The organism is Pseudomonas sp. 43mfcvi1.1, assembly GCF_900115935.1.
In the GTDB taxonomy this organism is placed as follows: Bacteria; Pseudomonadota; Gammaproteobacteria; order Pseudomonadales; family Pseudomonadaceae; genus Aquipseudomonas; species Aquipseudomonas bijieensis.
Window position 1 is genome coordinate 1 of sequence record NZ_UETT01000022.1, and the last position, 53351, is coordinate 53351.

Sequence of the window (53351 nt, forward strand, 5' to 3'; positions counted from 1 at the left end):
TCTGCTGTTTCACTCGGATCAGGGGTCGCAATACGCAAGCCGGCTATTTCGTCAGCGATTGTGGCGTTATCGCATGCACCAGAGCATGAGTCGCCGGGGAAATTGCTGGGACAACGCGCCAATGGAGCGCGTGTTCCGCAGCCTAAAAACGGAATGGATACCGACCACGGGCTACAGAACGACTCAAGAAGCCAAGCGCGATATCAGCCACTTCTTGATGCATCGGTACAACTGGATTCGGCCTCACCAATTCAATGGTGGGTTGGCACCAGCTCGGGCCGAGGAAAAACTTAACGTCGTGTCCGGGATTAGTTGACCACTACAGAGGCGACGTTGGAGTGGTTGGATAAGGGGAGTCCGGGGTGGCGGGAGCGGTATCGGGCGTTGTGGAATGCGAGGGTTTTGGATCGGACGATTTAATAACTAATAGGCGGAGGGATCCGTTTTTATGCATACATACAGCGGGCTGCTTTTGAATCGAAAGGAGCGGTCATGAGTGATCGCTTTCGGCCAAAAGCGGACAATCAGTTAACGCATTTCTTATGCACTTTGCGAAATTCAAAATCTGATCTTGGAGTCGCAAGGGGAAAAAGGGCGGGATTAACCCGCCCCATTTTTTAGCTCCGCACGAACGCCAGCAGATCTGCGTTAATCGTCTCGGCGTTGGTTGTCGGCATTCCATGAGGGAAGCCCGGGTAGATTTTCAACGTACTGTTTTGCAGAAGTTTGGCCGACAAAACCCCTGCATTTTCATAAGGCACGATCTGGTCATCATCACCATGCATTACCAGGACGGGGATCTTGATGCTCTTCAAGTCTTCGGTGAAGTCAGTCTGAGAAAACGCCACGATCCCATCATAGTGTGCCTGTGCACATCCCATCATGCCTTGTCGCCACCAGTTCAAGACAATGCCCTCGGAGGTCTTTGCACCCGGGCGGTTATAGCCGTAGAAAGGCCCTGCAGGAACGTCGTGGTAAAACTGTGCCCGGTTGGCTTTCAGTTGTGCCTGCAAGTCGTCGAACACTGACTTCGGCAGGCCGCCAGGATTGTTCGGTGTCTGGACCATCAGCGGTGGCACGGCACTGATGATGGCCGCTTTCGAGACTCGGTCTTCGCCATGGCGAGCGATATAGTGAACGACTTCGCCGCCGCCGGTGGAGTGCCCGACGTGAACTGCGCCTTGTACACCCAGGTGATCAACTACGGCCGCGACGTCGTCGGCGTAGTGGTCCATGTCGTGTCCATCCCAGACCTGGCTGGATCGCCCGTGACCGCGCCGATCGTGTGCTACAACCCGGTAACCTGCACCCAGGAAAAAGAGCATTTGCGCGTCCCAATCATCCGCGCTCAGTGGCCATCCGTGGTGAAAAAAGATGACCTGGGCATCGCGTGGCCCCCAGTCTTTGTAGAAGATTTCAACACCATCTCTTGTAGTGACATACCCCATGTTCGTATCTCCTGAATGAAGTGGAGGCCTTCATCGAATCGCGTTCCGATCATGGCCTTGAGTTAACAGAATGCAGCCCTTCCGGTAGGCAGTTCAGAGTGCGTTGCTGGATTAGCCTGCGCTTACTCACGAACGCCATGACGACCAAGTCACACGTTGCGCTTGGCCGCCCGATGACTTTAGGTTTAAAGTCAACTTTAAGGTCAATAGATTTTTCAGGGTGAGGTATGAGAATAGGCGAACTGGCGAAAATCAGCGGACTGGCACCGTCACGCATCCGTTTCTATGAGGCCAGTGGCTTGATCAGCTCCGTTGAGCGCAAGGCCAATGGCTACAGGGACTACGCGCCCGATACCGAATGGGTATTGGAACTCATCACCGGCGCACAAGCGGCAGGTTTCTCATTGGAGGAGATTCGGCAACTGATGCCGATGAATGCCAGTGGCTGGCGGCACGACGAGTTGCTCACTGGACTCAAGCAAAAGGTGGAAGAAATCAGCGTTCTGCAGGAGCGGCTAGCGCAAAACAAAGCTCAACTTCTGCTCGTCATCAAGGGCATCGAAGATAAACCCGAGGGCATGGCGTGTGGGGATAATGCTCAAATGCTGATAAATCGTCTGCGTGAAGAGGGGGTTGGCAAAGCTTCAGATAGGCCCGCGGTAACGTCTTCTACAAAAAAACACACCCGTCAGGCTTCCGGAGCCTGACAGGCGCAAAAGGTCTCAGCGCTCGCCAATCAGGCTGGCGAGTGGCTTGGGCGCATAAAGCGCACTCTGGAACTCTGGCACGTATTCGTACTTCATCATTTTCCCCAGCTTCAGGGCACGGAGGTAATTCGACAGACTGCCGTCGCCCAGCGTGAGGGTGGCCGAATCAGCGTCGCGGCTGGAGCCGTGACTGAGCTGGCGGGAAACCGCATACCCGTATGCCAGTTGGCCCTGATGATCGAGATTGGTGAAGCTGCTGGTGACGATATCGACATCGCGAGAGAGGTTGTCGAGTTTCTTCGCTTTGAAGGACACGTCGACTTTTCCGGTCTGGCTGTCGGTGATGTTATAGACCACAGATTGGGCATCTTCTTTGCGGTCAATACCGGTCAGCCATTTAGGCAGGTTGTAACCGACGACACCGCGCACCCGTGCAAGCTCGGTATTCACCGGCAGCTTGAGCACATAGCCCCAGAAGTCGCCAGACATCGACTGGCCAATCAGTGTGAACGGACCCAGATTGGCTTTGCCTGGCTTGTTGGTGATGATCGACACGGCCACTTCGTTATAGGCGTCGTTATCACAATGCTCATAGGTGTACGCGGTGAACGCAATCAAGCCGCGACCCGGCCAGATTTGCAGGGGGTGTACGGTTGCCAATACTTCCGGCGGCATCAATGCCCGAAGTGCGTCCAGGTCGGCCGTGTAGACAGCCGTTACCCGACTGTTCTGGTAATAAAAGTTCGGAGAGTATGACTCGAAGCCAATGTCTACCTTGTGCTTTTCCAGTCCTTTGAACCAGCTCAAATCAACACCCGGCAGTTCTGCTGCAATCACCGACAAGGGAGGATTCGAGCGATAACGGTCGTACAAGCCGCCCTTGACGACCGGCACTGTGTGGCCTGCGATATCGATTGTGTTGGTTTCAGTCGGGCTGAGCATTTCAGGCGTCCCCGCCAACGCATGGTTGGCAATTGAGCTGAACAGCAATCCTGTTAATACGGCGCTTGCGAGTTTCAATCGGTCTTTCTCCGGGTGGTGGGAACTACTTGAGGGTTCAGCGAGCTACGTTGTCGCCTGAGAGCACCGCCATCACGGCTTCAGCTACGGCATTGGGCGATTGAGGGTTTTGGCCGGTGACAAGCCTTCCATCAGTGATGGCGAATGACGTGAATGGCAGCCAGCCCTTGCGGTACCGCGCACCTTGGCTCACCAACTTGTCCTCAAGGAAGAAGGGCACCTGGCTTTTCATGCCGGAGAACAGCTCTTCGCGATCAGAGAAACCGGTGATGTTCTTCCCTTTGATGATCAACTGGCCTTGTTCATCCTTCAGATCCAACAGACCCGCAACGCCATGGCAGACGGCCGAGACGATGCCACCTTGGTTGTAGATAGTTTCGGCGACACGCCGCAGGTCGGGATTATTGGGGAAGTCCCACATCACCCCATGGCCCCCGGTGAAGTAGATGACGCTGAACTGGGACGGATCGACATCGGCGATCGGCAGTGTGTTTTGCAGGCGAGCGCGAAAGGCAGGGGACTGCAAATGCTCTCGGGCGGCCTTGTCCATGTACAGCCAACCGAGGCTGCGCTCATCTAGAGGCACCGCACCGCCTTTGGGACTGGCAAAAACTGTGCTGTAGCCAGCTGCCTCCACTACGTCGGTGAAATGCGTCAGCTCAGTCAGCCACAACCCCGTCGTATCGGTTCGTGAGGGATAGCTGGAGTGGTTGGTCAGAATCACCAGAATTTGGCGATTCTTGGCAGTCATTGTGGAAGGGGCGGTGTCAGCATTTGCAAATGTCATGAAAGCGCTACCTATCAGTACCAACGCATAGGAAATAAAGGTCTTGAGCATCATCCGGGTTCCATCAATCAAGCAGGTCGGCGCATGCTCACCTTAAACCTCGCTTTAAGGTCAACCCCGCCTCTGCAAATAATTTCCACTGGTAGCTGCTCACTTCAACTTGACCCTCAACCTGACTTTAACGCTAGCGTCTGATGCTGAATGAGCAAGGCAATAACGCTCGTCACTAATCCACTCGGGAGCCATGCATGAGTCAGCAAGACAACTTTGATACGCAGATGAAATGGATGATTTATGGAGCCAACGGCTACACCGGCGAGTTGATCGCTCGTGATGCTGTAAAACGTGGGCTTAAACCTGTGCTGGCGGGACGTAGCCGAGACAAAGTTGAAGCCCTGGCTCGGGAGTTGGGTCTTGAAGCTCGGGTGTTTGGACTCGAAGACGAAGTACGGTTACTTGCTCAGATCAAAGGCCATGGCTTGGTTCTGCATTGCGCAGGGCCATTCTCAGCGACCGCCGTTCCGATGATGGAAGCATGCTTGCGTGCCAATGCACATTATTTGGATATCACCGGCGAGATTGCCGTATTCGAGCACGCTCAATCCCTGAATGAACGTGCGCGGGCGGCGGGCGTGGTCATTTGCCCAGGCGTCGGTTTCGATGTGGTCCCTACGGACTGTGTAGCCGCTGCATTGAAAAATGCGATGCCGGATGCCACGCATCTGGCATTGGGTTTTGATTCGCGCTCAAGTTTTTCGCCCGGTACTGCTAAGACTTCAATTGAGGGTATGGCGCAGGGTGGCAAGGTTCGCCGTGACGGCAAAATCACCTCGGTGCCGCTGGCCTACCGGGTGCGTCGCATCGACTTTGGTGCCGGAGAAAAGCTGGCAATGACTATTCCATGGGGCGACGTTTCCACTGCATGGCACACCACCGGCATTGCCAACATCGAAGTTTTCATCCCTGGCTCCGCAGGCATGATCCGCGGCGCCCGGTTTGCTAATTGGATTCGTCCGTTGCTGGGTTTGTCGTTCGTGCAGCGGTTGCTCAAAGCACGAATTGGAAAAACCGTGGTCGGCCCAGATCAGGAAAAACGCGCAGATCAAGGCACCTATGTTTGGGGCGAGGCTCGCAACGCCCGTGGTGAGTGCAGAACCGCGCGCCTGCATACCGCGAACGTCTACAGCCTGACGATCAGCGCTGCATTGGCGGTGGTTGATTACCTGTTGCAAATGCGTCCGACTGGCGGGGCTTACACGCCCGCACTGTTGTTAGGTGCTGATCTGGTGACGCAATTGCCAGGATCTGGCGCGATGAACATCGACTGATTCGGAAAAAAGATGTTGACCTTAAAGTTGACTTCAATCTTAAGGTAGTCTCATATCCAGTTGAGGACTGCCCCATGAATGTGTTCGACACCCTGATGCTTCCAAACGGTTCGTCCATCAAGAACCGAATCGCCAAAGCCGCCATGGAGGAGAACATGGCGGACGCCGATCAGGCACCCTCCGAAGAACTGATGCGTCTCTACCAAGCGTGGGCCGATGGTGGTGCAGGCCTGATCATCACCGGCAACGTGATGGTCGACGGCCGCGCCATGACCGGACCGGGTGGCGTAGTTTTGCAGGACGATCAGCAACTGGCCAAGTTCAAGCGTTGGGCACGTATTGGTCGATCCGGCGGTGCGCAGTTCTGGTTGCAGATCAACCACCCAGGGCGGCAGATGCAGTCCAATCTTGGGCAAAAAACATGGGCACCGTCGGCCGTGCCGCTGGATTTGGGCAAACTGTCCAAGCGTTTCGCCACGCCTCACGCGATGACCTCCGGCGTGATTAAGGAAGTTATCCAACGCTTTGCGAACACCGCGCGCCTCGGCGAACAAGCCGGATTCACCGGCGTGGAAATCCACGCTGCCCATGGCTATTTGTTGAGCCAGTTCCTTTCGCCGTTGACCAACCAAAGGACGGACGAATGGGGCGGTTCCCTAGAAAATCGGGCGCGCCTGTTACTCGAAATCGTCAAGGCGGTCAGGGCTGTGGTTTCTGCGGATTTCGCAGTGGCAGTCAAGCTCAACTCCGCCGATTTCCAGCGGGGAGGGTTTACCGCCGATGATGCGAAGAAGGTCGTTGAGCTGCTCAATGGCCTTGGTGTGGATTTGGTGGAATTATCCGGAGGCAGTTATGAAGCGCCCGCTATGCAGGGTGAGGCGCGCGATGGTCGCACGCTGGCTCGCGAAGCCTACTTCGTCGAGTTCGCCCGTGATATCCAAACAGTTGCCAGAATGCCGGTGATGGTCACTGGTGGTATACGTCGCCGCGCGGTGGCGGAAAACGTCGTGCAGAGCGGCGTCAATATGGTTGGGATCGGAACAGCGTTAGCCATCGATCCCAACTTGCCTCGGGACTGGCTGCTGGGCAAAGACAATGCTCCGCAATTGCCGCCGATTACCTGGAAAAATAAAGCCATCGCATCCTTGGCAAACATGGCAGTAGTGAAGTTTCAGTTACGCAAGCTGAGTCGCGCGAAAAAGCCCGATCCGAAAGTTTCACCGCTGCGTGCACTTATCCTGCAACAGCTCGGTATGGCATTTCGCACTCGTCAATATCGACGGTGGGTGGAAAACCGTTTGATGTGAGCCGATACTTTTTTTATTTGAAGAGCTAAGTTTTGTAGTATCGGTCATTACTAACAGGAGCGTCCGCTATTGGCCGAAAGCAGCCGCTCACGGACATCCGCTTCTGCCCGGTAGTCGCCCTTCACGACAGGCAGCAAACGGCCAAAGTGCTCATCCGATCTCGTTTTTTAGGCTATCTCCTAGTCGTGCGAAATGACTAACCCTTCGATTTCTTTCAGAGGTCGGTTCATGCGTTCAAATCTTACAGTCTCAAATTTTTTAGGTCCGTGGTGTGGGGATTCACCTACAGGACTGATGCACCGTTGCAGGGAGGCCTGGGATACCCCTTTAGCAAATTTGAACGACCTGATGGTTGCCACTTTTTTGAATCAGAACATCGCTGCCATGCCGATGCTTATCGAAGCAAAGCGTCGCATAAAAGAGCAGGAGCGAGATGGGAGCGAGTATTTCGAGGGTCAGTTGCTCGAAGCTATGAAGCGTGTGCAGTCAGGGGAGTAAGTTAACCCCGACGAGTTATCGAAAGGGGGACGATTTGAAGGCTGACTGACTGGGTGGATGGATTCCGATTTCACGAATGATATCGGTCACTGTGGTCGAGCACCGGCGAAGTTGAACATTTGAGTCCAGTCCTCAGTCAAGGCGGTCAATGGCGCGTGCAAGATTCGCACGTGCCTGCTGCTCGAATGCGTCGAAGTACGACGCGGTCGTATAAATGCGCCCACGTGCCAGAAAGCCTTCAAGGACCTGACGCCGTTTTTGGCGGTACACAGGCAGCGGCACAAACTGATACTCGCGGCGAATTTGCTGGTCGTATTCCTCGAACCGCTCGAAGGATGCCCCAAGGATCGCCAGATCCGTGTCCACCAGTACCGCTTCGTCTGCCGACGCCGGGGCGCAGTCGTGTCGCGTCACCATCACCAGATCGTAAAGCCTGCGTCGCGTTTCATCGCCCAGGCCGTTAGCGCGTGCCACGTCATCCAACCATTGCGCACTGCGCAGTTCGTTGTCGCTGCGAAGGGGGTCGTAGATCGCATCATGGAACCATAGCGCGAGGTCGACTTCGGCGGGGGCCTGGCAGGCCGCGTTGACGAATCGGCGCACCTGAAGGCATTCCTTCAGATGCTGGAGGTTGTGGTAAGCGCGATGCGGCTCGCAGTAGTGTCGAATGAGTTCTTCGTACGTCTCTCGTGACGCGCATCCGACGCCAAGCTCCGCCCAGACGCGAGCCCAGGCGGCGAAGCCCGTGTCATCAGCCACGTCCAGGTCATCGGGCGTGCTGGCCGGGAATAGACCGCTCCCTTCTGGCGACCCCATCATCGTATTTTTCCCCATATGAATTATTGGGCGTCATCCGCCGGCGCGTCGTCGGCATCCTCCGGTGGCGCTCCGTAAGGTACGCCAATCTCGACCCGATCAGCCTTTACCCAACCGGTATAGTCGTCGCCGCTTTTGGCGATGAAGTTCACTTCCAGCCACGATTCGTCTTCAAGGCTGGAGTAAATGGTGAGGGCGTCGCCGGGTATTACGAAAATCTTCTTGTTGGCACAGGCTTCATCTGGCGCTTCGTGGAAATGCAGGCGTCCGCTACCTATGACCTTGCCTTGCACCGATGGATGGAATTCGGGAACCGTCCCGGAGAGCTTTTCCGCCAGGGCAGAACAGTTAACAGCGGCTTGGCTAAGGCCGCTGAAAAAGCACAGGCACAATAAGCTTGAACGCAGATACATCTTGGCGAGTCCGTTAGGGGGGAGGCGTAGGATAGTTAAGTCGGAAACTGTTGGGAAAGAGACCTATTTTTGACGAGGATGGGGCAGTTCACAAACTGCCTTCTTTGTGCGCAGATGGCTGCGCCAAAAACTCTGCGATCAATGATGCAACCTGCTGCTGAATCACCCCCCGAGCACGACCGCCATCGCCATCCCGACAAATGATTCCATCCCCTGGCACGTCCTCTTCAAGCATCTCCTGCGCACCCGGCTTACACATCGACATGAAACTGAAATGGCTCGCGTCTTTGATCTCAACGTAACGGCTTGACGCCTGGGGCAGACGCTTGGCTAGGTTGGCAGACTCCAACTCGGCGGGGAGTTCACGCGACGGTACGCCGGCAGCGATCACCAGTGCAGGGACAGGCAGCGCGGCCAAGCTTTCATCTGTCAGGCCCCGTGACAGGCCCAGGTCCAATGTCACCACCGCAGTGACGCGTTTATCCCGCCAATCGGCGGCCAGTTCGGCTTTTGCTTCAGCGGTGCTGGCGGGATTCATCTGCTGGTAGACGGTGCAACTGGCTAACTGCGAATGGGCTTTGCAGTCCTGGGCGAAGCGCTCGGGATCGAAGCGAGCGCCAGCGATCTCCAGGGCGGTCCAGCCGCCGAGTGAGTGGCCCACGGCTGCAATTCGGCCATTGGCGACCCGGCCAAATTTTTCCGGTTGAGTCGTGACCGCATCAATGGCCCGACGCAGATCAACCGGCCGTTGCCAAAGCTGTGCCGCTGCTTGAGGGCTGCGGTCGTGGGTGGTGCTGCCGGGGTGGTTGATGGCGGCGACGATGTAACCCTTCTGGGCCAACGCGCTGGCGAGCCAGATCTGGTTGCTCCAGTTGCCCCTGTAGCCGTGGGAGAGCACTACCAATGGATGCTCGCCGGCAGTGGGCGGCGCGTTACGTACGGCAGATGCACCGACAAATACCGCGTTATCGGCGATCAGTTGCGGGGTTGCGGTCGTTGCGCTGGGGTACCAAACGACCATCTCCAGTGCGCGACCATTGTGCGGATCCGGGAGGGTGGAGGATTGGAAACCGACGGGGTTCTCGTCAGCCAATGCGGTAGTCGTCAGGCAGGCCAACAACAGGGTGCCGAAAGCTGTTTTCAATGTCGTTTCTTCCTTGATTAGACGAAAGGGGGCGATGAGCGCCGGCATTAAAGCTCAGATTCGAAGCGCTGCGCATCACTTTCATCGAGCAAAAATCCTAGTTTCTGAAAGCAAAGTCCGCAGGGGCGAATCGATCGCGGGTGTCCATACGAATATTTCGTAGCGCCGCGGTTTCCAGGTGTGATGCGTATAACGACTCCGAGCAATAGCTGATCAGAATTGATCGACGGTGTGTGCCGATCATGTTCAGGCTACCTGCGTGCACCAGATCGACATCGAACACCAGGATGTCACCGGCGCAGCCTGACAACTGTACAGAGCGGGACTCGTCATTGAAGTCCAAGGGTGGTGCTCCCGGCTTCGGGCGATGGCTGCCGGGGACGATCCGTGTCGCGCCGTTCTGGGGGCCGTAATCGTCGAAGAAGGCCAGGGCGATAGCGATGTCGCCTGGCCGCTGGGCCGACAAGTCGCGGTGCAATTGTTGGTGGCCGCAACCGACCAGGGGCTCGCGTCCTTCCACTTGGGAGAGGAAGAACCGTTCGCCGATCAACTCGCCTGCCACCGCCAGTAGCTGGGGCAGACGACACACCGCCTGAATCTTCGAATCATCGTCCAGCATTGAATAGCGCCAGTCCATGCCACGGGGCACAGGCCATTGGTCCGACGGTCGCACGCCTGCATCGAACACGTTACGCAAGTCAGCCAGCCATTCGTTCGGGATCGCTTGGCGGAGCAGGACGTAGCCGTCTCGATGGAGTTGTTCGCGATCAGCCATGGAGGTCTCGACTTCCTTGTGGGGACGTTTGCAAGGCTAGTATTCAAACCAACAGAGGGCTACCGGACACTGGAAATTGACCGGAGCAAACCCGGGAGGTTTGCAGTTATCATCGGCCACCATCCAAGAAAAGGACTTCATCGATGAAGCGTTTGTTTGCCTGCACTCTCCTGGCGCTGGCCGTCGTCGGCTACGCCAAGGCCGACCAGAGCACCTTCGAAGAAACGAACCAGTGCTCGGAAGACATCGACTGCCAAGGGGATTTCATTTGTAAAAACGGCCTATGCGATAGCCCTCAACTCCAGCGAAGCCCTGTTGCAAAACCCATCGCCAAGACTCAAGCCGCACCTCCCGCGCCCCCGGGTGTTGCTTATCAACCGTTGCCCGTCAACGCCGAGCGTGCCGGGCCTTTCACGACCCAGACCGAGGCGATGGGGACCGCGCTGAATTATCAATCGCGGGCGGGTGTGATGAACGTCATGGAATCAATTGTTGAGCAGGCCGAGTACACCGGTTATGTGACGATTGAAAAGGCTTACACGTTTGGCCCGAGCAAGTATGTGCTGGTTGTTTCCACGGGAGAGGGGGGCAACGCGTGCCCGGCGTCGACCTATGTATTCAGTTTCGACACCCAGGCCGAGCGCGTTGATGGGAAGCGTGAAGTGGAGGGATGTTCTGAACTGGTCGAGGCCATGGCGCAGGGGAATAAGCTTGTGGTCAAGAAAGAGGGGAGTGCGATGGTTGTTTATAACGGGGTTGTTGAGTAGTTCAGGTAGACGATGCACTCGTGGCGAGGGAGCTTGCTCCCGCTTGAGTGCGCAGCGCTCACAAAAGGGGCCGCTGCGCAGCCCAGCGGGAGCAAGCTCCCTCGCCACGGGTTGTCGGTTGGCAGGCTTATAGAGTGGAACCTGCCGGTGCCGCATCCAATCGTCGTGCAATCACATCTATCACGTCGCATCCATCACGCAGGGGGATGCAGCAAAGTTGTGCCAAATCTTGCAAGGTCGCGGGGTCGATGGTCAGTTCATCGCGCATTGCCAAGTTTTCCAGGAACTGGGTGGCGGCACGGATTCGGTAGGCGGCTGAGTCGAGCAGGATGTGTAGCGGGGCGGCGGTATCGACGTAGAGGGGTTGGTCGTCGGCGTTGCTGGTGAGGCCCATATATTGGTTCATAACAATTCCCTGTGTGATTGGAATTGTGTCAATCGAGTCGCCAAACCCGGTCGCCACTTGGGCGACGCCAGAACTATAGACGTCACCGCAAAAAATACGCAAGAGATCGATAGGGAGAGGATTCCCAATCCTATGTAGGACGTTGCCATCGTCGTAAGCATCCGAGCTGTACGTCTTACAACTCGGTAGGACGTCATCTATATTTTTCGATGGGTAATATCGTGGGAGTATGAGTAGCTACTAGCGCAACTAGGTACGGATGGGGCGGGACTTCAATATCCCTAATAGAAGATCCCTGCGAGATTGCCGTTCTCTACGAGTTCACGCGGCTCGCGTAAAACTTGCTCCAAAATTGCGGGTCTCGAGCCGCTTTCCTGGCGTAGAAGGGTACCGACGAGTAAGCCTCTTTTAAACGTTGCGAGCCCAGCGCCCGCCTTTCGGCTTCCTGGATGCTCAAAGCTCCACTTTGCCAAATCTTCATCCAGAAGCTGTCCGCCCGCAACGTCGCGGAAGGTTTTACTTTCGAAGTCGTAGCAAGCATTTCGTACCTCCGGCACGTGGAAGGCTAAGGATTCATATGCTGTCTCAAGCATACGTTGGATATTGCCGATAGTATCATCGTCTATCCATTTGATCGACGGGATGCCTAGCCGTTCATCACCGTCAATCTGGCGTTGATGCGGCCTAATGTGCTTGGTCGTCCCTTGTTTTAGTGCGGAAGAGAGCATCGCGTCAGTCCGGCGGCGCGCAGCAATGTCTGAAAGCCCCTCAGGATCACCAATGAATTCTCTCGTCGTATTCGCTGCAAATGCGCCTACCGCAGCGTAGATACCGTTACCTCCTCGACCAGGATCAACCAAACTGACGTCGATCCAAACCTCGCCAGGCGTCACCATTACCGAAAAATAGTGACCATTTGTTCCCCCCGTACGGAAGGTGTAGACCTCAGTGTCGACGTAATGTTTTTCGGCGACGACACTTACGAGCTTAGTGCCAAGGCTCACTTCTGGCATTAAATGGCGCAGATCGGTGGCATTGCTGTTTTGGTATAGGAACAGGTCTTCGGTTCCTGCCAAAATTTGTAAGCATCTGGCTGCAAAAGCATCATCGTATGACTTGTCTCCTGCTGCCCTCTCGTCTTTTAGGCCGCGCTGAACCTCTTCGATGTTCTCCATCAATGCCAGATGCTCCTTCTATCGAGTCAGCAACCCATTTAACATCTGGGCAATCGCAAGACTATGACCTCCTTCACAAAAAACACGCAATAGGTTGATCGGCGGGGCAATTCTCAACGATATGTAGGCTATTTCTGTAGCCCAACCTCCCGTTTCCGCCATTCACCCCCCATCTACAGCCCGACACGTCCCACAATCCAATCGCGCATTCCCACCCTGCGCGGGATAATACGGCCGTGCTTGAGGTCACAAGCTTTTCCCTCGTTGGTATTGGCGTCTCAGAAGGATCGAACGCAATGACAGATTGGCTCCAGAGCTATGGAGAAATGGCCGAACGGATTCGCCGCCATCCGTGGGAAGGCACGCCGCTCGGGCCACCTTCGCAGTGGCCCGATGTGTTGAAGACCACCGTGGCGCTGAGCCTCGCCTCGCATTTTCCCCAGGCCATCGTATGGGGGCCGGACCTGATCACGTTGTACAACGATGCGTTCCTGCCGATCCTCGGCAACAAGCCCGAGGCGCTGGGCCGGCGGTTTGATGAGGTGTGGCGGGAAGTCTGGAGCGATATCGAGCCGATTGCGCGCGCGGCCTTTGAGGGGCAAGCGACTTATATAGAGAACTTCCCCCTGGTCATCGAGCGCGGTGGCGGTCCTGAGCAGGCTTATTTCACTTTCTGCTACAGCCCGATTCGTGATCAGTTCGGCAAGGTCGTGGGCATGTTGGATACGGTCACCGAGACCACCTCGACGGTGTTCATGACCCAGCGCCTGGCCGTGCTCGATGCCATCGGCACCGCCGTGGCGAACGCCACCGACCCGCAGAGCATCATGGCGACCACCACGCGGATTCTGGCGGCGCACTTGAACCTGTCCAATTGTGCCTACGCGGACATGGATGAGGACGAAGACGGTTTTACCATTCGTGGCGATTGGGCCAGGGCGGGCTCGCCCCATATCCTCGGGCATTATCGGCTGGCTGATTTCGGTCGTCTGGCCGTCGCCAAGCTGAGGGCCGGCAAGCCGTTGGTGATCAACGATAACCTCAAGGAACTGGCGCCGGAGGAAGCGGCGACGTTCCAGGCCATTGGCATCGCGGCCACCATCTGCGTGCCGTTGATCAAGGGCGGACGCTTGACCGCGCTAATGGCCATTCACGATAAAACGCCACGGGTCTGGTCATCCAACGACCTGGCGCTGTTGGTGGAGGTCACGGAGCGGTCTTGGGCCCACATTGAGCGCGCCCGTGCCGACGCTGCCGTGCGCGAAGGCCTGGCGGCCCTGGCCGAATTGAACGCGACGCTGGAAGAGCGGGTCGAGGAACGCACCGCACGCTTGAAACAGACCGAAGCGGCACTGCGCCAGTCGCAAAAACTCGAAGCCATCGGCCAGCTCACCGGTGGCGTGGCCCACGACTTCAACAACCTTCTGACCATCATTCGCTCTTCGGTGGACTTCCTGCGCATGCCCAACCTGTCGCAAGAGCGCCGACAGCGCTACATGACCGCGGTGTCCGAAACGGTGGAGCGCGCCTCCAAATTGACCAGCCAGTTGCTTGCATTTGCCCGGCGCCAGCCGTTGAAGCCGCAAGTCATCGATGTGGGCAAGCAAGTGCAGAGCCTGGGGGACATGCTGCAAACCGTGACCGGGGCGCGGATCCAGGTCAGCGTCGAGTTGTGTGATCGGCCCTGTTACATCCGGGCGGACTTGAGCCAGTTCGAGACGGCGCTGATCAACATGGCCCTCAATGCCCGGGATGCGATGAATGGCCAGGGCACGCTGTGGCTTCGGGTCAGTTGCGGCGGTGGCATGCCACCGATCCGTGGTCATGCCGGGGCCGGGCAATCCTTTGCCGCCATTGCTCTGGCGGACACCGGTACTGGCATTGCCCCGCAAGTGCTCGAGCACATCTTCGAGCCCTTCTTCACCACCAAGGAAGTGGGCAAGGGCACGGGGCTGGGCTTGTCCCAGGTGTTCGGCTTTGCCAAGCAGTCCGGTGGCAACGTCGATGTTTGCACCGTGGTGGGGGAAGGGACGGTGTTCACGTTGTACCTTCCAGAGGTCGCCCCCGAAACCCACCACGAGCCTGTCAGGGACGAACCCACGCACGTGGTGCTGGAAAAGGGCAAGCGTCGGGTGCTGATTGTGGAAGACAACCTGGAGGTAGGGCGTTTTGCCAACCAGATCCTCCAGGACCTGGGCTACGAGACCGCCTGGGCGACCAACGCCGAAGAAGCGCTGGAGATGGTCGGTCCGGATGCGATGGCATTCGACGCGATATTTTCTGACGTGGTGATGCCGGGCATCAGCGGTATTGCCCTGGCCAGGGAGCTGCGCCAGCGTCGTCCGGATCTGCCCGTGGTACTCACTTCCGGTTATAGCGAAGAGTTGGCCCACAGTGGGCATGAGGGCTTTGAGTTCCTCGCCAAACCCTATTCGGCCGATCAGGTTTCCCGGGTTTTAAACCGGACGATATTGGGGGCTGAATGAGTGTTTCCGTTTTGAAACAGTGAGTTCCATTCGTCGGCCCAGGGCTTTGTTGAATCAACAGTCTGTTGATGACCGACTAGTCTCACTATCGTGAAGGTCGATATTTTCAGGCAACCGGTTGTTGCCGATATGGGCCTCGATGAAAAGGGGAAAGGCAATGGGAACACCGTACAGCGAGGAGAACACCGCCGCGTATCCGATCAATGAAGGGTTGCAGTGTGGTCAGTCGACCTATCATGCGGATTTTGGTGACGAGCCGATCAAGTCCATCAGGACGAAGGTGGCTAAAGTACAACGAGGGGAGAAGGCCAAGTTCCTGCCCAGGGTTCCGGTCAAGAAGTGACGGGGATCGTGGTAGGGGAGCTTGCTCCCACCGGGCTGCATGGCAGCCCTTTTTTTCGTTCCCAGGTTCCCGCGTGGGAATGCCGCCAGGGACGCTCGGCGTTCCGATCAGAATCTTTTCTCAAGTAGCGTTTCCTTTCACGTTTCTTTCACAAGCAGGTACGTACTCTGAGCTCATCCGTTAGAAAGCAGTACCTGCCCGTTTCCCCAGCGGGCTTTTTTTTGCCTGTCATAAAATAAATCGCCGTTTCGTTGTCCAACCGTCATGGCTGACGCTGTTTGGCGTAAACTCGCGCCCGCGTGCACCGGCCATTTCTCCCCGATGCGGCATTCTTGAGGTTTCTATCATGCGTTTGACTTTGTCCACCTTGGTACTGGGGTTAGTGGTTGCCCAGGGCGCGATGGCTGCCGGCGACGGTACCGCCGCGGTCGGCGGTGGTCTGGGCGGTGTGTTAGGCAACGTAGTCGGCCAGCAGATGGGCGGCAGCACCGGTGCCGCGATTGGCGCGGGCGTCGGCGGCGCAGCCGGCAGCGCCGTGGGCGCGCGCAAGGGCAGCCGCACCGAAGCCGCCATCGGCGGTGGCCTGGGCTCGGCCGGTGGCTCGATCGTCGGTAACCGCCTGGGCGGCTCCACCGGCTCCACCATCGGTGCTGGCGTCGGCGGCGCGGCCGGCGGCGCGTTGGGCAGCAACCTGTCCAATGACAACGACGGTCACTCCGGTGGCAAGAAGCACAAGCATAAGCACAAGAGAAATCATCGTTAAGCGGATGCTTGGATGAAAAGCCCCGGCCTTGTGTCGTAATGCTGTTCATCTAGAAAAAACGGCGCTTCTTTCAGAAATGGGAAGCGCCGTTTTTTGTGGGGCTTCTTTTGACTGACGGGGCGTCGAAATCATGAGCCCAAAGCAAGGGCAACAGACAGCTCCAGCCGCTGTGCAACAGCACCACTGCCATCGCGAGCAGGCTCGCTCCCACTCAGTTTTTTGATCGTTTATAAAATCAGTGTCCGCCGCCGATCCCTGTGGGAGCTGAGCTTGCTCGCGATAGCGGTGGGTCTGCTTGCATCAATGTTGAATGTACCGCCGCCTTCGCGAGCAGGCTCGCTCCCACAGTTGGATTGGGTACACCCGCAAGAGCAGGTCGGCTATAAAACCGCCTCGCGAGCAAGCTTTGCTCCCACAGGTCCAGCTCAAACAAGATCTGATGGGTGTACACCCCCCGCAAGAGCCAGGTCGGCTCTCAGGCCGCCTCGTGGTGGGGCAGAAGCGCTTTGGTTACTCTCGACTGGGCCGGCTTCCGGGCTTTTCGAAAGTGACCCGCCGTCAGGGCGGAACCATAAGCAGCCGTTACCGAAGAAACGGATATACACCCCCCTAAAACACCCCCAAAAAACGACAGATCAAATCCCCCGGAACGATTGCCGCCCCCCCACCTCAAATTCATACATCCATCAGCAATCGCGAGGTGTGCCATGACGCCTGAAACCGAAGGCAAGGAAGAAAAAGGCCCGACGGGCGTTCCCTTCATCAATGATCCGGGCCCCAACGACCCGGGCAATGAAGACCCCGGTTCCTTGATGGACGACGCCCAAGTGCCCTTGCTAGACGATGAAGACGCTGAACTTGAGGACGAATCCTACAAGTGAAGGCGCTCAAACGGATCGCCCGCGTTCTTTAAGCTTTAGCCGCAGGACAGGTGCGTGCACCTGCCAGGAGGTTGTATGACTGCCGATTCCCCCGTCCCCGATGACGAAGAAACCCCTGAATACCCACTGCCATCGCCCACTAACCCGCTGAGCCGCGACCAGCGTCCACCGGATGACGATTCGGGAGTGGAGCAGGTGCCCAGCGAGGATGAGGACGTCGAGGCGACCCCGGATGATCCGGACATCGCCGGTGACGATGCCTCCGGCACGCCGAGCTGATTGTCAGTTCCGCCTGTCGATCCAGTGGCACCATCGGCCCGCCACGCCTGCCAGACATCAGGTAAGGACCTTGAAAAGGAGACTCACCATGATGAAGTCCAACATGACAGTGCTGACACTCGCCGGGATTCTTTCCGTCAGTTCATTGACCGCTTTCGCACAATCTTCGAGCAGTACGCCGCCTGTGGACAAGGGCGGGATGCCGCCTTCCTCGGAAATGGAAGCCGGCTCCAAATCCGGTGCCAGTGGCAACGCCTTGCCTCCGGGCACCGTGGGGGGCGGCAACGGCGGCGATGCCAGCGGCAGCAGCACCAGCCCCGGCACGGGCAGCGGTTCGATGAGTGGCGGCAGTACGATGGGCGGTGCCGACGCCGGCGGCGGGACCAACGGCGGAACCGGTACCAGCGACAGCGGTGGCAGCTCGGGCGGCAGTGGCTCGGGATCGGGCGGCTCCGGTAGCTAGGGTCAATAACCGCTGCGCCGTCATCCAACACCCATCCGTTTTTGTGGCGAGGGAGCTTGCTCGCGCTGGGTTGCGAAGCGACCCCAAGATCCAACGGCCGCTACGCAGCCGAGCGGGAGCAAGCTCCCTCGCCACGGACCCCATTCACCGATTTCCCATTGCCGGTTCCAAGCACCCTTCGTTATCCTGCTGAATCCTTTAAGGCGAACACGCTGCCCTGGCCGCACCTGAGCCATCCCTGGAATGTTGTGTTGATAACGGATCAGATGCGATGAATGCACCGCTGAAAGAGTTTGGCCCGATCAAGGCTGTGATTTTCGACATGGATGGGCTGTTGCTGGACACCGAGGGTATCTACACCGAGGTCACCTCCATCATCGCCGAACGCTATGGGCGCACCTTCGATTGGAGCGTCAAGCAGAACATCATCGGCCGCGGGGCCACGGACCTGGCCAATTACGTCGTCCAGGCGCTGGAGTTGCCGATCACTCCCCAGGAGTTTTTGGTCATTCGCGAGCCCTTGATGCGCGAGCGTTTTCCTCACGCTCTGGGAATGCCCGGCGCCGAGGAACTGGTGCGCCATCTCAAAGCCCACAACATTCCGATTGCGGTGGGTACCAGTTCGTCGAGTCCTACGTTCGCGCTGAAAACCACGCTGCACCGGGACTGGTTCGCGCTGTTCGACTGCATTGTGACGGCGGACGACCCTGAGGTCGGTGCGGCGAAACCGGCGCCGGATATCTTCCTCACCGCTGCCCGACGCCTGGGTGTAGCGCCGCGCGACTGCCTGGTGTTCGAGGATTCGCCGTTCGGTGTGACCGCCGCCAAGGCCGCCGGCATGACCGCCATTGCCATTCCGGATTCGGCCATGGCGGACGAAAAATACGCCCACGCCGATGGGATCATCCGCTCCTTGAAGATGTTCCAGCCAAGCCTTTGCGGTTTGCCGGAATTGGAGTGGGCCTGAGATAGGAAAGGGCTGCTGCGCAGCCCAGCGGGAGCAAGCTCCCTCGCCACATGGTTAGCCCGGATCAGGCGCCGAAACCACCGTCGATGGTCAGGCTGGCACCGGTGATGTAGCCGGCTTCCGGCCCTGCCAGGTAAGCGACGAAGCTGGCGATTTCATCGACGTTGCCATAGCGCCCGATGGCCATCAGCGACATCAGGCTGGAGGCGAAGTCGCTGTCGGCCGGGTTCATGTCAGTGTCCACCGGGCCGGGCTGCACGTTGTTGACGGTGATGCCGCGCGGGCCGAGGTCACGGGCCAGGCCTTTGGTCAGGCCCACCAGCGCGGATTTGCTCATGGCGTACGTAGCGCCGCCGGCGAAGGGCATGCGGTCGGCGTTGGTGCTGCCGATGTTGATGACCCGGCCACCTTCGCCCATGTGCCGCGCTGCCGCTTGGGTGGCGACGAACACGCTGCGCACGTTGACGGCCAGGGTCTGGTCGAAATCTTCGAGTTTGAATTCATCCAGCGGCGCCATGGCTAGCACGCCCGCATTGTTGACCAGGATGTCCAACCGGCCAAAAGCCTCGACGGTGGCGGCGACGGCGTTACGGACGGCCTCGGCGTCGGCGCTGTCGGCCTTGATCGCCAGGGCCTTGCCGCCGGCTGCGGTGATGCTGTTCTGCAGTTCTTCAGACTTGGCGCCAGAGCTGACGTAGGTGAAGGCCACGGCGGCGCCTTCTGCTGCAAGGCGTTTGACGATGGCGGCGCCGATGCCGCGAGAACCGCCTTGGATCAAGGCGACTTTGCCGTTCAGTGCTTGGTTACTCATGATGTTCTCCAAAAAGTGCCGGGGCGAGATGCCGCGGTGATGGAGCGAGTATCAAGAAGGCGTCGTGGGCTGTGTAGACCTACATTGCTATAGTCTGTCTAAACCAAAAGTTTAGAGTGTGGCGCATGGAGACCTTTAACAGTATCGAATGCTTTGTGCGTAGCGCGGAAGTCGGCAGCTTTGCCGAAGCGGCGCGACGCTTGAGCGTGACCCCCGCAGCGGTGGGTAAAAGCGTTGCCAAGCTGGAGGCGCGCATGGGCGTACGCCTGTTCCAGCGCAGCACCCGCAGCCTGAGGCTGACCGAAGCCGGTCAGTTGTTCCTGAGGGAAGTCGGCAGCAGCTTCAACACCATCCAGAACGCCGTCGCCAACCTGGCCAGCGCCGGAGGGCAACCGGCGGGGACGCTGAAGGTGAGCATGGGCACGGCGTTCGGTCGATTGTATGTCGTGCCCTTGCTGGGAGAGTTTCTGCGGCGCTACCCGGCGATCAACCCGGACTGGCATTTCGATAACCGCCAGGTGGACCTGATCGGCCAGGGCTTCGATGCCGCCATCGGCGGCGGTTTCGAACTGCCCCAGGGCGTGGTGGCGCGCAAGTTGACGGTGGCCCATCGGGTGCTGGTTGCATCCACGGACTATCTGCAAAGCCATGCCGCCGTGACAGAACCGGAAGATCTGTCACAACACCAAGGCATCCTGATTCGTTCGCCCCAGACCGGGCGCGTCCGTTCCTGGCAACTGACCAGCCGCAGTCGAGAACACAGGCCACTGACGCTCAAGACGCGCATGACCATGAGCGATTCGGAAGCCGACTGCGCGGCGGCCGCCCAAGGCTTGGGCATCGGTCTGGTGAGCATGCCGATCGCCGTTCCCTTCCTGGAGTCCGGCGCGTTGCAGCGAGTGCTGCCGGACTGGTATGTCGATGATGGCAACATCTCCATCTACTACGCCGAGCACAAACTCTTGCCGGGCAAGACCCGGGCGTTCGTGGATTTCATCATCGAGCAGTTTGCCGCACAGGGGCTGGCGCAGCGGTTCAGTGCGGTCTGAGCTGGGCTTGGGACCGAGTTGGCCCCAATCGCGAGCAGGCTCGCTCCCACAGAGTTGGATGTGTTCACAGACTTCTGATCACCACCCATCACCTGTGGGAGCGAGCTTGCTCGCGATTCGGGGCGCCTCGGCCCAAGGCTATGAACTCACCGCCCAAATCGCCCCGGCCAGCCAATGATGGTCTTGGGCCGAGGTGTCGCATAGGTGCGCACTTTCGACGTCGACAACCCCAGCCGCACCAGCGATTCGGCAATGGTCACCGCCGCGGTCACCCCATCGACCACCGGCACCCCGGTGCGCCGGCGGATCTGCTCATCGAGCCCGGCCATGCCGCCGCAGCCCAGGCAGATCACCTCGGCCTTGTCCTGGCTGACCGCCAGTTCGGCCTGCTGCACGATGGCTTCGACCGCCCGCTGCGGGTCTTGCTCCAGTTCCAGCACCGCCAGGCCGCTGGCCCGTACCGAGGCGCAGCGGTCGAACAGGCCGGAAAGCTTGAGCCGATCCTCGATCAGCGGCACGGTGCGGTCCAGGGTCGTGACCACCGAATAGGCATGACCGAGGAACATCGCGGTGCTGGCGCCGGCATCGGTGATGTCCACCACCGGCACGTTGAGCAGTTCCTGCAGGCCTTCACGGCCATGCTCGCCGTAGCCGGCCTGGATCACCGCGTCGAACGGCTGGTCGTAGGACATCACCCGGTCCATCACCGCGATGGCCGCCAGGTAACTTTCAAAATTGCCCTCGATGGAATCGGCACCGAAGTACGGCGTGAGCCCGACGATCTCGGTGCCCGGCGCGGCGACGGCCTGAGCCTGCCGGGCGATGGCTTGGGTGATGGATTCGGTGGTGTTGACGTTGACCACGAGAATTCGCATGAGCTGTCCTCCTTGATGTAGAAAAATAAGCGACCCGAACCTGGCGAGCCGCTGGGGCCAATTAATGACTGACGTTATCCACCGCGATGGCTTCGCCGCTGACATCTTCGTAATACGGTTGGCGTTTGGCGATGATCAGGTACAGCAACCCTGCAATCGAAGCGCCAATCAGCCAGGAAAACGGTGAAACGGCGTCAAAACCTGGCACCAGGGCCAGGACAATCGCGATCAGCGCGGCCGGAATGAACGCCGCCACCGCACGCAGGTTGACCCCATTGCTGTAGAAGTACGCACCGTTGGGGTCTTCGCTATACAGTTGCGGCACGTTGATGCGGCCTTTTCGCAGCAGCCAGTAGTCGACCATGATTACCCCGTACAGCGGCCCGAGCAGGGCGCCGAGGCCGGACAGGAAATACACGATCACCAGTGGGCTGTTGTAGAGGTTCCACGGCAGGATCAGCACGGCAATGGCGGCGCTGATCAGCCCGGCGCGGCGGAAGTTCAGGTACTTGGGCGCCAGGTTGCTGAGCACGAAGGCCGGGGCGACGAAGTTGGCCATGATGTTCACTGCCACGGTGACGATCAGGAAGGCCAGGCAGCCCAACACGAGGAAGAAGGTATTGGGGATTGAAGCGATCACCTGGGTCGGGCTTTCGATGATCTGCCCATTGATCTGGAATTGCGCACCGCAGAGCAGGATGGTGATCCCGGCGAACACCAGGATATTTACCGGCAGGCCCCAGAAATTTCCGACGACGATGGTCCGACGGCACGGCGAGGAGCGGGCGAAGTCGCAGAAATTGAGAATCAAGGTGCCGTAGATCGACAGCCACAGCGCGCCGCCGGCAAAGATGTTGCGCCACATTTCACCACCGGTCAGCGGTTCGCGGATCGACCAGGCAATGGTGGCGCCGGCCTGGGTGTACATCCAGCCGGCCAGGGCCGCGACGGTCACCAGTATCACTGGGCCGGCAAAGCCTTCGTAGCGGCGCACTGTTTCCATGCCGTAGGCCAGGATCACCAGTTGCACGAACCAGATCGCCACGAAACACACCCAGCCCAGGCTCGACAGGCCGAGGATCGAGTCGTGGTCATAGTCGGCGAAGCCGGGATGGATCGCCACCAGCAAGACGCGAAAAACCACCGACGCCAGGTAGGTCTGGATGCCGAACCAGGCAATCGCAATCACAGCCCTGATCAACGCCGGGATCTGCGCCCCGTGGATGCCGAAACTGATCCGGCTGATCACCGGAAACGGCACCCCGGTTTTCTGCCCCATGTAGCCGGACAGGTTCATGAAGCCGTACACCAGCGCCGCGCCGATCCCCAGGGACAACAAGATCTGCCAGCCGCCCAGGCCCAGGGCATAGAGGCCAATGGCGAAGGAATAGTTGGCGATGTTGTGCACGTCGTTGGTCCACAGGGCAAAGATGCTGTAGCGACCCCAGCGTCGACCTTCGGCCTTGGTCGGCGCCAGGTCTTTGTTGTGCAGCCGCGGGCTCAGGGCCAGGGGCGCTGCGGTGTGGTCATCGAGGGCAGTGGTGGAGGAGGGCAGATCCAGCGCGATGTTATTGGAGAGACTTGTACGCATTCCGGCAGGCTCCTGATTCTCGGCGCCGCGATGACTGTGCATGAGCTTGAGGCTCGACAAATCTTCGTCGCGGCGGGTGAGCATCATTGGTTACGGGGCATCTGCAGCCTGTACGGGATAGGGCGCTTCAGGCTTGCGGATCTAAAGTGTGTGTATATTTTATAAATGTTGTATACAAAACACTTGTCGACTAAAGCCAAATTTATGCCACTTACGGATCTATCGTCCGTAGCGCTAATTTCGTTTTGTTATTGAGTCTGAATAACTAACTGAAATACCGTGATTTAAAACTGACCGTTTAAACAGGTATTTATTTTTTGGCGAACGCCAGTAGGGTTGGATGGGCAGGCGAGGCGGGAAGGTGTGTGTAACCTTTCGGGGCATAAACGATATAAGTGCACACAAGAATGCCACTTGTAGTGACATTTTTGTGTACAGGGTGAGAGGCTCAGACGGTCTTGGATTTGGCGATGATGTTCCCGGCATGCAGCCCGCATTCTTTCTGCGTGGCTTCTTCCCACCACCAGCGGCCTTCGCGCTCGTGCTGGTTTGGCAGCACCGGGCGGGTGCAGGGCTCGCAGCCGATGCTGATGAAGCCGCGTTCATGCAGGCTGTTGTAAGGCAGCTCCAGCATGCGGATGTAGCCCCAGACTTCTTCGCTGGTCATCTGCGACAGCGGGTTGAACTTGTACAGGGTGCGCTCGGGGGTGGAGAACGCCGTGTCGATTTCCAACACCGCCACCTGGCTGCGGGTGCCGGGGCTCTGGTCGCGGCGCTGGCCGGTGGCCCAGGCACGGACATCGGTCAGTTTGCGTCGCAACGGTTCGATCTTGCGGATGCCGCAGCACTCGCCATGACCATCCTTGTAGAAGCTGAACAGGCCTTTTTCCTTCACGAAGGGTTCAAGTTTCGTGTAGTCCGGCGAGACCAGTTCGATGTCGATCTTGTAGTGCTCGCGTACCTGATCGATGAAACGATAGGTTTCCGGGTGCAGGCGGCCGGTGTCGAGGCTGAACACCTTGACGTTCTTGTTCAGTTTCCAGGCCATGTCCACCAGCACCACGTCTTCGGCGCCGCTGAAAGATATCCACAGCTCGTCGCCGAATTCGGCGAAGGCCAGCTTGAGGATGTCCTGCGGGGACTTGTTGGCATAGGTCGTGGCGAGTTCCACGACATCAAACGATGGGCTCATCAGGGCGGTTTCCTACAGGTCGGTGGCGCTGGGCGCTCTATATGGGGCTGATGGTAACAAAAGCTGTCGGGGCTGGCGCGTTCCTCTGCGTTGCGCGGACTTCGGCGAATGGCTAGAGTCGGCAGGCCTTTTGTTCGCTCAACCGATAAACATCAAAAAAAGTGGGAGTGTCTTGTGGAAATTGCCTGTCTCGACCTGGAAGGTGTGCTGGTCCCGGAGATCTGGATCGCCTTCGCCGAAAAAACCGGTATTGAGTCCCTCAGGGCGACCACTCGGGACATTCCCGACTATGACGTGCTGATGAAGCAACGCTTGCGTATCCTCGATGAGCACGGCCTCAAGCTCTCCGACATCCAGGAAGTCATCGCCACCCTCAAGCCGCTGGACGGCGCCATCGAATTCGTCGACTGGCTGCGCGAACGCTTTCAGGTGGTGATTCTTTCCGACACGTTCTACGAATTTTCCCAGCCGTTGATGCGCCAGTTGGGCTTCCCGACATTGCTCTGCCATCGGCTGATTACCGATGACAGTGGGCGGGTGACCGGTTATCAACTGCGTCAGAAAGATCCCAAGCGCCAGTCGGTTCTGGCTTTCAAGAGCCTGTACTACCGGGTGATTGCGGCGGGGGATTCCTACAACGACACCACGATGCTGGGTGAAGCCGACGCCGGGATTCTGTTCCATGCGCCAGAGAATGTGATCCGTGAGTTCCCGCAGTTCCCGGCGGTGCACAGCTTTGCCGAATTGAAGCAGGAATTCCTCAAGGCTTCGAACCGCAGCCTCAGTCTGTAAACCCAATCCCCTGTGGGAGCGGGCTTGCTCGCGAAGGCGGTGGTCCAGCCGGCATTGATGTTGACTGACACACTGTCATCGCGGGCAAGCCTTGCTCCCACAGACTGGCGCTATACCCCCTGTGGGAGCGGGCTTGCTCGCGAAGGCGGTGGTCCAGCCGGCATTGATGTCGACTGACACACTGTCATCGCGGGCAAGCCTTGCTCCCACAGACTGGCGCTATACCCCCTGTGGGAGCAAGGCTTGCCCGCGATGCTTTTAGAGGTTCTGCAAGGTCTCAAGCAACACCCGAACCTTGGTAATCGACTCCTGATATTCGGCCTGCCAATCCGAGTCTGCGACAATCCCGCCACCGCCCCAGCAACACACCTGTCCATCCTTGACCAGCAAACTGCGGATAGCGATGGAGCTGTCCATTTCCCCGCGTACGTCCAGGTACAGCAACGAGCCGCAATACAGTCCGCGACGGGTCGGTTCGAGCTCGTCGATGATCTGCATGGCACGGATTTTCGGCGCGCCGGTGATCGAGCCACCGGGGAAGCTGCCGGCGATCAGGTCCAGGGCGTCCTTATCCACAGCCAGTTCGCCGGTCACGCTGCTGACCAGGTGATGCACGTTCGGGTAGCTTTCCAGGCTGAATAACTCCGGCACCCGCACCGAGCCGATGCGGCAGGTGCGGCCCAGGTCGTTGCGCAGCAGGTCGACGATCATCAGGTTTTCCGCCCGGTCCTTGGGGCTGGCCAGCAGCTCGGCGGCGTGGGCCGCGTCTTCCGCGGGCGTTGTGCCGCGGGGCCGGGTGCCTTTGATCGGTCGGGTTTCCACCTGGCCTTCGCTGATCTTGACGAAGCGTTCGGGGGACAGGCTCAGCACCGCGCCGCCATCGGGTAGGCTCTGGAAGCCGGAAAACGGCGTCGGGCAAGCTGCGCGCAGCGCCTGGTAGGCGGCCCAGGCATCACCCTGGCAGGGCGCGCGAAAGCGCTGGGCAAAGTTGACCTGGTAGCAGTCGCCGGCCTGGATATACGCCTGGATCCGTTCGAACGCCTGTCGATAGGCCTCGGCGCTGAGGTCGGGCGTCATCGGGCCTTGAAGATTGAAGACGTCAGCGCACGCCGTTGTCGGCTGGCTGAACAGCGCGATCAGGCGCTGACGCTCGCCTTCGCCACAATGGGGGTGGAAGACCAATTGGCTGGTACCGGCCTGGTGATCGCTGACCAGCGCCCAGTCGTACACACCGAAACGCGCATCGGGCAGTTGCAGGTCGTCCTTGGCGTGGGACGGCAGGGCTTCGAGGTGTCGGCCGAAGTCGTAGCTCAAGTAGCCGATCAGGCCGCCGGCGAAGGGCAATTGCACCGTGGTCGGTAGTACCGCGTCGCCCAGTTGCGTCAGCTGAATGCGCAGGCGTTGCAGGAAATCGCTACCGCTCTCGTCGGGCAACACTGCCAGTTGCTCCAGCGGCCAGGCACTGAGCAGGTCGTAACGTCCGCGCTCGGCACTCGGCCGGCCGCTGTCGAGCATGACGCTGCCAGGAGCGTGACGGATCGCCGCGAAATACTCGGCGGGGTTGGCGCGGTAGGGCAGCGGGTGTACGGAGCAGGTTGGCATGGGCGGGGCGGGTCGGCCGTTCAGGCGGGGTGGCGATTGTAATCCCTCTGTAGGATTTGCTCCTAGAGGGATGTCGGAGATGGGTAAGTATGGGGCCATCAAAAGTATTGGAGTGTGAACACCCTGTGGCAAGGGGACTTATCCCCTTGCCACAGGAGACTTCAACCCTCAATCGGCGGAATATGCCCAAACAATGCCTGGGCGAACGCTACGCGTTCTTCCACGGTTTCCTCGACACCCCGGGCCTTGAGTTCTTCCAGGTGCGCTTCCACCGCATGGGTGCGCAGAGTCAGGCCGCAGTCGTTGGCGATCTGGATGTTCAGGCCGGGGCGAGCGTTCAGTTCCAGGATCAACGGACCTTTTTCCTGGTCCAGCACCATGTCCACGCCGATGTAGCCCAGCCCGCACAGTTCATAGCAACCGGCGGCCAGTTTCATGAAACCGTCCCAGTAGGGCAGTTGCACGCCGTCCACCGCGTTGGTGGTGTCGGGGTGTTTGGTGATGATGTTGTTCAGCCAGGTACCGCGCAGGGTCAGGCCGGTGGCGAGGTCGACGCCCACGCCGATGGCGCCTTGGTGCAGGTTGGCCTTGCCGCCGGACTGACGGGTCGGCAAGCGCAGCATGGCCATCACCGGATAGCCCATCAGCACGATGATGCGGATGTCCGGCACGCCTTCGTAGCTGATGCTCTTGAAGATCTGGTCCGGCGTCACGCGGTACTCGATCAGCGCCCGGTCTCGGTGCCCGCCCAAGGAGTACAGGCCGGTGAGGATACTGGAGACATGGTGCTCGATTTCCTCATGGCTGATGATCTTGCCGGACACCGTGCGATAGCGGCCTTCGAAGCGGTCGGCGATGACGATGATGCCGTCGCCACCAGCGCCCTGGGCCGGCTTGATCACGAAGTCGGTGCGCCCGCCGATGATCTCGTCGAGCTTGTCGATTTCCTTCTCGGTGGAGATCACCCCGTACAGCTCCGGCACATGAATGCCGGCGGCGATGGCCCGTTCCTTGGTGATGATCTTGTCATCGACGATGGGGTACAGGCTGCGCTTGTTGTACTTGAGCACGTAGTCGGCATTACGCCGGTTGATGCCCATAATGCCCCGGGCTTCCAGGGCCTTCCAGGTCTTCCAGAAACCGAACATCAGGAGTCTGCCTTGAGGAAGGCCTTGAACCGGACCAGCTCGGTCAGGCGGTAGCCGCGATAACGCCCCATGGCCAGCATGAAGCCCACCAGGATCAACAGGACCGCCGGGAAGGTGAACACGAAGTACACCAGCTCCGGCACGCTCATGATCAGGTGCGCCAGGGACGCGGCGAACAAGGTGCCGATGGCGACTTTCATCGCGTGGCCGGCGCCGCGCTCTTCCCAGGTGATGGACAGGCGCTCGATGGTCATGGTCAGGATCACCATAGGGAACAGCGCCACCGACAGGCCGCGCTCCAGGCCCAGCTTATGACTGAACAGGCTGATGGCGGCGATCAGCACCACCACGAACGTCAGCACCACCGAGAGCCTTGGCAGCATTTGCAGCTTGAGGTGCTCCAGGTACGAACGCAGCGACAGGCCCAGCGTGGTGATCACCGTGAACAGGATGATCCCGAAGCCCAGTTGAGTTTCGCGGAAGGCCAGGGCGATCAGTACCGGAGTAAAGGTGCCCAGGGTTTGCAGGCCGATCAGGTTGCGCAATATCAGAATCACCAGCACGCCGATCGGGATCATCACCATGATCATGAACGTCTGCTGGGTTTGCAGCGGCAGACCGTACAGCGAGTATTCGAGAAAGTTGGCGTCGGTGTTCTCGTCCGTCAGCTTGGCCAGGCGAATGGCGTTCATTTCGCTGTTGTTCATGCTGAAGGTGACGGTGGCTTTCTTGCCGCCATCGACGGTGATCAGGTTTTCATCGCCGGTCCACCACAACAGGCGGTCGGTGGGCAGGCCCTGTTCGCCGGAGTCCGGGTTGAAATACAGCCAGTCGGTGCCGTTGAAACTGCGCAGCCACAGTTCCGGTGCCTGCGGTTGGTCGGCCACCAGGCGAATGGTATGGACCTTTTCCACCGGCACGTGGGCGATGGACAGCACCAATTCGACGATACGGGCCTTGTTGGCCGAAGACGGATCGCCGGCCAGCAGCAGCTTGACGTTGTCGTCGTTGAGGTTGTTGACCCGCTTGATCGCTTCGCTGATGAACGTCTCGACGTCGGCCGAATGTTGGCGGATCGGTGCGAGCAGGGCTTCGGCGGCCAGTTTTTCCGGGCCTTCGACGGCGATGCTGTCGCGGAAGGTCGGGCCCTTGACCTTGGTTTTCTCGGCGCTGTAGCGCTTGGTCAGCACCAAACGGTAATAAAGGGTCTGGTTGCCCTTGGCCCGACGGGCCGACCACGTCACCTTGCGGTTACCGTCGACCCGGTTCACCGCCACACCGTAGTTATTGGAGATGAAACTCTCGTTGAGGCTGACGTAGTCGCGGCTCAGGGGCGGCACGAACATCTGGATCTTGACCGGATCCTTGGCGTTGGGCACGAACTCGACCTTGGCGTCGATGTTCCACAAGTCGTCGGTGGCGTCTTCGGTGACCGGGATGCCGAGCACGAAAATCTGATAGGCCGTCACCGACAGGCCCAGCACCACCAGGATGGCGATCAGCATTTTCAGATGGAGGGTAAGGGAGCGCATTGGAATTACTCTGCGGTTTGAGCGGCATTGGCGCAGGCGGGTTTGCCGGCAGCGTATTTAAGACTGGGGTCGACCAGCGCATCGAAGCGCTTGAGCGCCTCGGAACCGATCAGCAACGGGTATTGGAAGGCGCTACGGTCGGTCAGGTTCACTTCGATGCTGCGCAGGGCCGAGCCCATGCAGATGTCCAGTTCGATGACTGGACGGGCCGTGTACTTCTTGCCTTCTTCCGGGTCGTAGTCGCCGGCGCGACGCTTGATCTTGCTGACGCGGGCCAACGGACGTTCGATGGGGTGCGAGTGGGCCGCGTCGATGGCCAGGTAAAAGCGCACCCAGGATTCGCCATTGCGCTTGAAGCGCTTGATATCACGGGCGCTGAGGGAGGCGGTCTTGGCGCCGGTGTCGAGCTTGGCGGCGACCTCCAGGTCGATGCCTTGCAGGGCGGCGTATTCGTTGAGGCCGTACACGGTTTTTTCACCCGCCGCGGCAAGCCCCGGCAGGCACATGAAATAAAGAGCGGCAGATAAGGGCTTGAGTGTCATAGATCCTGGTGCGCAGCGTTCCGTTTATCGGTTCAGGCCCTGGCATTACTGCACAAGCTCCTTCAATAGCCTTCCCTATATAAAAGAGAGCGGCGAATAGCGGCGGCATTCTAGCACGGTGGTTTTCTGACGCCACCGCTGGCCGGACGCTACGAGTCTTCATGCAGAAGGGTTATCGCCAGGGCGCTTATTAGACGATTGTCGACAATGTTGATTTTTGTTTTGACGTTTACGCTGCTATTGGATAGTTTTTGCCTTATTGATTTTCAAGGTGTCGACAATATGCTCGATCAGCTCGAAACCCCGGTGATGGCCCAGGACGACTCGGAGACCCTGTCCGAGAACGTCTTCCGGCGTATCCAGGCCGCCATCGTCAAAGGCGAGATCGCCCCCGGCAGCAAGATCTCCGAGCCCGAGCTGGCGCGTACCTACGGCATCAGCCGCGGTCCGCTGCGCGAGGCGATCCATCGCCTGGAGGGCCAGCGCCTGCTGGTGCGCGTGCCTCACGTCGGCGCCCGGGTGGTGTCCTTGAGCCACGCCGAGCTGCTGGAACTCTATGAAATCCGTGAGTCCCTCGAAGGCATGGCCTGCCGTTTGGCGGCTGAGCGCATGACGTTGGAAGAAATCGACGAACTGCGCCGGGTCCTGGAGACCCACGAGCGCGATGCGGCGTTCCAGGCCGGTGTCGGCTATTACCAGCAGGAAGGCGATTTCGACTTTCATTACCGGATCATCCAGGGCAGCGGCAACCGCACCCTGACGCAAATGCTGTGCGGTGAGCTGTACCAACTGGTGCGTATGTACCGCATCCAGTTTTCCACCACGCCCAACCGTCCACGCCAGGCCTTTGCCGAGCACCATCGGATTCTCGATGCCATCGCCGACCGTGACGGCGAACTGGCTGAATTATTGATGCGCCGGCACATCGGCGCCTCCAAACGCAATATCGCGCGTCATTTCCAGGACAGCGCCGCCACTGAACGAGGTGAGTCATGAGTTCCAGCAAGAGCACGCCAGGCCAGCGTTTCCGCGATGCGGTCGCCAATGAGCATCCGCTGCAAGTGGTGGGCACAATCAACGCCAACCACGCGCTGCTGGCCAAACGCGCCGGTTTCAAGGCGATCTACCTGTCGGGTGGCGGCGTGGCGGCCGGTTCCCTCGGCGTGCCGGACCTGGGCATCACCGGCCTGGATGACGTGCTGACCGATGTGCGCCGTATCACCGATGTCTGCGACCTGCCGTTGCTGGTGGACGTGGACACCGGTTTCGGTTCCTCGGCGTTCAACGTGGCCCGTACGGTCAAATCGATGATCAAGTTCGGCGCGGCGGCCATCCATATCGAAGACCAGGTCGGCGCCAAGCGTTGCGGCCATCGTCCGAACAAGGAAATCGTCTCGCAGCAGGAGATGGTCGACCGCATCAAGGCCGCCGTCGATGCCCGCACCGATGACAGTTTTGTAATCATGGCGCGTACCGACGCCCTGGCCGTGGAAGGCTTGGAGTCGGCCCTGGACCGCGCCGCCGCGTGCATCGAGGCCGGTGCCGACATGATTTTCCCCGAAGCCATCACCGAGCTTGATATGTACAAGCTGTTCGCCAGCCGCGTGAAAGCGCCGATCCTGGCCAACATCACTGAATTCGGCGCGACTCCGCTGTACACCACCGAACAGCTGGCCGGTGCCGATGTGTCCCTGGTGCTGTACCCGCTGTCGGCGTTCCGCGCCATGAACAAGGCAGCCGAGAACGTCTACACCGCGATCCGCCGCGACGGCACGCAACAGAATGTCATCGACACCATGCAAACGCGCATGGAGCTTTATGATCGCATCGACTACCACACCTTCGAGCAGAAGCTCGATGCGTTGTTCGCGGCGAAGAAGTAAGGCGCGACTCCCCCAATAAATTCAAGAAAATGGAGACAGCAAATGGCCGAAGCAAAAGTACTCAGTGGCGCCGGGCTCCGTGGCCAGGTGGCCGGGCAAACCGCATTGTCCACCGTGGGCCAATCGGGCGCGGGCCTGACCTATCGCGGCTACGACGTTCGCGACCTGGCGGCGGACGCGCAGTTTGAAGAAGTCGCCTACCTGCTGTTGTACGGTGAGCTGCCGACCCAGGCCCAACTGGATGCCTATACGCGCAAATTGAGCCAACTGCGGGACTTGCCCCAAGCCCTGAAAGAAGTGTTGGAGCGCATTCCCGCCGACGCCCACCCGATGGACGTGATGCGCACCGGCTGCTCGTTTTTGGGCAACCTGGAACCTGAGAAGGACTTTTCCGAGCAACACGACAAGACCGATCGCTTGCTGGCCGCGTTCCCGGCGATCATGTGCTACTGGTATCGCTTCAGCCACCAAGGCCAGCGCATCGAATGCGTGACCGACGAAACTTCCATCGGCGGCCATTTCCTGCACCTGCTGCATGGCAAGCAGCCGAGCGAGTTGCACGTCAAGGTGATGAACGTCTCGCTGATCCTCTACGCCGAGCACGAGTTCAACGCCTCGACCTTCACTGCCCGGGTCTGCGCCTCCACTCTGTCGGACCTGTTTTCCTGCATCACCGCCGCCATCGGTTCGCTGCGCGGTCCGCTGCACGGCGGCGCCAACGAAGCGGCAATGGAAATGATCGAGCGTTTCAGCTCGCCGCAGGAAGCCATCGAAGGCACCCTCGGCATGCTCGCGCGCAAGGACAAGATCATGGGCTTCGGCCACGCGATCTATAAGGACAACGACCCGCGCAACGAGGTGATCAAGGGTTGGTCGAAGAAACTCGCCGACGAAGTGGGCGACACGGTGCTGTTCCCGGTCTCCGAGGCTATCGACAAGACCATGTGGGAGCAGAAGAAGCTGTTCCCCAACGCCGATTTCTACCATGCCTCGGCGTACCACTTCATGGGCATCCCGACCAAGCTGTTCACGCCGATCTTCGTCTGCTCGCGCCTGACCGGCTGGGCCGCCCACGTATTCGAACAACGCGCCAACAACCGCATCATCCGACCGAGCGCCGAATACACCGGCGTCGAACAGCGCAAGTTCGTGCCAATCGAACGACGCTGAGCTGGAGGGTTCTAGCCGCAGGTACCGGACAAACCCAAAAACCTGTGGGAGCGAGCCTGCTCGCGATGGCGTCGGGTCAGCAGCATAAATGTTGACCGACACACCGCAATCGCGAGCAGGCTCGCTCCCACAAGAGAACAGGTTACTTCAGTCGCTGCGCCAACCCTTCTGAAACCACCGTGACCCGAGTCCTGACGATGAACACAGAATTTCGCAAACCGCTACCCGGCACTTCGCTGGATTATTTCGACGTTCGCGGGGCCGTGGAGGCCATTCGGCCCGGCGCCTACGATAGCCTGCCATACACCTCTCGCGTGCTGGCGGAAAACCTGGTGCGTCGCTGCGACCCGGCCACGCTGCGTGAATCGCTGTTGCAACTGATCGAGCGCAAGCGCGACCTGGACTTCCCCTGGTTCCCGGCGCGGGTGGTGTGCCATGACATCCTCGGCCAGACCGCGCTGGTGGACCTGGCGGGCCTGCGCGACGCCATCGCTTTGCAGGGCGGCGACCCGGCACAGGTCAACCCGGTGGTGCCGACCCAACTGATCGTCGACCACTCCCTGGCGGTGGAAAGCGCTGGTTTCGATCCCCAGGCCTTCGCCAAGAACCGCGCCATCGAAGACCGGCGCAACGAAGACCGCTTCCACTTCATCAACTGGACCAAGAAAGCCTTCAAGAACGTCGACGTGATTCCGCCGGGCAACGGGATCATGCACCAGATCAACCTGGAAAAAATGTCCCCGGTGATCCAACAGCGTGACGGCGTGGCATTTCCCGATACCTGCGTGGGCACCGACAGCCACACGCCCCACGTCGATGCTTTGGGCGTGATCGCCATCGGCGTCGGCGGCCTGGAAGCCGAAAGCGTCATGCTCGGTCGCGCTTCGTGGATGCGCCTGCCGGAAATCATCGGCGTCGAGCTGACTGGCAAACTGCAGCCGGGCATCACCGCCACGGACATGGTGCTGGCACTGACCGAATTCCTGCGCAAGCAAAAAGTCGTCGGTGCCTGGCTGGAATTTTTCGGCGAAGGTGCCAGTGCCCTGACCTTGGGCGATCGCGCGACTATCTCCAACATGGCCCCGGAATACGGCGCCACGGCGGCGATGTTCTACATCGATCAGCAAACCATCGATTACCTGAAGCTCACCGGTCGCGAAGACCAGCAGGTGCAACTGGTCGAGACCTACGCCAAGCAGACAGGCCTGTGGGCCGACACGCTCAAGGGCGCGCAATACGAGCGTGGCTTGACCTTCGATTTGTCCTCGGTGGTGCGCAACATGGCAGGCCCGAGCAACCCTCACGCCCGCGTCGCGGTGTCGGATCTGGCCGCCAAAGGTATCTCCGGCCAGTGGGACGATGTGCCCGGGCAAATGCCCGACGGCGCCGTGATCATCGCGGCCATCACCAGTTGCACCAACACCAGTAACCCGCGCAACGTGATCGCTGCCGGCCTGCTGGCGCGCAACGCCAATCGCCTGGGGCTGGCCCGCAAGCCGTGGGTCAAGTCGTCCCTGGCGCCGGGTTCGAAAACCGTGGCGCTGTACCTGGATGAAGCGGGCTTGACGTCCGAGCTCGAAAAGCTGGGCTTCGGCGTGGTGGCGTTCGCTTGCACCACTTGCAACGGCATGTCCGGTGCGCTGGACCCGGTGATCCAACAGGAAATCATCGACCGCGACCTGTACGCCACCGCCGTGTTGTCGGGCAACCGCAACTTCGACGGACGTATCCATCCGTATGCCAAGCAGGCGTTCCTTGCCTCGCCGCCACTGGTGGTCGCCTACGCGATCGCCGGGACCATCCGCTTCGACATCGAGAAAGATGTACTGGGCGTGGTGGACGGTCGGGAAATCCGCCTCAAGGACATCTGGCCGAGCGACGAAGAAATCGACGCGGTGGTCAAGGCTTCGGTGAAACCGGAGCAGTTCCGCCAGGTGTACATCCCGATGTTCGCCATCCAGGAGGACACCGGGCCGAAAGTCACGCCGCTGTACGACTGGCGTCCAGAAAGCACCTACATCCGTCGCCCTCCCTACTGGGAAGGGGCGCTGGCCGGCGCGCGGCCGCTCAAGGGCATGCGTCCGCTGGCGGTGCTGCCGGACAACATCACCACCGACCACCTGTCGCCGTCCAACGCCATCATGCTGGACAGCGCCGCCGGCGAATACCTGGCGAAAATGGGCCTGCCGGAGGAGGACTTCAACTCCTACGCGACCCACCGCGGCGACCACCTGACCGCGCAACGCGCGACCTTCGCCAACCCGAAACTGTTCAACGAAATGGTCCAGGAAAACGGCAAGGTCAAGCAGGGCTCCCTGGCCCAGGTCGAGCCCGAAGGCAAGGTCATGCGCATGTGGGAAGCCATCGAGACCTACATGGAGCGCAAGCAACCGCTGATCATCATTGCCGGTGCCGACTATGGCCAGGGTTCATCCCGGGACTGGGCGGCCAAGGGAGTGCGCCTGGCGGGTGTCGAGGCGATTGCCGCCGAAGGCTTTGAGCGTATCCATCGCACCAACCTGGTGGGCATGGGCGTGTTGCCGCTGGAGTTCAAGCCTGGCACCAACCGCAAGACCTTGGGCATCGACGGCAGTGAAGTCTATGACGTGATCGGCGAGCGCACTCCGCGGGCGACGCTGACCCTGGTCATCACTCGCAAGAACGGCGAGCGTGTCGAGGTGCCGGTGACCTGCCGCCTCGACACTGCTGAAGAAGTGTCGATCTACGAAGCCGGTGGCGTGCTGCAACGCTTTGCCCAGGACTTCCTTGAATCGGCGGTTGCCGTCTAAATCACAGCTGCGGACACCTTGCGTGTCCGCTTGAGGAGCATCATGGCTCACGCAGCGCAAATCAGAATACCCGCTACCTACATGCGTGGCGGCACCAGTAAAGGCGTGTTCTTCAGCTTGCAGGACCTGCCCGAAGCGGCCCGCGTCCCCGGCCCGGCCCGGGATGCCCTGTTGCTGCGGGTGATCGGCAGCCCCGACCCGTACGAGAAGCAGATCGATGGCATGGGCGGCGCGACGTCCAGCACCAGCAAGACGGTGATCCTGTCCAAGAGCACTCGGGCCGATCACGATGTCGATTACCTGTTCGGTCAGGTGTCCATCGACAAGCCGTTCGTGGACTGGAGCGGCAACTGCGGCAACCTCTCGGCGGCGGTCGGTTCGTTCGCTATCAGCAGTGGTTTGGTGGACACCGCTCGCATCCCGAGAAACGGCGTGGCCGTGGTGCGGATCTGGCAAGCCAACATCAGCAAGACCATCATTGCCCATGTGCCGATCACCGACGGCGCGGTGCAGGAAACCGGTGACTTCGAACTCGACGGCGTGACCTTTCCGGCGGCTGAAGTGCAATTGGAATTCCTGGACCCGGCGGCCGAGGAGGAGGGCGGGGGTGGCTCGATGTTCCCCACCGGCAACCTGGTGGACGACCTTGAGGTGCCTGGCATCGGCACCTTCAAGGCGACCCTGATCAACGCCGGGATCCCGACTATTTTCATCAATGCCCGGGACGTCGGTTACACCGGCACTGAGTTGCAGGGCGCGATCAACGGCGATCCGAAGGCGCTGGCGATGTTCGAAACCATCCGTGCCCACGGCGCCTTGCGCATGGGCTTGATCAAACACCTGGACGAAGCCGCCCAGCGTCAGCACACGCCGAAAGTGGCGTTTGTCGCACCGCCGGCGGATTACATTTCATCCAGCGGAAAAGCCGTGGCGGCTGGGGATGTCGACTTGTTGGTACGTGCCCTGTCGATGGGCAAACTGCACCACGCCATGATGGGCACCGCGGCGGTCGCCATCGGCACGGCTGCAGCGATTTCCGGCACCTTGGTGAACCTGGCGGCTGGCGGTATCGAACGCAACGCCGTACGTTTCGGTCACCCGTCCGGCACCTTGCGCGTCGGTGCCGAGGCCAGCCAGGTAAATGGCGAATGGACCGTGAACAAAGCCATCATGAGCCGCAGCGCACGGGTGTTGATGGAAGGGTTTGTGCGGGTGCCAGGGGATGTCCTGAACTGACATAAAAACCTGTGGGAGCGGGCTTGCTCGCGAAAGCGGTCAAACATTCAACATTGATGCAAGCTGATCCACCGCAATCGCGAGCAAGCTCGGCTCCACAAATTAATCTGAGATGGGTTTGAGTTCTGGGTCCACCGCAAATCCCTTGTGGGAGCGAGCCTGCTCGCGATGAGGCCGGCACAGTCAGCATTGATGTCGCCTGACACACCGCTTTCGCGAGCAAGCCCGCTCCCACAGTGGATCGCACTCCAGCAGTCAGCCCCCTGTCAGTGCCGCGACAACCAATCCCACATTATTTTCCAGCTCTGCCACGGGGTCAGCGGCGTCGGTGCTCAGCACCAGCAAGCGGCTGCCACTCTCGGTAATGGCTGCCTTCACGGCATCCGAAGGCTGGCGATGATGCAGTACCAGCGCCACGTTGTTGTCTTTCAACATGGCGGTCAATTGCTTGAGGGCTTCGGCTGTCCAGTCGGCGTCGGGCCGGGCGTCGGTGCTGATCCCGTCGAGATTGAGTCCACTGATCAGGTAGCCGAAATGTTCGCTCAGGCTGACCACGCTCAAGTTGTCGGCACTGGCGAGCCGCTTTTCGCTGTCGGCGCTGAGTTTGAGCAGGCGTTGCTTGAGGGCCGCCAGGTTGGCATCGATTTTCGGTTTGGCCGCTGGAGCCAGGCGCACCAGGTCGGCGGCGATCACGTCGGCCATGCGTCCCAGGTTATGGCTGGCCATCCACGGCTGGCTCGCCAGGCCGTCGGCCATGCCCGGTTGCACGGCAATCCCGGGCAGGGCGCCGTCCACCGGGCGGGCGGCGTCGACTTCGACGATGCGAATATTGCTGCGGCGGGCCATGGGGTACAGCGGATCGTCCGGCCATAGCGAGCGCAGGCCGATCACCCCGTCGGCCTCGCCGGCCAGTTTGCTCAGGGCCGGTGCACCACGACCGCTGAAATAGGCGCTCTGGCGGGTGCCGGGCAGATTGGCGGGGGCGGCTCGCTCCAGGCTGACGTCGGTGCCCTTGAGCAAGGCTTCGCTCAATCCGTAGGTGACCGGCAGCGATGCCAGCAGACGCACTTTTTCGCCGGCAAATGACGAGGTGACGGCCACGCTGCACAGCGCTACGGCCAGGGTCAGTTGTCGCAATGAAAAAACCATTTATCCAAGATTCCCTTTGAGGCTGGGGACGACGCCACGGGCGACGGCGGACAGGGCGAAGGCGATGCCGGCCACCAGGATGATCGCGGCACCGGACGGGATCGGCAGGTCGAACACAATTGGCGCGAGAATCCCGCACAAGGTGCTGACGGTGGCGATCAGCACTGAACACCAGAAAAAGCCTTTCAGCGATTGGCTGAGCAGGCGCGCCGCGGCTGCCGGAATCACCAGCAACGCGCCCACCAGGATGGCGCCGATGACTTTCACCGCCGCCACGGTGATCAGCGTCACCAGGACCACGAACAGGTAGTCCAGGGTCTTGACCGCCACCCCGCGCACCGCCGCCAATTGCGGGTTGAAGCTGGCGAGCATGATGCGGTTGTACAGCGGCAAGGCCAGGGCCATCACCAGCGAGCCGACCACCGCCAGCACCAGCAGGTCATTGCCATTGACCGTCAGCACCGAGCCGAACAGGACGTTTTCCAGGATGTGCACATTGATCTTGCCGGCCAGGATCAACAGCAGGCTGGCACCCAGGGCCAGGGACACCGACAGGAAGACGCCGATCAGCGTGTCGGGCGCCAGGCCGGTGCGGTTGCGCAGGTAATTGAGCAGGATGCCGAACAGCAGGCAGTAGCCGAACAGGCTGCCGTAAGGCCCGGTGTAGGGTTCGCCAAGGAGGATGCCGATGGCCACGCCGGTCAGCGCCGCATGGCCCACCGCCTCGGAGAAAAACGCGAAGCGCTTGACCACCACCAGCGTGCCGAGGCCGCCCAGCACCGGGCCGATCAACAGCCCGGCCAGCAACGCATTGACCACGAACCCGTAGGCCAGTGCTTCGGGCAGGTAACCGGCCGAAGCCCAGCCCTGGACCATCAAACGAAAGGCTTCGTAACTCATCAGGCGGCGCTCCCGTTCGTGCGTGGATGGGTGGAAAACAGCGTCAGCAAGCGCTCCGGGGTCAGGGTCTGGCGTGGCGGGCCGTCGAACAGCACCCGACGATTCAAGCCAGTGACACGGTCGGCCAGGCGCCCGACGGCTTCCAGGTCGTGTTCGATCCACAGCACGGTGATCCCGGCTTGACGCCAGTCCTGCAGCAACCGTTCGAACACTTGGATGCCAGCCTCGTCCAGGGCCGACATCGGTTCATCCAGCACCAGCAACTGCGGGGCAGGAATCAATCCCTGGGCCAGCAACACGCGCTGGCGCTCGCCGCCGGACAGCGCGCCCATGCGCCGCTTGCGTTTATCCTGCATGCCCACCCGTTCCAAAGCCTGGCCGATGGCGTCGGCGTAATGCTTGCTCAGGCCGAGGAAGGCCGGTCGTCGCTGACACATCGCCGCCATGAAATCGTCCACGGTCATGGGCAGACCTCGGTCGAACTCCAGCGCCTGGGGCACGTAGCCGATCACTCCAGGTTCGCCCGGCCATTGCAGGCTCAAGCGTCCCTGGTGCGGCATCTGCCCCAGCAAGGTCTTGATCAGCGAACTCTTGCCGCCGCCATTAGGGCCGACCAGGGCATGGACGCTGCCGGGTTCCACTTGAAATGCCACGCTGTCGAGAATGGTGGTGCGGCCCAGGTTCAGGCTGACCTCGGCGAACTCGATCAAGGGGCCGACGCGCCGCAGGGGGAGGGGTTCCTGGACGGTCATGCGCCGGACTCCTGGATCGCCCGGACCACGGTGTCGAGGTTGCCGGCCATTTCCTTCTCGTACTTCTCCGCGCTGTAGTCGCCGTAGGAAATGTGCGAGAGCGGGTACAGCTTCACGCCCGATTCACGTTGGATGGTGTCGACGTAGGTGGAGGGAAAATCCATCTCCGAGAAGATCACCTTCACGTCCAGCTCGCGCAGTTGGTCGATGGTTTTCTTCAACTGGCTGGGGCTCGGCTCGATGCCGTGGGCCGGTTCGACCACGGCGGTCACTTCCAGGCCGAATTCGCGCAGCAGGTAGTCGTAGGCGGCGTGCACCGTGGCGACCCGCAATTGGGCATTGGGGGCCTGGGTCAGCTTCGCCAGGGCGGCGGCGCGCATCTGCCGCAGGCGCTTGCCATAGGCGCGGGCGTTCTGGGTGTAGGCCTTGGCGTTGTCCGGGTCGAGCTTGCCCAACTCCCGGGCGATGTTATTGACCTGGGCGATGGAGGCGCTGATGGACAGGAAGGTGTGCGGGTTCACGACCTTGCCCGCGCCTCGGGCCGCCGTGCCGGTGGCGGCGAGCAGGGGCACGTTTTCGTTGGCCTCGATCACCTTCACGTCCGGGGTTTCGCTGGCGGCGATCATGCGGTCGGCGAAATCGTCGTGACCCACGCCGTTGAGCACGATCACATCGAGGCCGCTGATGCGCTTGATGTCTTCGGCCCGTGGTTCATAGGCGTGGGGGTTGAAACCGGCCGGGATCAGCGGCACGACTTCGGCCTTGTCGCCGACGATGTTGGCCACGTAGCTGTAATACGGGTGCAAGGTGATGCCAATGCGCAGGCGCTTGGCTGTTTCGGCGCTCACCGGCGAGGTGAACAGGCAGGCCAGCAAGCCGATCAACAGCAAGCGCAGCAAGGGTCGGCGTTGGGATGCAATAGGCATGGGCAAACGGTCTTCTCTCGAATGAGGGCGTGGGGTCAGTGCCGGTGCTGGCGGGTTACGCCGGCATCGAATTGCGCGACGATCTGTTGCCAGCCGGCGGCGGACAACGCCGCATCGTCCAGCGCGGTGGGCGTCGCGAGGCCGGTGCCGCGGTTGAGCCAGATGTCCGGGGCGGCGTCGGACGTGTCGCCGATGCGCATCAGAAACGAACCAGCCACGGACGGATTGGCGCTGGCGCCGATGTAGGCCCGGTCTTCCAGCTGTTGCCAGGCGTGGCCACCGCGGCTGACGGAACTGGCGTCCTGGGCGAACGGTGCGAAGCCTTCTTCAGCGAGGGCCTGGGGGGCGGGCAGGGTGTGTTGGTCTTCGCGCAACAAGCGGATTTCATCCAGGGTCACCCGCAGGTCGGCATAGATACCTTGTTCGGCGGCGCTGAGGTCGCGGCGGGCGTCGAGCTGGTTCGAGGCCAGGTGAGGGGTGTCTTCGGCTTTGCCATGCCAGGCCACCACGGCCCCGGCCACCAGCACGATGACCAGGCACAACAGCAACACGTACAGGGTTTCATGCCCCGCGCCGGCGGGGCGGATGACTTGAGTCGTGGCGTTGTTCATGGGGCCTCGATGTCGGCTTGGTCGATTTCCACCACGTGGCCGGGGCCGGCGTCGAAGAGCACGTAGAATTCAGCGTTGGGTTTCTTGAAGGTCAGCTTCGAGTCGGCCCCGAGCTTGCCCGGGACGAGGATGGTCTCGTCGTAACCGATCACGTCCAGCGTCACTCCGGGCGCGCCGCTGCCGTCGGAAAAGCCACCGGTGCATTGGATCTGCTCGGCGTCGATGGCCTTGCATTCGCACATCGGGTTGTGGGCCAGGACGCTGGTGCTTGCGCCTGCGCAGAACAGCAGCGCCAGGCCCTTGGATAAGGCGCGGAGGGTCATGGTTTGGCTCCTTGGTGCTTCAGCCAGGCGACGGTGGCCGGGGAGGCCTGGTTCAGGGGAATGGAGGCCTGATGCATCGAACCGTCCCAACCCTCGAGGGTTATCCACAGTTCGGCATCGGGCTGGGTCTTTGGCGGGACCGGCAACAAGGCGCCCATGCGGTAGGGCGAACCGAAGAAAATCACCCCGGCGGCCCGCAGGCTCCGGGGCTTGCCAATGCGCAGGTAAGTGGCCTTGACCTGGCCGATACAGCTTTGGCACAGGGCGGCGTTGAAGTGCTTCATCGGCCCGGCAGGCCCTTGGACGCGTGGGGCTTCGTTGCGAAACTCCGCCAGGCGCAGGCTCCAGGGACCGACCTGGACTTCGCCGACGTCCCGCTCGCCAAGCCCGGCATCACCGCGGAACAGTGCCGCTTCGGAGAGGTATTTGGGCATGAACCCCAGGGGGATCAGCAGCAACAACACGTTGAGGTGGAAGCGCCATTTATGCCAGAACAGGCTCAGGCGCGACGGCGATGAAACGGTATTGGACGGGTTCACAGGCTGCCCTCCGACGATTCGCGGTGGACGGACGGTTGCAGTGCCTGGGCGATTCGGGCGCCCCGGTTGGGTTTCTGGCTACGCTTGAAGGCATTGGCGGTGGCCAGGGCCGTGCGTTTGGTCCAGATCAGCAGCCCGCTGAGGACCATCATGCTCAGGAGCAAACCGAAGAAAAACCAGATGAGCTTGATCCAGAGGCCGCCGAAGTCCCCGGTGTGCAAGGGCCGCATGGATTCGGTGACAAACTCCAGGGTCGTGCGGTCCGACAGCAACCGTGAGGCGGCCACGTCGCCGTTGTAGGGGTTGATGGTGGCGGTCTGGAACATCAATGGATACCAACCGCGGCCGCCGATTTCCAGATGGCTGTAGGCATTGCCCGGCAGGCTGATGAAACTCGCTTCCAGTCCCGGGATGCGTTGCTGGGCGATTTCGATGGCCCGGTCCAGGTTCAACTGCGGCGGCGCCTGGCCATCGACGGACAACGGCACGTTTTCACGGGCCACCACCGGGATGACCGGTTCGCTGGAGATGGAGATCTGGTTGTCGCCCAGCAAGGCCTGGATCAGGAACCAGGTGCCGGTGACAGAGATGACCGCGATGAACCAGATTGACCAGATACCGCTGAGCCGGTGGAAATCCCCCCAGAAAATCCGTGCACCATGACGGATCCGCAAGGTCGGACGGAGGAAGCCTTTCCAGAAACGCTTGTAGACCACCAGCCCGGTCACCAGGGACGCGAGCAAGGGCAGGCCCAGGAACGACACCAGGTACCAGCCCCAACTGTAGCCGTTGGTGAACGGCACCAGCCACCAGCCATGCAGGGCGCGGGTGAAGGCCTGGAAGTTGAATGTCGGCGCCGAGCCCTGGATGACGCCGCTGTACGGGTTGACGTAGACCGTGTCGGGGCGTCCGTCGGGGTAGGTCACGCCGACTTCCAGGGCAAAATGCGACTCGTCCGGGCGGATGATGCTTTGCACCTGGGTTTGCGGCTGGGCCTGCTTGATCGCGGCGATCACCTGGTCATAGCTGAGCAGCGGGGCTTCGTCCGAGGGCTTGCTGGCCCGCATGTCGGGGTTGGCCAACCAGACGATCTCCTGGCTGACCACCGCCAGGGTGCCGGTTACGCAGACGATGAGCACGAAAAACCAGATGGGCAATGCCAGCCAGCTGTGCACCAGGAACCAGAGTTTGGAGCGGGATTTCTTCGACATGATTGAACGTCTTGATTCGATGAAAGGTTCCGTATTACGGGCTTCGCAACACCATGAACCGAAAAAAGCGGACCGTGGCTTTTGCCGACGCGGCCTGCTGCATCTAATTAAGACGAACGAGCGATCGCAATCCTGAAGGGGAAGATGAAAGAAAATGTTTCGCGTTTAGTGTCAGTGTCTTTTGTGGCCAGGGAGTAAGCCCCTGGCCACAGGAACGGTCAGCCTTGTTGAAACATTTCCCTGGCCCGTTGCTCGATCTGTTCCTGGCTCAGGTCCTCTTTGTGCGTCGCGAGGAACCACAGATGCCCATAGGGATCCTTCAGGGTGCCGGTGCGATCTCCGTAGAACTGGTCCTTGACCTCGGAAATCACCGTGCCACCGGCGGCAATGGCCTGGGCAAACGCGCTGTCCACGTCCTCGACGTAGAGATGCAGGCCGACCGATGGCGATTGGTCCGGATTACTCAGAGGGCCTTGATCGCAAGGCGTGCCGAGCATGATCGGATAGCCGTTGATCCGCAGCTCGGCGTGCCCGATGCCCCCGTCGGGCATGGCCAGGCGCATGACCTCGGTGGCATTGAAGGCCTTTTTGTAGAAGTCGATGGCTTCGGCAGCTTTTTGAATGCCCAGGTAGGGCGTGATGTTATGGAAACCTTCGGGAATGGCATTGACGCCCATGACGTTTCTCCTTTTGTTATGGAGGCGAAGAGAGTCTTCGTCGATTTGCGCCCCTCCACTATAGGCCAGCGACCCTGGCTGGGGGCGGGGGCCGACGAACGCTTCACGGCTGTTCCAGCAGATGCGCCCCTGGCCCGTGTTGGCCCAATACGTCGCCCTGATTGCGCAGCGGACACGCTTCCATCGACAGGCATCCGCAGCCGATGCAGCCGTTGAGTCGATCACGCAGCGCCATCAGTTGGTTGATGCGCTCGTCCAGGTCTCGGCTCCATTGCACCGACAAGGTCTGCCAGTCGGCGGCCGTTGGGGCGCGGTTGTCGGGCAGGTTGTTCAACGCCTCGCCGATTTCCGCCAAGGGAATGCCCAGGCGCTGGGCGACCTTGATCAGCGCCACGCGACGCAATACCGCCCGTGGGTAGCGACGTTGGTTGCCCGGGTTGCGCGTGCTTTTGATCAGCCCCTTGGATTCGTAGAAGTGCAGGGCCGTGACCGCCACGCCGCTGCGGGCGGCCACTTGGCCGACGGTGAGTTCCTTGTGGATATCGATCTGCGTCATCGTTTCAATTTACTGCTTGACCTCAAGTTAACTAGAGGTTTTACCCTGCAGGCTTTCGGATCGCAAGATCCGGCTTACCTGCATAGGGGACCTTTCATGCAATCGCCAAGGAACAATCGCAGTTTTACCCAGCTGATGGAATTCGACATCGAACCTCAATGGCAGCAGGCGTTGGTAGCCGCCTTGTCGGAGCAGACCGAGCGCCTGGCCCGGGACCACCAAGGGTTCCTGAGTGCCAGTATCCAGGCCAGCGACGACGGTCGGCGCGTGCTCAATTATTTGCAGTGGCAAACCCGCGAGGCCGGCGAGGCGGCGCTTCGAAGTTTCGAAAGTGGCGAGCAGGATTTCTGGCGGCTGATCCAGGCTCACCGAGCCAAAGCCGTGACATTCGGGTCGTTCCAGGTGTTGCGCAACATCGAGCGCAGCCTGGACAACGCGCTGCATTGCCAGTTGGTCGATTAAGCGCAACGGCTGATCCAGGCAGGCAATACCCACTATCGAGAGGGTTGATTTCTGCCGCGCGGGGCCGGCGGGTAGCCTTTGTTCATCGCCCAACTCCAGAACACCGGACACTCGCCATGAACCGTACCTTTGCCGTTTTGTTGCTCTTGACCGCCACCCTCTTGGGCGGCTGCGCCAGCTCTTCCCCGGAGCTGCGCCCCTACACCGCCGATGAGACTCGCGAGCTGGCCCTTGAAGCCTTGAATCGCCGCGGCCTTTCGTTCGAGGAATACCACGCGAAAAAAGCCGAGCTGCTTGGCTCGTCGCAGAAAAACGTGGGGTTCGACGATCAGGGCCAGATGAGTGCCGAGCAGGTCGTGCAACAGCCTGGCCGGTCGAGCTGAGGGACTGTACCGCTCAAAGTTTTGCCCAACTGTCCGTGGGTTTGGGTCAGGACGTGGGGTAGGGTCATGACTTGACTGACCGCCCCTGATGGACTGATCTGACATGACTCTTTCGCTTGACCTGCTGCTGGGCTTCGCCCTGTTTGCCCTGGTGACTTCGATCACGCCAGGCCCTAACAACACCATGTTGCTGGCCTCGGGGGTCAATTTCGGTTTCAACCGCACCATTCCGCACATGCTGGGTATCACCTGTGGCTTCTTCTCCCTGGTGCTGGCGGTGGGCCTGGGCCTGGGCGCGGGGTTCCAGACTTATCCACTGCTCTATACCGCGTTGCGCTACATCGGCGCGGCGTACCTGTTGTACCTGGCGTGGAAAATAGCCCACTCCGGCCCGGTTTCGGAAGGCCAGCCGGGGAACGACAATACGCCGATCAGCTACTGGGGCGCAGCGGCGTTCCAATGGGTCAATCCCAAGGCCTGGATCATGGCCATCGGTGCCATCAGTACCTACACGCCACTCCAGGGTTACTTCTTCAATGTGCTGGTGATTGCGGCGGTGTTTGCCTTGATCAACCTGCCAAGTGTGAGCCTGTGGGTGGTATGCGGCAGCCTGTTGCGCAACCTGCTGCGTGATCGTCGCTGGTTGCGTGTGTTCAACTGGGGCATGGCGCTGTTGTTGGTCGCTTCGTTGTATCCGTTGTTGCTCGAAAGCATCAGTTGAGGGCTGAGCTTCGACGCGATGCCTGCTAAGCTCGCTGTTCAGGAGCGTTCCTACGCACTTTTAAACGAAGTCCGACTTCTTTAAGGTCTTTGATCAGGTATTGCTAGTCTCGAACCCAACGAGGGCGCCTGATCCCGGAGCAGGCTCTGCGAGTTTCCTATGAATAAACGTCCTTTGTATTTCGACTACGCCGCCACCACGCCGGTGGATGAGCGGGTCATCCGGGTCATGGTCGAGTGCCTGGGCTTTGACGGCAACTTTGGCAACCCGGCGTCCAGTTCCCATGCCTTCGGCCAGGAGGCCCGGCGCTCGGTGGAGCGTGCGCGGCGGCAGGTGGCGCAATTGGTGGGGGCTGAGCCCGAACAGATCGTCTGGACTTCCGGCGCCACGGAATCCAACAACCTGGCCCTCAAGGGGGTGGCCCAGGCGCGCGCAGGTTCTGCCGGCCATGTCATCACCAGCCGGATCGAACACAAGGCGATTCTCGATACAGCACGCCAGCTCGAGGAAAGTGGCGTCGCCGTAACCTGGCTCGCACCGGACGCCGAGGGCCTGATCAGTCCGCAAGCGGTTCGTGAGGCGTTGCGCGAAGACACGTTCCTGGTGTCGCTGATGCTGGTGAACAATGAGTTGGGTACCGTCAACGATGTCATCGCCATTGGCGAGATCGTTCGCGAACACGGTGCATTGTTCCATGTAGACGCGGCCCAAGGCGCCGGCAAGGTGCAGATCGACCTGTCTCGCTGGCCGGTGGACCTGATGTCTTTTTCCGCGCATAAAATCTACGGCCCCAAGGGCATCGGCGCGCTTTACGTCGGCGACCGGGCCCGGCCACGGCTGTCGGCGCAGATTCATGGCGGTGGACATGAAGGCGGTTTGCGCTCCGGGACCCTGGCGACGCATCAGATCGCAGCCATGGGTGCTGCATTCGAACTGGCAGCCGCGGCATTCGACGAAGAACTCGCTAAAATCGCCCGGTTGCGCAATCGTTTGCTCGAGCCGCTACTGGCCTTGCCCGGTGTGCGGATGAACGGCAGTGCGAGCCGCCGGATTCCCCACACCCTGAGCCTGACGTTCAACGAAGGCGAGTTCAACCCGGCGACATTGGGCGCGTCGATTGCGTTTTCCGCGACCTCGGCCTGCAATTCGGCGCAGAACACTCCGTCCCACGTGCTGCTGGCGCTGGGGCACGATGCCCGTGCGGCCGGGCGTACCATTCGCTTGAGCCTGGGGCGCTTTACCACCGAGCAGGATATCGACGAGGCCGTGCGGCTGATCAAGGCGGCGTGCGCGACTGCGCCAGCATTCTGGGCCACGTAAGCCGTCTTCGGCATCGAACAACAATATCAATGAGCAGGAGAAACAATGAGCACCGAGCCTTTGCCCCATGGACTGGTTCCCCAGCGCCTGGCCCGAATCCGCCAACTGATGAGCCGAGAGGGCATTCACGCACTGCTGGTGCCATCGGCCGACCCGCATCTTTCCGAATACCTGCCGGGCTATTGGCAGGGGCGACAATGGCTGTCGGGGTTCCACGGTTCGGTGGGTACCTTGATCGTGACCGGCAATTTCGCCGGCGTCTGGGCTGACAGCCGTTATTGGGAGCAGGCGACCAAGGAACTGGAGGGCAGCGGTATCGAGCTGGTCAAGCTGATCCCAGGCCAGCCCGGCCCCCTGGACTGGCTGGCCGAACAAACGCCCGAGGGTGGGGTAGTCGCGGTCGACGGTGCGGTCATGGCCGTCGCATCGGCCCGTACCCTAGGGGGCAAGCTTGCCGAACGTGGCGCGCGGTTGCGCACCGATATCGATTTGCTCGAGGAGGCTTGGACTGATCGCCCAAGCTTGCCGGATCAACCGGTCTACGCCCATTTGCCGCCCCAGGCGACCGTCAGCCGGGTCGAGAAGCTCGCCAAGTTGCGTGAGTCCCTCAAGGAGCGTGGCGCCGACTGGCATTTCATCGCCACGCTGGATGACATCGCCTGGTTGTTCAACCTGCGCGGTGCGGATGTGTCGTTCAACCCCGTGTTTGTCTCCTTTGCCTTGATCAGCCAGCAACAGGCAACGCTGTTCGTGTCCCTGGACAAGGTCGACGCACCGCTGCGCGCCGTTCTTGAACAGGACGGCGTGACCCTGCGCGATTACAGCGAAGCCGCCGCGGCGTTGCGTGAAGTGCCGGACGGCGCGAGCCTGCAGATCGATCCGGCGCGGGTTACGGTCGGCTTGCTGGATAACCTGGGTAGCGGCGTGAAGCTGGTCGAGGGCCTCAATCCAACGACGCTGGCCAAGTCGCGCAAAAGTTTGGCCGACGCCGAGCACATCCGCCGGGCCATGGAACAGGACGGCGCGGCGCTCTGTGAGTTCTTCGCCTGGCTGGAGAGCGCCTGGGGACGCGAACGCATCACCGAACTGACCATCGATGAACACCTGACCGCCGCTCGCATGCGCCGGCCGGACTTCGTCTCCCTGAGCTTCAATACCATCGCGGCCTTTAACGCCAACGGCGCGATGCCTCATTACCATGCCACGGAAGAAGCCCATGCGGTCATCGAAGGTGATGGCCTGTTACTGATCGACTCCGGCGGCCAGTATTTGGGCGGCACCACTGACATCACTCGCATGGTGCCGGTCGGAACACCGACCGCTGAGCAGAAGCGTGACTGCACGCGGGTGCTCAAAGGCGTGATTGCCCTGTCCCGGGCCAAATTTCCGCGGGGCATTCTTTCGCCCTTGCTGGACGCCATCGCCCGCGCACCGATCTGGGCGGAGCAAGTGGATTACGGCCACGGCACTGGCCATGGCGTCGGCTATTTCCTCAATGTTCACGAAGGCCCGCAGGTGATTGCCTATCAAGCCGCTGCCGCGCCGCAAACGGCGATGCAGGCAGGCATGATCACCTCCATCGAACCGGGCACTTATCGTCCCGGTCGCTGGGGTGTGCGTATCGAGAACCTGGTGTTGAACCGCGAAGCCGGGAGCAGTGAGTTTGGCGAATTCCTTGAGTTCGAAACCCTGACCCTGTGCCCGATCGACACCCGCTGCCTGGAACCTTCGCTGCTGACCCAGGACGAAAAAGACTGGTTCAACGCCTACCACGCCGAAGTTCAGCGTCGATTGAGCCCGTTGCTGGACGGCGATGCGCTGCAATGGCTCGATACACGGACGATGGCGATTTGAAGTAGAGGGTCAGGCGAGGGCTTCACGGACGAAGTCCAGCCGATCCTGGCCGAAGAACAACTCGTCGCCGATAAACATGCTCGGGGCACCGAACACGCCTCGCCCGATGGCTTCTTCAGTGGCGGTCTTGAGTGCTTGCTTGACCTGCTCGTCGCTCGTCAGGGTCAGTACGTAGTCGGCGTCGAAACCGCCTTCGTTCAGGATCGCTGCGACAGTCGCGAGGTCATTGAGGTTGCGGCCGTCCACCCACATGGCGCGGAACAGGCAGTCGATGAAGGCCTCGAAGCGTTCAGGATGGCGCAGTTGCATGCCGGTCACCGCGCGCATCAGCAGCAACGTATTGATCGGGAAATGTGGATTGAACTGGAAGGCGACGCCGTAGCGCTTGGCGAAGCGATTCAGATCCTTGAACAGATAAGGGTTCTTGGCCGGCACTGTTGCCGGTGAGGCATTGCCGGTCGCCTTGAAGACGCCGCCCAATAACATCGGACGATAGATCAACTGACTGTTTGTCTGCGCGCACAGCGTCGGCAACTGGGTATAGGCCAGGTACGTGGTCGGGCTGCCGAGATCGAAGTAAAACTCCACCGATCTGTTCATGGTATCTGCTCTCTTGTTGTTTTGAAGGGGCGGGTTTACCAGCGTTCGTTCCAGGGGCGCAGGTCCAGTTCGAAGGTCCAGGCGTCGCGGGGTTGGCTGTGCAGGTACCAGTAATTGTCGGCGATATGTTCAGGGTTCAGGATGCCGTCCTGATCCTTGGTGGCATATTTTTCCGGGAAGTTATCGCGGATGAAGTCGGTATCGATGGCACCGTCCACCACAACATGGGCCACATGGATATTCAGCGGCCCCAGCTCACGGGCCATGCTCTGGGCCAATGCACGGATGCCATGCTTGGCACCTGCGAATGCGGCGAACCCCGAAGCTCCGCGCAATCCTGCCGTTGCGCCGGTAAACAGGATCGTTCCGCGCTGGCGCTTGACCATGCGCTTGGCCACTTCCCGTGCATTGAGAAAACCTGAGAAACAGGCCATTTCCCAGATCTTGAAATACTTGCGCGCGGTTTCTTCGAGAATGCTGCACGGAACGTTGGCGCCGATGTTGAACACGAAGGCTTCGATCGGACCGATCTGATCCTCGATTTGCTCGATGAGCGCAATCACGTCGTCTTCTTTGCGCGCATCACAGGCAAACCCGTGGGCTTCCCCACCTTGAGCGCGGATTCCATCCACCAGTGGCTGGAGTTTGTCGGCGCTGCGACGGGTAACACAGGCAACAAAACCTTCCTGCGCAAAACGCTTGGCAATCGCTCCGCCGGTGGAATCGCCCGCGCCAACAACCAGTACGACCTTCTTGTTATTCATGGTCTGCCTCATTGGTAAACGATCGTTAACTAAACGGACGTTATGCTAAGATCCGGCAAGCGTCAAGGTGAGTAATTCAGGGGCAGGACCATGCGATATTCAGCCAATCACAAAATGGAAACCCGCGAGAAACTACTCGCCAGCAGTGCCATTTCCGCCAAGAAATCGGGTTTTTCCACGGTCGGTGTCGATGGCCTGATGAAAGCGATCGGGTTGAGCGGCGGTGCGTTCTATAGCCATTTTTCATCCAAGGATGAGCTTTTCAAGGCCATCGTTGAGCGGGAGTTGGCCCAAAGCCTGGATCGCCTGAGCGGAGACGGTGCCATGGACTCGACGAAGCTGGAGCGCTGTCTCAAGCAGTACTTGAGCATGAGCCACGTTGAGCAGCCCGAAGCCGGGTGTGCATTGCCGGTGCTGGGTGCTGAGATTGCACGATCGGATGTCCAGGTGAGGGAGGCGGCGCAAACATGGATTTGTCGTTTGCACGAAAGCTGGGCGCGGATATTGGGGAGCGACAGCCTGGCTTGGGCCATCCTGTCTCAATGTGTGGGAGCGTTGGTTGTTGCGCGGATGCTGGTCACGCCGCAGGTCCAGCGTGATGTCCTCAAGTCCAGCCATGAGGAAATCCGTCGCCGAATGGCCGAACAAGGGCTCGACTGATGTGGCCTACTTACAAATGACGATCATGCTGCGGCTGGTATAGCCAGCGGGGTTGAGCCCGAAAGGATAATCCCCGGGCTCCTCGACGGCGTCGCCGGATTTGGCAATGACTTTGTAACCCTTGGGAGCGCATGAGTTGGCGGCGCTGGCGGCGCACTGCTCCCAGGATGAGGACAAGCCGGAGCAGTTGATGTGCAGACTCTTCTTGCCGCGCTTGACTTCAGTTTTCGACGTTGCCGCACAGCCCGCTACTGCAAGTACGGCGATCAGTATCAAAATTCGTTTCATTCCCGTCCTTATGATCTTCGTGGATCTTGTGTCCACGTACGATCATGTTCGCTCTTGCTTGACGCGTTCATGACTTCCTGTATGAAAAAATCCATGTCTGGCATTAGGTTACTGGCCTAAACATGGCCTAAATGCACGGCAAATACCAGACCTTCCTGAAATCCTGCTTCAATCTGCCGCGACGACAGGTTTCGCGGTGTTGGCCATGGTCAGCGTTGCGCCGACCGATGCCAGGATGATGCAGGTAATGGCTGTCCACTGGGCCAGGGACAAGTATTCCTGGAGAAAGACAAGCCCTGACAAGGCCGCGATTGCCGGTTCGATGCTCATCAGAGTGCCGAAAGTGCGGGCTGGCATTCGGGTCAGGGCGATCATTTCCAGGGTATAGGGTAGGGCGGTGGACAGGATGGCGACACCGATGGCGATTGGAATCAGGCTCGGTGTGAGCAGTGCGGCGCCCGCATGCACAATGCCGATAGGTGCGACGAACAGAGCGGCGATCATCACGCCCAATGCGGCGGTCTGCACACCATTGTCCGCGCCGGCCTTCTGGCCGAACAGAATGTACAGCGCCCAGCAGAAACCTGCGCCCAGTGCGTAGCCGGCCCCAAGCAGGTCAATACCGGCAGTGGTCGCCCCGGTCGGTATGAGCAGCAGTAAGCCAGCCACTGCCAGGGCAATCCAGAGGAAGTCGATTGCCCGGCGCGAGGCGTAAATGGCAACTGCCAGTGGGCCGGTGAATTCCAGTGCCACTGCAATGCCCAGTGGAACGGTGCGAACCGACATATAGAAGAGAAAATTCATGCCGCCCAATGCCATCCCATAGACGATCACGGTACGCAGGGATTGGGCGGTGAGCTTGGCACGCCAGGGGCGTAGCAATAACAGCATGATGAGACTGGCAAAAATGAGCCGCAGTGTCGTAGTGCCTTGTGCGCCTACCACCGGGAACATGCTTTTGGCGAGGGAGGCTCCCGATTGAATAGAGGCCATGGCTATTAATAGCAGGGCAACCGGATAGAGGGTGGAGGCCAGGCTACGATGTGGAGGGGGTGTCATTACGGGGTGTCGTCCAGGAATAAAGGCGGGAGGCTTTGTTGAGCAGTATATTGCGCATATGAAGTGATTCCGTCTATATACCTGGGTAGATTTAAGTGCCTTCTCGGATTACAGATAGAAAAATCAAATTAGAGGTTGACGGCAAATTCTGGACGTCTATAATTCGCCCCACTTCCGGCGCAGTCGAAACGGAAAACTCCTTGAAATTCAATGAGTTAAGTAGGTTTCGAAGGGGTCGGGCTTCAGGTCATCGAAGCCAGGAAGTAGCTGATAGGGCGGTGTGGGTTTGGCCTTTTCAGCGGTTCGATCTTCTCGGTCGAAAGCGGTGAAAAAGAGGTGTTGACAGCAGCGAGTAACGCTGTAGAATTCGCCTCCCGCTAACGAGAGATCGGAAGCGCAAGTGGTTGAAGTTGAAAAGGAAACTTTGAAAACTTCTGAAAATAACCGCTTGACAGATACACCGGGCGCTGTAGAATGCGCGCCTCGGTTGAGACGAAAGCTCTTAACCAACCGCTCTTTAACAACTGAATCAAGCAATTCGTGTGGGTGCTTGTGGAGTCAGACTGCTAGTCAACAGATTATCAGCATCACAAGTTACTCCGCGAGAAATC

The 53351-nt window shown here is 60.1% G+C and carries 57 protein-coding genes; 26 read left to right on the forward strand and 31 right to left on the reverse strand.

Annotated features, from left to right (window positions below):
• A partial coding sequence (locus DTP52_RS29410) for an integrase core domain-containing protein (protein WP_146206892.1) occupies positions 1 to 316 on the forward strand: 316 nt, incomplete at its 5' end.
• Positions 317 to 617: 301 nt separating this feature from the next.
• Here the strand turns inward: DTP52_RS29410 and DTP52_RS29415 are convergent.
• Positions 618 to 1448 carry an alpha/beta fold hydrolase gene (locus DTP52_RS29415; protein ID WP_109756468.1) on the reverse strand — a complete coding sequence of 277 codons (831 nt, stop codon included), beginning with the start codon at positions 1446 to 1448 and terminating at the stop codon, positions 618 to 620.
• A 227-nt stretch (positions 1449 to 1675) separates the two neighbouring features.
• Between DTP52_RS29415 and DTP52_RS29420 the strand changes: the two genes are divergently transcribed.
• Positions 1676 to 2155: a MerR family transcriptional regulator gene (locus DTP52_RS29420; RefSeq protein ID WP_071495498.1), complete on the forward strand. Its 480-nt coding sequence runs from the start codon at positions 1676 to 1678 to the stop codon at positions 2153 to 2155.
• Between the two features lie 15 nt (positions 2156 to 2170).
• Here the strand turns inward: DTP52_RS29420 and DTP52_RS29425 are convergent, their stop codons facing one another.
• Together DTP52_RS29425 and DTP52_RS29430 are read right to left on the reverse strand one after the other, a co-directional pair.
• On the reverse strand, positions 2171 to 3097 hold the full coding sequence (locus DTP52_RS29425) for an acetoacetate decarboxylase (ADC) (protein WP_109756517.1): 927 nt from the start codon (positions 3095 to 3097) through the stop codon (positions 2171 to 2173).
• Positions 3098 to 3212: 115 nt separating this feature from the next.
• Complete coding sequence (locus tag DTP52_RS29430) at positions 3213 to 4016, reverse strand: type 1 glutamine amidotransferase domain-containing protein (RefSeq protein WP_109756469.1); 804 nt, start codon at positions 4014 to 4016, stop codon at positions 3213 to 3215.
• A 194-nt stretch (positions 4017 to 4210) separates the two neighbouring features.
• Here DTP52_RS29430 and DTP52_RS29435 point away from each other — a divergent pair, with 194 nt between their 5' ends.
• The 3 genes from DTP52_RS29435 to DTP52_RS29445 all read left to right on the forward strand — a co-directional run bounded on the left by DTP52_RS29435 (position 4211) and on the right by DTP52_RS29445 (position 7095).
• Complete coding sequence (locus DTP52_RS29435; protein WP_109756470.1) at positions 4211 to 5290, forward strand: trans-acting enoyl reductase family protein; 1080 nt, start codon at positions 4211 to 4213, stop codon at positions 5288 to 5290.
• Positions 5291 to 5364: 74 nt separating this feature from the next.
• Positions 5365 to 6597 carry an NADH:flavin oxidoreductase/NADH oxidase family protein gene (locus DTP52_RS29440; RefSeq protein ID WP_109756471.1) on the forward strand — a complete coding sequence of 411 codons (1233 nt, stop codon included), beginning with the start codon at positions 5365 to 5367 and terminating at the stop codon, positions 6595 to 6597.
• Positions 6598 to 6825: 228 nt separating this feature from the next.
• On the forward strand, positions 6826 to 7095 hold the full coding sequence (locus tag DTP52_RS29445; RefSeq protein ID WP_146206893.1) for a hypothetical protein: 270 nt from the start codon (positions 6826 to 6828) through the stop codon (positions 7093 to 7095).
• Positions 7096 to 7227: 132 nt separating this feature from the next.
• On the opposite strand, the gene DTP52_RS29450 is transcribed toward DTP52_RS29445, so the two are convergent.
• The 4 genes from DTP52_RS29450 to DTP52_RS29465 form a co-directional block, all read right to left on the reverse strand.
• Positions 7228 to 7914, reverse strand: a complete 687-nt coding sequence (locus DTP52_RS29450; RefSeq protein WP_109756473.1) for a hypothetical protein — start codon at positions 7912 to 7914, stop codon at positions 7228 to 7230.
• Positions 7915 to 7934: 20 nt separating this feature from the next.
• Entirely contained in the window at positions 7935 to 8324 is a 390-nt protein-coding gene (locus DTP52_RS29455) for a hypothetical protein (RefSeq protein WP_109756474.1), read from the reverse strand.
• A gap of 88 nt (positions 8325 to 8412) precedes the next feature.
• A complete protein-coding gene (locus DTP52_RS29460) occupies positions 8413 to 9468 on the reverse strand; it encodes an alpha/beta fold hydrolase (RefSeq protein WP_109756475.1) in 1056 nt (351 codons plus the stop codon).
• Positions 9469 to 9565: 97 nt separating this feature from the next.
• Complete coding sequence (locus DTP52_RS29465) at positions 9566 to 10243, reverse strand: phytanoyl-CoA dioxygenase family protein (protein ID WP_109756476.1); 678 nt, start codon at positions 10241 to 10243, stop codon at positions 9566 to 9568.
• A gap of 143 nt (positions 10244 to 10386) precedes the next feature.
• On the opposite strand from DTP52_RS29465, the gene DTP52_RS29470 reads away from it, so the two are divergent.
• Positions 10387 to 11010, forward strand: a complete 624-nt coding sequence (locus DTP52_RS29470) for a hypothetical protein (RefSeq protein WP_109756477.1) — start codon at positions 10387 to 10389, stop codon at positions 11008 to 11010.
• A 127-nt stretch (positions 11011 to 11137) separates the two neighbouring features.
• Here the strand turns inward: DTP52_RS29470 and DTP52_RS29480 are convergent, their stop codons facing one another.
• Both DTP52_RS29480 and DTP52_RS31150 read right to left on the reverse strand, forming a co-directional pair.
• Positions 11138 to 11416, reverse strand: coding sequence for a short-chain dehydrogenase (locus DTP52_RS29480; RefSeq protein ID WP_109756479.1), 279 nt, complete (start codon positions 11414 to 11416; stop codon positions 11138 to 11140).
• Positions 11417 to 11697: 281 nt separating this feature from the next.
• A complete protein-coding gene (locus DTP52_RS31150) occupies positions 11698 to 12591 on the reverse strand; it encodes a hypothetical protein (protein WP_158285177.1) in 894 nt (297 codons plus the stop codon).
• Between the two features lie 296 nt (positions 12592 to 12887).
• Between DTP52_RS31150 and DTP52_RS29490 the strand changes: the two genes are divergently transcribed.
• From DTP52_RS29490 to DTP52_RS29515, 7 genes are all read left to right on the forward strand, one after another.
• A complete protein-coding gene (locus DTP52_RS29490) occupies positions 12888 to 15077 on the forward strand; it encodes a response regulator (protein WP_109756481.1) in 2190 nt (729 codons plus the stop codon).
• 157 nt (positions 15078 to 15234) lie between these two features.
• A complete protein-coding gene (locus tag DTP52_RS29495) occupies positions 15235 to 15420 on the forward strand; it encodes a hypothetical protein (RefSeq protein WP_109756482.1) in 186 nt (61 codons plus the stop codon).
• A 346-nt stretch (positions 15421 to 15766) separates the two neighbouring features.
• A complete protein-coding gene (locus DTP52_RS29500; protein ID WP_072406201.1) occupies positions 15767 to 16183 on the forward strand; it encodes a glycine zipper domain-containing protein in 417 nt (138 codons plus the stop codon).
• A 707-nt stretch (positions 16184 to 16890) separates the two neighbouring features.
• The gene (locus DTP52_RS31255; protein WP_162893857.1) at positions 16891 to 17064 is read left to right on the forward strand and encodes a hypothetical protein; all 174 of its coding nucleotides are present in this window, start codon (positions 16891 to 16893) and stop codon (positions 17062 to 17064) included.
• Between the two features lie 75 nt (positions 17065 to 17139).
• On the forward strand, positions 17140 to 17343 hold the full coding sequence (locus tag DTP52_RS29505) for a hypothetical protein (protein WP_109756483.1): 204 nt from the start codon (positions 17140 to 17142) through the stop codon (positions 17341 to 17343).
• Between the two features lie 88 nt (positions 17344 to 17431).
• The gene (locus DTP52_RS29510) at positions 17432 to 17806 is read left to right on the forward strand and encodes a hypothetical protein (protein ID WP_109756484.1); all 375 of its coding nucleotides are present in this window, start codon (positions 17432 to 17434) and stop codon (positions 17804 to 17806) included.
• Between the two features lie 271 nt (positions 17807 to 18077).
• On the forward strand, positions 18078 to 18773 hold the full coding sequence (locus DTP52_RS29515; protein ID WP_109756485.1) for an HAD-IA family hydrolase: 696 nt from the start codon (positions 18078 to 18080) through the stop codon (positions 18771 to 18773).
• Positions 18774 to 18837: 64 nt separating this feature from the next.
• Here the strand turns inward: DTP52_RS29515 and DTP52_RS29520 are convergent, their stop codons facing one another.
• Entirely contained in the window at positions 18838 to 19584 is a 747-nt protein-coding gene (locus DTP52_RS29520; protein WP_109756486.1) for a 3-oxoacyl-ACP reductase family protein, read from the reverse strand.
• 125 nt (positions 19585 to 19709) lie between these two features.
• On the opposite strand from DTP52_RS29520, the gene DTP52_RS29525 reads away from it, so the two are divergent.
• Positions 19710 to 20633 carry a LysR family transcriptional regulator gene (locus tag DTP52_RS29525; protein WP_109756487.1) on the forward strand — a complete coding sequence of 308 codons (924 nt, stop codon included), beginning with the start codon at positions 19710 to 19712 and terminating at the stop codon, positions 20631 to 20633.
• Between the two features lie 146 nt (positions 20634 to 20779).
• On the opposite strand, the gene DTP52_RS29530 is transcribed toward DTP52_RS29525, so the two are convergent.
• The 3 genes from DTP52_RS29530 to DTP52_RS29540 all read right to left on the reverse strand — a co-directional run bounded on the left by DTP52_RS29530 (position 20780) and on the right by DTP52_RS29540 (position 24291).
• Entirely contained in the window at positions 20780 to 21508 is a 729-nt protein-coding gene (locus tag DTP52_RS29530) for an aspartate/glutamate racemase family protein (RefSeq protein ID WP_109756488.1), read from the reverse strand.
• A gap of 61 nt (positions 21509 to 21569) precedes the next feature.
• The gene (locus DTP52_RS29535; RefSeq protein ID WP_109756518.1) at positions 21570 to 23099 is read right to left on the reverse strand and encodes an NCS1 family nucleobase:cation symporter-1; all 1530 of its coding nucleotides are present in this window, start codon (positions 23097 to 23099) and stop codon (positions 21570 to 21572) included.
• A gap of 448 nt (positions 23100 to 23547) precedes the next feature.
• Positions 23548 to 24291, reverse strand: coding sequence for a phosphoadenylyl-sulfate reductase (locus tag DTP52_RS29540; RefSeq protein ID WP_013693959.1), 744 nt, complete (start codon positions 24289 to 24291; stop codon positions 23548 to 23550).
• A gap of 174 nt (positions 24292 to 24465) precedes the next feature.
• Here DTP52_RS29540 and thrH point away from each other — a divergent pair, with 174 nt between their 5' ends.
• Positions 24466 to 25083 carry a bifunctional phosphoserine phosphatase/homoserine phosphotransferase ThrH gene (thrH, locus tag DTP52_RS29545; RefSeq protein ID WP_109756489.1) on the forward strand — a complete coding sequence of 206 codons (618 nt, stop codon included), beginning with the start codon at positions 24466 to 24468 and terminating at the stop codon, positions 25081 to 25083.
• 258 nt (positions 25084 to 25341) lie between these two features.
• Here thrH and pabB read toward each other — a convergent pair whose 3' ends face one another.
• From pabB to DTP52_RS29565, 4 genes are all read right to left on the reverse strand, one after another.
• Positions 25342 to 26685 carry an aminodeoxychorismate synthase component I gene (pabB, locus tag DTP52_RS29550; RefSeq protein ID WP_109756490.1) on the reverse strand — a complete coding sequence of 448 codons (1344 nt, stop codon included), beginning with the start codon at positions 26683 to 26685 and terminating at the stop codon, positions 25342 to 25344.
• Between the two features lie 161 nt (positions 26686 to 26846).
• The gene (locus DTP52_RS29555; RefSeq protein ID WP_109756491.1) at positions 26847 to 27833 is read right to left on the reverse strand and encodes an alpha-L-glutamate ligase-like protein; all 987 of its coding nucleotides are present in this window, start codon (positions 27831 to 27833) and stop codon (positions 26847 to 26849) included.
• On the reverse strand, positions 27833 to 29365 hold the full coding sequence (locus DTP52_RS29560) for an inactive transglutaminase family protein (RefSeq protein ID WP_109756492.1): 1533 nt from the start codon (positions 29363 to 29365) through the stop codon (positions 27833 to 27835). Before DTP52_RS29560 ends, DTP52_RS29555 begins: the two co-directional genes overlap by 1 nt.
• A 5-nt stretch (positions 29366 to 29370) precedes the next feature.
• The gene (locus tag DTP52_RS29565) at positions 29371 to 29907 is read right to left on the reverse strand and encodes an ATP-dependent zinc protease (RefSeq protein ID WP_003179569.1); all 537 of its coding nucleotides are present in this window, start codon (positions 29905 to 29907) and stop codon (positions 29371 to 29373) included.
• Positions 29908 to 30189: 282 nt separating this feature from the next.
• Between DTP52_RS29565 and DTP52_RS29570 the strand changes: the two genes are divergently transcribed.
• The 5 genes from DTP52_RS29570 to prpF all read left to right on the forward strand — a co-directional run bounded on the left by DTP52_RS29570 (position 30190) and on the right by prpF (position 36985).
• Positions 30190 to 30903, forward strand: a complete 714-nt coding sequence (locus DTP52_RS29570; RefSeq protein ID WP_003204063.1) for a GntR family transcriptional regulator — start codon at positions 30190 to 30192, stop codon at positions 30901 to 30903.
• Positions 30900 to 31790, forward strand: a complete 891-nt coding sequence (gene prpB / locus DTP52_RS29575; protein WP_109756493.1) for a methylisocitrate lyase — start codon at positions 30900 to 30902, stop codon at positions 31788 to 31790. The genes DTP52_RS29570 and prpB overlap by 4 nt, the downstream gene beginning before the upstream one ends.
• Before the next feature lie 42 nt (positions 31791 to 31832).
• A complete protein-coding gene (gene prpC, locus DTP52_RS29580) occupies positions 31833 to 32960 on the forward strand; it encodes a 2-methylcitrate synthase (RefSeq protein ID WP_109756494.1) in 1128 nt (375 codons plus the stop codon).
• 197 nt (positions 32961 to 33157) lie between these two features.
• Entirely contained in the window at positions 33158 to 35749 is a 2592-nt protein-coding gene (acnD, locus tag DTP52_RS29585) for a Fe/S-dependent 2-methylisocitrate dehydratase AcnD (protein ID WP_109756495.1), read from the forward strand.
• Positions 35750 to 35791: 42 nt separating this feature from the next.
• Positions 35792 to 36985: a 2-methylaconitate cis-trans isomerase PrpF gene (gene prpF / locus DTP52_RS29590; protein WP_109756496.1), complete on the forward strand. Its 1194-nt coding sequence runs from the start codon at positions 35792 to 35794 to the stop codon at positions 36983 to 36985.
• 255 nt (positions 36986 to 37240) lie between these two features.
• Here prpF and DTP52_RS29600 read toward each other — a convergent pair whose 3' ends face one another.
• From DTP52_RS29600 to soxR, 10 genes are all read right to left on the reverse strand, one after another.
• On the reverse strand, positions 37241 to 38134 hold the full coding sequence (locus tag DTP52_RS29600; protein ID WP_109756498.1) for a metal ABC transporter solute-binding protein, Zn/Mn family: 894 nt from the start codon (positions 38132 to 38134) through the stop codon (positions 37241 to 37243).
• Entirely contained in the window at positions 38135 to 39034 is a 900-nt protein-coding gene (locus tag DTP52_RS29605) for a metal ABC transporter permease (RefSeq protein WP_109756499.1), read from the reverse strand.
• A complete protein-coding gene (locus tag DTP52_RS29610) occupies positions 39034 to 39786 on the reverse strand; it encodes a metal ABC transporter ATP-binding protein (RefSeq protein ID WP_109756500.1) in 753 nt (250 codons plus the stop codon). Before DTP52_RS29610 ends, DTP52_RS29605 begins: the two co-directional genes overlap by 1 nt.
• Positions 39783 to 40712, reverse strand: a complete 930-nt coding sequence (locus DTP52_RS29615) for a metal ABC transporter substrate-binding protein (protein ID WP_109756501.1) — start codon at positions 40710 to 40712, stop codon at positions 39783 to 39785. The genes DTP52_RS29610 and DTP52_RS29615 overlap by 4 nt, the downstream gene beginning before the upstream one ends.
• Positions 40713 to 40747: 35 nt before the next feature.
• Positions 40748 to 41323 (reverse strand): DUF6162 family protein, encoded by a 576-nt coding sequence (locus tag DTP52_RS29620; protein WP_109756502.1) that lies wholly within the window; start codon positions 41321 to 41323, stop codon positions 40748 to 40750.
• Entirely contained in the window at positions 41320 to 41646 is a 327-nt protein-coding gene (locus tag DTP52_RS29625; protein ID WP_109756503.1) for a hypothetical protein, read from the reverse strand. The genes DTP52_RS29620 and DTP52_RS29625 overlap by 4 nt, the downstream gene beginning before the upstream one ends.
• On the reverse strand, positions 41643 to 42203 hold the full coding sequence (locus tag DTP52_RS29630) for a thiamine pyrophosphate-binding protein (protein WP_370873827.1): 561 nt from the start codon (positions 42201 to 42203) through the stop codon (positions 41643 to 41645). The genes DTP52_RS29625 and DTP52_RS29630 overlap by 4 nt, the downstream gene beginning before the upstream one ends.
• Positions 42182 to 43396: a PepSY domain-containing protein gene (locus DTP52_RS29635; protein WP_109756505.1), complete on the reverse strand. Its 1215-nt coding sequence runs from the start codon at positions 43394 to 43396 to the stop codon at positions 42182 to 42184. Before DTP52_RS29635 ends, DTP52_RS29630 begins: the two co-directional genes overlap by 22 nt.
• Before the next feature lie 218 nt (positions 43397 to 43614).
• The gene (locus DTP52_RS29640; RefSeq protein WP_109756506.1) at positions 43615 to 44073 is read right to left on the reverse strand and encodes a VOC family protein; all 459 of its coding nucleotides are present in this window, start codon (positions 44071 to 44073) and stop codon (positions 43615 to 43617) included.
• Between the two features lie 103 nt (positions 44074 to 44176).
• The gene (gene soxR, locus DTP52_RS29645; RefSeq protein ID WP_109756507.1) at positions 44177 to 44629 is read right to left on the reverse strand and encodes a redox-sensitive transcriptional activator SoxR; all 453 of its coding nucleotides are present in this window, start codon (positions 44627 to 44629) and stop codon (positions 44177 to 44179) included.
• Between the two features lie 96 nt (positions 44630 to 44725).
• Here soxR and DTP52_RS29650 point away from each other — a divergent pair, with 96 nt between their 5' ends.
• The 5 genes from DTP52_RS29650 to DTP52_RS29670 all read left to right on the forward strand — a co-directional run bounded on the left by DTP52_RS29650 (position 44726) and on the right by DTP52_RS29670 (position 49369).
• A complete protein-coding gene (locus tag DTP52_RS29650; protein WP_109756508.1) occupies positions 44726 to 45091 on the forward strand; it encodes an antibiotic biosynthesis monooxygenase in 366 nt (121 codons plus the stop codon).
• Between the two features lie 116 nt (positions 45092 to 45207).
• Positions 45208 to 45474, forward strand: a complete 267-nt coding sequence (locus DTP52_RS29655) for a hypothetical protein (protein WP_053123631.1) — start codon at positions 45208 to 45210, stop codon at positions 45472 to 45474.
• Between the two features lie 103 nt (positions 45475 to 45577).
• Positions 45578 to 46195 carry a LysE family translocator gene (locus DTP52_RS29660; RefSeq protein WP_109756509.1) on the forward strand — a complete coding sequence of 206 codons (618 nt, stop codon included), beginning with the start codon at positions 45578 to 45580 and terminating at the stop codon, positions 46193 to 46195.
• A 159-nt stretch (positions 46196 to 46354) separates the two neighbouring features.
• The gene (locus DTP52_RS29665) at positions 46355 to 47515 is read left to right on the forward strand and encodes a cysteine desulfurase family protein (protein WP_109756510.1); all 1161 of its coding nucleotides are present in this window, start codon (positions 46355 to 46357) and stop codon (positions 47513 to 47515) included.
• A gap of 45 nt (positions 47516 to 47560) precedes the next feature.
• Positions 47561 to 49369, forward strand: coding sequence for an aminopeptidase P family protein (locus tag DTP52_RS29670; RefSeq protein WP_109756511.1), 1809 nt, complete (start codon positions 47561 to 47563; stop codon positions 49367 to 49369).
• Positions 49370 to 49378: 9 nt separating this feature from the next.
• On the opposite strand, the gene DTP52_RS29675 is transcribed toward DTP52_RS29670, so the two are convergent.
• Together DTP52_RS29675 and DTP52_RS29680 are read right to left on the reverse strand one after the other, a co-directional pair.
• Positions 49379 to 49969 (reverse strand): 2-hydroxychromene-2-carboxylate isomerase, encoded by a 591-nt coding sequence (locus DTP52_RS29675; RefSeq protein WP_109756512.1) that lies wholly within the window; start codon positions 49967 to 49969, stop codon positions 49379 to 49381.
• A 35-nt stretch (positions 49970 to 50004) separates the two neighbouring features.
• Entirely contained in the window at positions 50005 to 50733 is a 729-nt protein-coding gene (locus DTP52_RS29680) for an SDR family oxidoreductase (protein ID WP_109756513.1), read from the reverse strand.
• 90 nt (positions 50734 to 50823) lie between these two features.
• On the opposite strand from DTP52_RS29680, the gene DTP52_RS29685 reads away from it, so the two are divergent.
• Complete coding sequence (locus DTP52_RS29685) at positions 50824 to 51393, forward strand: TetR/AcrR family transcriptional regulator (protein ID WP_109756514.1); 570 nt, start codon at positions 50824 to 50826, stop codon at positions 51391 to 51393.
• A gap of 6 nt (positions 51394 to 51399) precedes the next feature.
• Here DTP52_RS29685 and DTP52_RS29690 read toward each other — a convergent pair whose 3' ends face one another.
• The gene (locus DTP52_RS29690) at positions 51400 to 51681 is read right to left on the reverse strand and encodes a hypothetical protein (RefSeq protein ID WP_109756515.1); all 282 of its coding nucleotides are present in this window, start codon (positions 51679 to 51681) and stop codon (positions 51400 to 51402) included.
• A 168-nt stretch (positions 51682 to 51849) separates the two neighbouring features.
• The gene (rhtA, locus tag DTP52_RS29695) at positions 51850 to 52740 is read right to left on the reverse strand and encodes a threonine/homoserine exporter RhtA (RefSeq protein WP_109756516.1); all 891 of its coding nucleotides are present in this window, start codon (positions 52738 to 52740) and stop codon (positions 51850 to 51852) included.
• Positions 52741 to 53351 lie beyond the last annotated feature (611 nt).

Coding starts and splice junctions, on each gene's coding strand:
- DTP52_RS29415 (WP_109756468.1), bottom strand. CDS start 1,448: ATGGGGTATGTCACTACAAGAGATGGTGTTGAAATCTTCTACAAAGAC.
- DTP52_RS29420 (WP_071495498.1), top strand. CDS start 1,676: ATGAGAATAGGCGAACTGGCGAAAATCAGCGGACTGGCACCGTCACGC.
- DTP52_RS29425 (WP_109756517.1), bottom strand. CDS start 3,097: ATGCTCAGCCCGACTGAAACCAACACAATCGATATCGCAGGCCACACA.
- DTP52_RS29430 (WP_109756469.1), bottom strand. CDS start 4,016: ATGATGCTCAAGACCTTTATTTCCTATGCGTTGGTACTGATAGGTAGC.
- DTP52_RS29435 (WP_109756470.1), top strand. CDS start 4,211: ATGAGTCAGCAAGACAACTTTGATACGCAGATGAAATGGATGATTTAT.
- DTP52_RS29440 (WP_109756471.1), top strand. CDS start 5,365: ATGAATGTGTTCGACACCCTGATGCTTCCAAACGGTTCGTCCATCAAG.
- DTP52_RS29445 (WP_146206893.1), top strand. CDS start 6,826: ATGCGTTCAAATCTTACAGTCTCAAATTTTTTAGGTCCGTGGTGTGGG.
- DTP52_RS29450 (WP_109756473.1), bottom strand. CDS start 7,914: ATGATGGGGTCGCCAGAAGGGAGCGGTCTATTCCCGGCCAGCACGCCC.
- DTP52_RS29455 (WP_109756474.1), bottom strand. CDS start 8,324: ATGTATCTGCGTTCAAGCTTATTGTGCCTGTGCTTTTTCAGCGGCCTT.
- DTP52_RS29465 (WP_109756476.1), bottom strand. CDS start 10,243: ATGGCTGATCGCGAACAACTCCATCGAGACGGCTACGTCCTGCTCCGC.
- DTP52_RS29470 (WP_109756477.1), top strand. CDS start 10,387: ATGAAGCGTTTGTTTGCCTGCACTCTCCTGGCGCTGGCCGTCGTCGGC.
- DTP52_RS29480 (WP_109756479.1), bottom strand. CDS start 11,416: ATGAACCAATATATGGGCCTCACCAGCAACGCCGACGACCAACCCCTC.
- DTP52_RS31150 (WP_158285177.1), bottom strand. CDS start 12,591: ATGGAGAACATCGAAGAGGTTCAGCGCGGCCTAAAAGACGAGAGGGCA.
- DTP52_RS29490 (WP_109756481.1), top strand. CDS start 12,888: ATGACAGATTGGCTCCAGAGCTATGGAGAAATGGCCGAACGGATTCGC.
- DTP52_RS29495 (WP_109756482.1), top strand. CDS start 15,235: ATGGGAACACCGTACAGCGAGGAGAACACCGCCGCGTATCCGATCAAT.
- DTP52_RS29500 (WP_072406201.1), top strand. CDS start 15,767: ATGCGTTTGACTTTGTCCACCTTGGTACTGGGGTTAGTGGTTGCCCAG.
- DTP52_RS31255 (WP_162893857.1), top strand. CDS start 16,891: ATGACGCCTGAAACCGAAGGCAAGGAAGAAAAAGGCCCGACGGGCGTT.
- DTP52_RS29505 (WP_109756483.1), top strand. CDS start 17,140: ATGACTGCCGATTCCCCCGTCCCCGATGACGAAGAAACCCCTGAATAC.
- DTP52_RS29510 (WP_109756484.1), top strand. CDS start 17,432: ATGATGAAGTCCAACATGACAGTGCTGACACTCGCCGGGATTCTTTCC.
- DTP52_RS29515 (WP_109756485.1), top strand. CDS start 18,078: ATGAATGCACCGCTGAAAGAGTTTGGCCCGATCAAGGCTGTGATTTTC.
- DTP52_RS29520 (WP_109756486.1), bottom strand. CDS start 19,584: ATGAGTAACCAAGCACTGAACGGCAAAGTCGCCTTGATCCAAGGCGGT.
- DTP52_RS29525 (WP_109756487.1), top strand. CDS start 19,710: ATGGAGACCTTTAACAGTATCGAATGCTTTGTGCGTAGCGCGGAAGTC.
- DTP52_RS29530 (WP_109756488.1), bottom strand. CDS start 21,508: ATGCGAATTCTCGTGGTCAACGTCAACACCACCGAATCCATCACCCAA.
- DTP52_RS29535 (WP_109756518.1), bottom strand. CDS start 23,099: ATGCGTACAAGTCTCTCCAATAACATCGCGCTGGATCTGCCCTCCTCC.
- DTP52_RS29540 (WP_013693959.1), bottom strand. CDS start 24,291: ATGAGCCCATCGTTTGATGTCGTGGAACTCGCCACGACCTATGCCAAC.
- pabB (WP_109756490.1), bottom strand. CDS start 26,685: ATGCCAACCTGCTCCGTACACCCGCTGCCCTACCGCGCCAACCCCGCC.
- DTP52_RS29555 (WP_109756491.1), bottom strand. CDS start 27,833: ATGTTCGGTTTCTGGAAGACCTGGAAGGCCCTGGAAGCCCGGGGCATT.
- DTP52_RS29560 (WP_109756492.1), bottom strand. CDS start 29,365: ATGCGCTCCCTTACCCTCCATCTGAAAATGCTGATCGCCATCCTGGTG.
- DTP52_RS29565 (WP_003179569.1), bottom strand. CDS start 29,907: ATGACACTCAAGCCCTTATCTGCCGCTCTTTATTTCATGTGCCTGCCG.
- DTP52_RS29570 (WP_003204063.1), top strand. CDS start 30,190: ATGCTCGATCAGCTCGAAACCCCGGTGATGGCCCAGGACGACTCGGAG.
- prpB (WP_109756493.1), top strand. CDS start 30,900: ATGAGTTCCAGCAAGAGCACGCCAGGCCAGCGTTTCCGCGATGCGGTC.
- prpC (WP_109756494.1), top strand. CDS start 31,833: ATGGCCGAAGCAAAAGTACTCAGTGGCGCCGGGCTCCGTGGCCAGGTG.
- acnD (WP_109756495.1), top strand. CDS start 33,158: ATGAACACAGAATTTCGCAAACCGCTACCCGGCACTTCGCTGGATTAT.
- prpF (WP_109756496.1), top strand. CDS start 35,792: ATGGCTCACGCAGCGCAAATCAGAATACCCGCTACCTACATGCGTGGC.
- DTP52_RS29600 (WP_109756498.1), bottom strand. CDS start 38,134: ATGGTTTTTTCATTGCGACAACTGACCCTGGCCGTAGCGCTGTGCAGC.
- DTP52_RS29605 (WP_109756499.1), bottom strand. CDS start 39,034: ATGAGTTACGAAGCCTTTCGTTTGATGGTCCAGGGCTGGGCTTCGGCC.
- DTP52_RS29610 (WP_109756500.1), bottom strand. CDS start 39,786: ATGACCGTCCAGGAACCCCTCCCCCTGCGGCGCGTCGGCCCCTTGATC.
- DTP52_RS29615 (WP_109756501.1), bottom strand. CDS start 40,712: ATGCCTATTGCATCCCAACGCCGACCCTTGCTGCGCTTGCTGTTGATC.
- DTP52_RS29620 (WP_109756502.1), bottom strand. CDS start 41,323: ATGAACAACGCCACGACTCAAGTCATCCGCCCCGCCGGCGCGGGGCAT.
- DTP52_RS29625 (WP_109756503.1), bottom strand. CDS start 41,646: ATGACCCTCCGCGCCTTATCCAAGGGCCTGGCGCTGCTGTTCTGCGCA.
- DTP52_RS29635 (WP_109756505.1), bottom strand. CDS start 43,396: ATGTCGAAGAAATCCCGCTCCAAACTCTGGTTCCTGGTGCACAGCTGG.
- DTP52_RS29640 (WP_109756506.1), bottom strand. CDS start 44,073: ATGGGCGTCAATGCCATTCCCGAAGGTTTCCATAACATCACGCCCTAC.
- soxR (WP_109756507.1), bottom strand. CDS start 44,629: ATGACGCAGATCGATATCCACAAGGAACTCACCGTCGGCCAAGTGGCC.
- DTP52_RS29650 (WP_109756508.1), top strand. CDS start 44,726: ATGCAATCGCCAAGGAACAATCGCAGTTTTACCCAGCTGATGGAATTC.
- DTP52_RS29655 (WP_053123631.1), top strand. CDS start 45,208: ATGAACCGTACCTTTGCCGTTTTGTTGCTCTTGACCGCCACCCTCTTG.
- DTP52_RS29660 (WP_109756509.1), top strand. CDS start 45,578: ATGACTCTTTCGCTTGACCTGCTGCTGGGCTTCGCCCTGTTTGCCCTG.
- DTP52_RS29665 (WP_109756510.1), top strand. CDS start 46,355: ATGAATAAACGTCCTTTGTATTTCGACTACGCCGCCACCACGCCGGTG.
- DTP52_RS29670 (WP_109756511.1), top strand. CDS start 47,561: ATGAGCACCGAGCCTTTGCCCCATGGACTGGTTCCCCAGCGCCTGGCC.
- DTP52_RS29675 (WP_109756512.1), bottom strand. CDS start 49,969: ATGAACAGATCGGTGGAGTTTTACTTCGATCTCGGCAGCCCGACCACG.
- DTP52_RS29680 (WP_109756513.1), bottom strand. CDS start 50,733: ATGAATAACAAGAAGGTCGTACTGGTTGTTGGCGCGGGCGATTCCACC.
- DTP52_RS29685 (WP_109756514.1), top strand. CDS start 50,824: ATGCGATATTCAGCCAATCACAAAATGGAAACCCGCGAGAAACTACTC.
- DTP52_RS29690 (WP_109756515.1), bottom strand. CDS start 51,681: ATGAAACGAATTTTGATACTGATCGCCGTACTTGCAGTAGCGGGCTGT.
- rhtA (WP_109756516.1), bottom strand. CDS start 52,740: ATGACACCCCCTCCACATCGTAGCCTGGCCTCCACCCTCTATCCGGTT.